The 57,671-nt window shown below is 61.7% G+C and carries 42 protein-coding genes and 1 tRNA gene (1 of these 43 running past the window's edge); 13 read left to right on the forward strand and 30 right to left on the reverse strand.

The features are described from left to right. Positions 1–184: 184 nt before the first annotated feature. Positions 185–1,369, reverse strand: a complete 1,185-nt coding sequence (gene pbpG / locus DLM46_RS24980; RefSeq protein WP_115105001.1) for a D-alanyl-D-alanine endopeptidase — start codon at positions 1,367–1,369, stop codon at positions 185–187. Between the two features lie 774 nt (positions 1,370–2,143). Between pbpG and DLM46_RS24985 the strand changes: the two genes are divergently transcribed. Continuing rightward, a complete protein-coding gene (locus DLM46_RS24985; RefSeq protein WP_115105003.1) occupies positions 2,144–2,716 on the forward strand; it encodes a phasin family protein in 573 nt (190 codons plus the stop codon). A 330-nt stretch (positions 2,717–3,046) separates the two neighbouring features. Here the strand turns inward: DLM46_RS24985 and lpdA are convergent, their stop codons facing one another. From lpdA to aceE, 3 genes are all read right to left on the reverse strand, one after another. After that, positions 3,047–4,819 carry a dihydrolipoyl dehydrogenase gene (gene lpdA, locus DLM46_RS24990; RefSeq protein WP_115105005.1) on the reverse strand — a complete coding sequence of 591 codons (1,773 nt, stop codon included), beginning with the start codon at positions 4,817–4,819 and terminating at the stop codon, positions 3,047–3,049. A gap of 300 nt (positions 4,820–5,119) precedes the next feature. After that, on the reverse strand, positions 5,120–6,775 hold the full coding sequence (gene aceF, locus DLM46_RS24995) for a dihydrolipoyllysine-residue acetyltransferase (protein ID WP_115105008.1): 1,656 nt from the start codon (positions 6,773–6,775) through the stop codon (positions 5,120–5,122). Positions 6,776–6,861: 86 nt separating this feature from the next. Continuing rightward, the gene (gene aceE / locus DLM46_RS25000; RefSeq protein WP_115105010.1) at positions 6,862–9,558 is read right to left on the reverse strand and encodes a pyruvate dehydrogenase (acetyl-transferring), homodimeric type; all 2,697 of its coding nucleotides are present in this window, start codon (positions 9,556–9,558) and stop codon (positions 6,862–6,864) included. A 275-nt stretch (positions 9,559–9,833) separates the two neighbouring features. Here aceE and fixL point away from each other — a divergent pair, with 275 nt between their 5' ends. The 3 genes from fixL (at position 9,834) to folD (ending at position 14,379) form a co-directional block, all read left to right on the forward strand. Beyond that, positions 9,834–12,350 (forward strand): oxygen sensor histidine kinase FixL, encoded by a 2,517-nt coding sequence (fixL, locus tag DLM46_RS25005; RefSeq protein WP_115105012.1) that lies wholly within the window; start codon positions 9,834–9,836, stop codon positions 12,348–12,350. After that, positions 12,347–12,991, forward strand: a complete 645-nt coding sequence (gene fixJ, locus DLM46_RS25010; protein WP_073427541.1) for an oxygen response regulator transcription factor FixJ — start codon at positions 12,347–12,349, stop codon at positions 12,989–12,991. Before fixL ends, fixJ begins: the two co-directional genes overlap by 4 nt. Before the next feature lie 530 nt (positions 12,992–13,521). Then, positions 13,522–14,379: a bifunctional methylenetetrahydrofolate dehydrogenase/methenyltetrahydrofolate cyclohydrolase FolD gene (gene folD, locus DLM46_RS25015; RefSeq protein ID WP_115105015.1), complete on the forward strand. Its 858-nt coding sequence runs from the start codon at positions 13,522–13,524 to the stop codon at positions 14,377–14,379. A gap of 137 nt (positions 14,380–14,516) precedes the next feature. Here folD and DLM46_RS25020 read toward each other — a convergent pair whose 3' ends face one another. Beyond that, positions 14,517–15,632, reverse strand: a complete 1,116-nt coding sequence (locus DLM46_RS25020; protein ID WP_115105017.1) for an acyltransferase family protein — start codon at positions 15,630–15,632, stop codon at positions 14,517–14,519. 441 nt (positions 15,633–16,073) lie between these two features. On the opposite strand from DLM46_RS25020, the gene DLM46_RS25025 reads away from it, so the two are divergent. Next, on the forward strand, positions 16,074–18,182 hold the full coding sequence (locus DLM46_RS25025) for a M3 family metallopeptidase (protein WP_115105020.1): 2,109 nt from the start codon (positions 16,074–16,076) through the stop codon (positions 18,180–18,182). 106 nt (positions 18,183–18,288) lie between these two features. On the opposite strand, the gene DLM46_RS25030 is transcribed toward DLM46_RS25025, so the two are convergent. Then, the gene (locus DLM46_RS25030; RefSeq protein ID WP_115105022.1) at positions 18,289–19,581 is read right to left on the reverse strand and encodes an amidohydrolase family protein; all 1,293 of its coding nucleotides are present in this window, start codon (positions 19,579–19,581) and stop codon (positions 18,289–18,291) included. A gap of 206 nt (positions 19,582–19,787) precedes the next feature. Here DLM46_RS25030 and DLM46_RS25035 point away from each other — a divergent pair, with 206 nt between their 5' ends. After that, positions 19,788–20,486, forward strand: coding sequence for an aspartate/glutamate racemase family protein (locus DLM46_RS25035; RefSeq protein ID WP_115105218.1), 699 nt, complete (start codon positions 19,788–19,790; stop codon positions 20,484–20,486). Between the two features lie 104 nt (positions 20,487–20,590). Here DLM46_RS25035 and DLM46_RS25040 read toward each other — a convergent pair. Together DLM46_RS25040 and DLM46_RS25045 are read right to left on the reverse strand one after the other, a co-directional pair. Continuing rightward, a tRNA-Met gene (locus DLM46_RS25040) sits at positions 20,591–20,667 on the reverse strand. 91 nt (positions 20,668–20,758) lie between these two features. Then, positions 20,759–21,046: a hypothetical protein gene (locus DLM46_RS25045; RefSeq protein ID WP_115105025.1), complete on the reverse strand. Its 288-nt coding sequence runs from the start codon at positions 21,044–21,046 to the stop codon at positions 20,759–20,761. 219 nt (positions 21,047–21,265) lie between these two features. Here DLM46_RS25045 and xth point away from each other — a divergent pair, with 219 nt between their 5' ends. After that, a complete protein-coding gene (gene xth / locus DLM46_RS25050) occupies positions 21,266–22,042 on the forward strand; it encodes an exodeoxyribonuclease III (RefSeq protein WP_115105028.1) in 777 nt (258 codons plus the stop codon). Between the two features lie 81 nt (positions 22,043–22,123). Here xth and DLM46_RS25055 read toward each other — a convergent pair whose 3' ends face one another. The 4 genes from DLM46_RS25055 to glnA form a co-directional block, all read right to left on the reverse strand. Next, on the reverse strand, positions 22,124–24,250 hold the full coding sequence (locus DLM46_RS25055; RefSeq protein WP_115105034.1) for a prolyl oligopeptidase family serine peptidase: 2,127 nt from the start codon (positions 24,248–24,250) through the stop codon (positions 22,124–22,126). Between the two features lie 120 nt (positions 24,251–24,370). Further along, positions 24,371–25,888, reverse strand: coding sequence for a nitrogen regulation protein NR(I) (gene ntrC / locus DLM46_RS25060; RefSeq protein ID WP_115105037.1), 1,518 nt, complete (start codon positions 25,886–25,888; stop codon positions 24,371–24,373). Between the two features lie 35 nt (positions 25,889–25,923). Further along, positions 25,924–27,066 (reverse strand): nitrogen regulation protein NR(II), encoded by a 1,143-nt coding sequence (gene glnL / locus DLM46_RS25065; protein ID WP_115105039.1) that lies wholly within the window; start codon positions 27,064–27,066, stop codon positions 25,924–25,926. Between the two features lie 235 nt (positions 27,067–27,301). After that, complete coding sequence (gene glnA, locus DLM46_RS25070) at positions 27,302–28,717, reverse strand: type I glutamate--ammonia ligase (protein WP_115105042.1); 1,416 nt, start codon at positions 28,715–28,717, stop codon at positions 27,302–27,304. A gap of 439 nt (positions 28,718–29,156) precedes the next feature. On the opposite strand from glnA, the gene DLM46_RS25075 reads away from it, so the two are divergent. Then, positions 29,157–29,621, forward strand: coding sequence for a rhodanese-like domain-containing protein (locus tag DLM46_RS25075; RefSeq protein WP_115105045.1), 465 nt, complete (start codon positions 29,157–29,159; stop codon positions 29,619–29,621). Positions 29,622–29,711: 90 nt separating this feature from the next. On the opposite strand, the gene DLM46_RS25080 is transcribed toward DLM46_RS25075, so the two are convergent. The 5 genes from DLM46_RS25080 to hrpA all read right to left on the reverse strand — a co-directional run bounded on the left by DLM46_RS25080 (position 29,712) and on the right by hrpA (position 38,335). Continuing rightward, positions 29,712–30,542, reverse strand: coding sequence for a competence/damage-inducible protein A (locus tag DLM46_RS25080; protein WP_115105047.1), 831 nt, complete (start codon positions 30,540–30,542; stop codon positions 29,712–29,714). 19 nt (positions 30,543–30,561) lie between these two features. Continuing rightward, positions 30,562–31,392 (reverse strand): EI24 domain-containing protein, encoded by an 831-nt coding sequence (locus DLM46_RS25085; RefSeq protein WP_115105049.1) that lies wholly within the window; start codon positions 31,390–31,392, stop codon positions 30,562–30,564. 244 nt (positions 31,393–31,636) lie between these two features. Next, the gene (locus DLM46_RS25090) at positions 31,637–32,635 is read right to left on the reverse strand and encodes a sterol desaturase family protein (protein ID WP_115105052.1); all 999 of its coding nucleotides are present in this window, start codon (positions 32,633–32,635) and stop codon (positions 31,637–31,639) included. 84 nt (positions 32,636–32,719) lie between these two features. Continuing rightward, positions 32,720–33,736: a YVTN family beta-propeller repeat protein gene (locus DLM46_RS25095; RefSeq protein ID WP_115105054.1), complete on the reverse strand. Its 1,017-nt coding sequence runs from the start codon at positions 33,734–33,736 to the stop codon at positions 32,720–32,722. Between the two features lie 186 nt (positions 33,737–33,922). Beyond that, positions 33,923–38,335 carry an ATP-dependent RNA helicase HrpA gene (gene hrpA, locus DLM46_RS25100; RefSeq protein WP_115105057.1) on the reverse strand — a complete coding sequence of 1,471 codons (4,413 nt, stop codon included), beginning with the start codon at positions 38,333–38,335 and terminating at the stop codon, positions 33,923–33,925. A 23-nt stretch (positions 38,336–38,358) separates the two neighbouring features. Between hrpA and argA the strand changes: the two genes are divergently transcribed. From argA to proP, 3 genes are all read left to right on the forward strand, one after another. Then, on the forward strand, positions 38,359–39,747 hold the full coding sequence (argA, locus tag DLM46_RS25105) for an amino-acid N-acetyltransferase (protein ID WP_115105060.1): 1,389 nt from the start codon (positions 38,359–38,361) through the stop codon (positions 39,745–39,747). A gap of 208 nt (positions 39,748–39,955) precedes the next feature. Then, positions 39,956–40,231, forward strand: coding sequence for an oxidative damage protection protein (locus DLM46_RS25110; RefSeq protein ID WP_115105062.1), 276 nt, complete (start codon positions 39,956–39,958; stop codon positions 40,229–40,231). A gap of 736 nt (positions 40,232–40,967) precedes the next feature. Then, entirely contained in the window at positions 40,968–42,470 is a 1,503-nt protein-coding gene (proP, locus tag DLM46_RS25115; RefSeq protein WP_244306365.1) for a glycine betaine/L-proline transporter ProP, read from the forward strand. Positions 42,471–42,706: 236 nt separating this feature from the next. On the opposite strand, the gene DLM46_RS25120 is transcribed toward proP, so the two are convergent. Further along, positions 42,707–43,594: an SDR family oxidoreductase gene (locus DLM46_RS25120; protein WP_115105065.1), complete on the reverse strand. Its 888-nt coding sequence runs from the start codon at positions 43,592–43,594 to the stop codon at positions 42,707–42,709. 98 nt (positions 43,595–43,692) lie between these two features. Here DLM46_RS25120 and DLM46_RS25125 point away from each other — a divergent pair, with 98 nt between their 5' ends. Further along, positions 43,693–44,520: a helix-turn-helix transcriptional regulator gene (locus tag DLM46_RS25125; protein WP_115105067.1), complete on the forward strand. Its 828-nt coding sequence runs from the start codon at positions 43,693–43,695 to the stop codon at positions 44,518–44,520. Positions 44,521–44,876: 356 nt separating this feature from the next. Next, positions 44,877–45,143, forward strand: a complete 267-nt coding sequence (locus tag DLM46_RS25130; RefSeq protein WP_244306362.1) for an RES family NAD+ phosphorylase — start codon at positions 44,877–44,879, stop codon at positions 45,141–45,143. A 338-nt stretch (positions 45,144–45,481) separates the two neighbouring features. Here DLM46_RS25130 and DLM46_RS25135 read toward each other — a convergent pair whose 3' ends face one another. The 12 genes from DLM46_RS25135 to DLM46_RS25190 all read right to left on the reverse strand — a co-directional run. After that, on the reverse strand, positions 45,482–45,871 hold the full coding sequence (locus DLM46_RS25135; protein WP_133300375.1) for a hypothetical protein: 390 nt from the start codon (positions 45,869–45,871) through the stop codon (positions 45,482–45,484). A gap of 102 nt (positions 45,872–45,973) precedes the next feature. Next, positions 45,974–47,083 carry an ABC transporter ATP-binding protein gene (locus tag DLM46_RS25140; protein WP_115105073.1) on the reverse strand — a complete coding sequence of 370 codons (1,110 nt, stop codon included), beginning with the start codon at positions 47,081–47,083 and terminating at the stop codon, positions 45,974–45,976. Positions 47,084–47,101: 18 nt separating this feature from the next. Next, entirely contained in the window at positions 47,102–47,818 is a 717-nt protein-coding gene (locus DLM46_RS25145; protein ID WP_115105075.1) for an HAD-IA family hydrolase, read from the reverse strand. Next, positions 47,815–48,681: a carbohydrate ABC transporter permease gene (locus DLM46_RS25150; RefSeq protein ID WP_115105078.1), complete on the reverse strand. Its 867-nt coding sequence runs from the start codon at positions 48,679–48,681 to the stop codon at positions 47,815–47,817. Before DLM46_RS25150 ends, DLM46_RS25145 begins: the two co-directional genes overlap by 4 nt. Beyond that, the gene (locus DLM46_RS25155) at positions 48,678–49,610 is read right to left on the reverse strand and encodes a carbohydrate ABC transporter permease (protein WP_115105081.1); all 933 of its coding nucleotides are present in this window, start codon (positions 49,608–49,610) and stop codon (positions 48,678–48,680) included. The genes DLM46_RS25150 and DLM46_RS25155 overlap by 4 nt, the downstream gene beginning before the upstream one ends. A 73-nt stretch (positions 49,611–49,683) precedes the next feature. Next, positions 49,684–51,018 (reverse strand): ABC transporter substrate-binding protein, encoded by a 1,335-nt coding sequence (locus tag DLM46_RS25160; RefSeq protein ID WP_115105083.1) that lies wholly within the window; start codon positions 51,016–51,018, stop codon positions 49,684–49,686. Positions 51,019–51,122: 104 nt separating this feature from the next. Next, positions 51,123–51,899 carry an L-iditol 2-dehydrogenase gene (locus DLM46_RS25165; protein WP_115105086.1) on the reverse strand — a complete coding sequence of 259 codons (777 nt, stop codon included), beginning with the start codon at positions 51,897–51,899 and terminating at the stop codon, positions 51,123–51,125. Positions 51,900–52,008: 109 nt separating this feature from the next. Continuing rightward, positions 52,009–53,469 (reverse strand): glucose-6-phosphate dehydrogenase, encoded by a 1,461-nt coding sequence (zwf, locus tag DLM46_RS25170; RefSeq protein WP_115105089.1) that lies wholly within the window; start codon positions 53,467–53,469, stop codon positions 52,009–52,011. 34 nt (positions 53,470–53,503) lie between these two features. After that, complete coding sequence (locus DLM46_RS25175; RefSeq protein ID WP_115105091.1) at positions 53,504–54,787, reverse strand: D-tagatose-bisphosphate aldolase, class II, non-catalytic subunit; 1,284 nt, start codon at positions 54,785–54,787, stop codon at positions 53,504–53,506. After that, positions 54,780–55,766 carry a tagatose kinase gene (locus DLM46_RS25180; RefSeq protein WP_115105094.1) on the reverse strand — a complete coding sequence of 329 codons (987 nt, stop codon included), beginning with the start codon at positions 55,764–55,766 and terminating at the stop codon, positions 54,780–54,782. Before DLM46_RS25180 ends, DLM46_RS25175 begins: the two co-directional genes overlap by 8 nt. Further along, positions 55,759–56,763: an ABC transporter permease gene (locus tag DLM46_RS25185; protein ID WP_115105097.1), complete on the reverse strand. Its 1,005-nt coding sequence runs from the start codon at positions 56,761–56,763 to the stop codon at positions 55,759–55,761. The genes DLM46_RS25180 and DLM46_RS25185 overlap by 8 nt, the downstream gene beginning before the upstream one ends. Beyond that, on the reverse strand, positions 56,760–57,671 hold the 3' portion of the coding sequence (locus tag DLM46_RS25190; RefSeq protein ID WP_244306363.1) for a sugar ABC transporter ATP-binding protein. It continues 570 nt past the right edge of the window; only the last 912 of its 1,482 coding nucleotides appear in the window; the start codon falls outside the window, past its right edge; its stop codon occupies positions 56,760–56,762. Before DLM46_RS25190 ends, DLM46_RS25185 begins: the two co-directional genes overlap by 4 nt.

A 57,671-nucleotide genomic window follows, 5' to 3' on the forward strand; every position in this document is an offset into this window, starting at 1 on the left:
CAGATCTACAACCAGGAACGACCGCATCATTCTTTAAAATACAGAACGCCCGATGAAGTTCATCGGGCGTTTCTAACCGCGAACAGCGGTGCGTAGGTGTCAACCTATGTCAGGACGGGTCAGCTGCTTGCTTCCCTGAGCACCAGTCCGAAAACCGGCTGCCGGAGAGATGCTTCGGATTGCTTCAGGTGCCCGCACCGCCGGCATCGGCGCTGGTGATGCGCGGCTGATCGCCGCCGTTATCGAGCCACGTCCGCAGACGCGTGGCGTCCGCGAAGCGCGAGTACTTACCCGACGAGTCGAGCAGCACCATGATCATCGGACGGCCATGAATGGTCGCCTGCATCACGAGGCACTCGCCTGCTTCGTTGATGAAACCGGTCTTTTGCAGACCGATGTCCCACGTCGGATTGCGCACCAGTGCGTTGGTGCTGTTGTACGCCAGCGTACGCTTGCCGGTGTACACCTCATAGCTGCGGTCGGTCGAGAACTTGCGGATCACCGGATACTGATACGCGGCGTTGACCATCTTCACGAGGTCGCGCGCGCTCGACACGTTCTGGCTCGTCAAGCCAGTGGGGTTTTCGAAGTGCGTGTCGGTCATGCCGAGCTGTTTGGCTTTCGCGTTCATCGCCGCGAGGAACGCCGGACGGCCGCCCGGAAAATAACGCGACAAAGCCGCAGCAGCGCGGTTTTCCGACGCCATCAATGCGATGTGCAGCATGTCTTCGCGCGAGAGCACGGAGCCTACCGACAGGCGCGAGCCGGTGTTCTTCTCGTAGTCGCGGTCTTCATCCGTGACCTCGATCTGGTCGGTCATCAGCTCCTTCGAGTCGAGCACCACCATCGCGGTCATCAGCTTGGTGATCGAGGCGATCGGCACCACGGCGCGCGAGTTCTTGTCGAAGAGCGATTCGCCGGTGTTCTGGTCGATCACGTACGCCACGCTCGAACGCAACATTAGCGCGTCAGGCGTGTCGTGCAGACCGAACGCCTGGCCGACGCTCGGCTGGCGCGGTTCGTACGCGACACGACGCATCACCGAGTGATGGCGTCCGTTCGTCGTGTACGTCACGCGCTTGCGCTTGACGCTTGCGCGCGGCGCGTCGTCATCAGCGGCGACGGGCTGTGCAGCTGCGCTGTTGCCGGCCTTCAACGACTTGCTCGACACCTTGGCGGTGGCGGCTGCCGGCTTCTTGCCTGCTTTCGCGTGTTTAGGGGATTGTGCAGTTGCGGCGGGCGTTGCGGCATAAGCAGTCACAGGTGTGGCGAACGCCGCCGCGATGACCATGGAGGCGGCCACCGACAGAGCGGTGCTGCGGGCCGCGCCGTGGATCACTTTTAGCGACGAAAACATGTCGGTTTTCATTGGTGTTCGTTAGGGAGCGGCGAGAGGTTTCCGCAAGTGTAGTAAAACAACGAAAAATTAGCAATTTTAAGCACTTATACGTGCTCCTTAAACCGGATTGTAAGCTCCGATCGCAAAAACACGAATAAGTGCTGCGCGTCGATCGAAAAAAACGATCGCCGCGCGTCTCGTCTCGCCGCCGCTATCCGTCGGAATCGACGCGATTCTTTCAGCATAACGGCAATTTCGAGACAACCTTGATCAGGGGAAATACGGTCTGAGCGCGAACCTGCGAAGCGTGGCCCGCGCAGCGGAACATTGCCGGGGACTCGCCACAGGTTGTTAAATACCTGCTGGAAACCAGCCAACGCGCATTCGACCGGCGTAGAACATTAACGTTCCGTGACGCTTTCCGGTTTACACCGAATGGGCAGCGGCGCGAATTTTTGTCCCCCGGAGAGGGCGCTGCGCCCGCCTCCACGCTCACGAGCGCCGACCAGAATCCGCCCCTTTTTCGGTAAAAAATACGGTTTCTTTGCGCACCAGCGCGGTGCGAAAGTTAAATTGACCTGCGTCATACGGATGTCATGCATGCCGCATAACGTACTGTTTTATAAGCATTTTTTTAATTTGGTGCAACGCACAAAAAACACTTGACATTCCCCGCCGTCATCCTAAAATGGGAACCATTGCTGCGATGCACAAACATCGCGGTGCGGAGGAGACGAATTGATGCGTCTCGCCATCAACCCAATACGGTCCGCACAGACAGACCGTAATCCAGGAGCGTAAACCATGACTCTGCTGACCCCTGAGCAATTCGCCGCAGCCCAGAAAGCCAACTTTGAAACGTTGTTCGGCCTGACGACCAAAGCATTTGAAGGCGTCGAAAAGCTGGTTGAACTGAACCTGCAAGTCGTGAAGTCAACGCTCGCGGAAAGCCAGGAAAACGCACAACGTGCATTGTCGGTGAAGGACGCGCAGGAACTGCTGGCGCTGCAAGCCAGCCTCGCGCAGCCGGTGGCCGAGAAGGCACTGTCGTACGGTCGTCACGTGTATGAAATCGTTTCGGCTACGCAAGGTGAATTCACCCGCGTTGCTGAAGCGCAATTCGAAGAGCAGAACCGCAAGGTTCAATCGCTCGTCGAAAACGTTGCCAAGAATGCACCGGCTGGCTCGGAAACCGCAGTCGCCGTGATGAAGTCGGCTATCACCGCTGCCAACACCACGTACGAAACGGTCCACAAGGCGACCAAGCAAGCTGTCGAAATCGCCGAAAGCAACTTCAATGCAGCCGCTACGGCCGCATCGAAGGCAGCATCGCAAGCTGCGGCGCAAGCATCGCGCTCGACCAAGAAGGCGGTCTAAGGTTCAACAACGAGCCGGCCTCGCGCCAAACAGGGCCGGCGGTATCGAAAGCAACAGCGCCGTGCGGTGCCGCGTAGCCTTACGCCGCGCCGCACGGCCGAACGCTCCGATACGTTGAACAGCGTATCGTTTGCCCGGCGAAGGCCGGGATTTTTTTTCCCGCGGCTTGCTGCGTTTTACGCGGGTTGCCGCGAGTTCCATGCCCCAACCGGTAAACGCTCTGCTCTGCTTGCTGCAATAAAAAAACGGCGCATCCCTTTACAGGATGCGCCGTTTTTCTTTGATACCGGCTTCTGGAAGACCGTTCAAATGCGAACGGCCCCTTCAGCGTTACTTCTTTTTCTGCGGCGGCAAGTCGGTGCAGACGCCTTCATACAACTCGGCGGCCATACCGATCGATTCGCCGAGCGTCGGATGCGGATGAATCGTCTTACCGATATCCGTTGCGTCCGCACCCATTTCGACCGCAAGGCAGATTTCGCTAATCAGATCGCCGGCATTCAGACCGACGATTCCGCCGCCGATCACGCGATGCGTTTCTTCGTCGAAGATCAGCTTGGTGAAGCCTTCATCGCGGCCGTTGGCGATTGCGCGGCCTGACGCGGCCCACGGGAACACGGCCTTGCCGTACTTGATGCCTTCGGCCTTCAACTCGTCTTCCGTCCTGCCGGCCCATGCCACTTCAGGATCGGTGTAGGCCACCGACGGAATCTGCAGCGCGTCGAAGTACGCCTTTTCGCCATGTGCGACTTCGGCGGCCACGTGAGCTTCATGCACAGCTTTGTGCGCGAGCATCGGCTGACCGACGATATCGCCGATTGCGAAGATGTGCGGCACGTTCGTGCGCATCTGCTTGTCGACGTCGATGAAGCCGCGATCCGTGACCGCGACACCGGCCTTGTCCGCGCCGATCTTCTTGCCGTTCGGCGAGCGGCCGACAGCGACCAGCACGAGGTCGTAGCGTTGCGCTTCGGCCGGGGCCTGTTCACCTTCGAACGACACGTAGATGCCGTCTTCCTTCGCCTCAGCCGCGGTGGTTTTGGTCTTCAGCATGACGTTGGCAAAACGCTTGCTGTTGTACTTCTGCCAGACCTTGACCAGATCGCGATCTGCACCGGTCATCAGACCGTCGAGCATTTCGACCACTTCGATCTGCGCGCCGAGCGTTGCATACACCGTTGCCATTTCGAGGCCGATGATGCCGCCGCCGATCACGAGCATGCGTTGCGGGATCTGGCGCAGTTCGAGCGCGCCGGTCGAATCGACCACGCGCGGATCTTCCGGCATGAACGGCAGCTTCACCGCTTCCGAGCCCGCCGCGATGATGGCCTGCTTGAACTTGACGACCTTCTTGCCGCCCTCGGTCTGCACTTCCATGTGATACGGATCGACGAACGCGCCGGTGCCCGTCACGACTTCGACCTTGCGCATCTTCGCCATGCCGGCGAGACCGCCGGTGAGCTTCTTGACGACGCTCGACTTGAAGTCGCGCAGCTTGTCGATGTCGATTTGCGGCTTGGCGAACGTGATGCCGTGCGCGCCGAGCGCTTCGGCTTCGTCGATCACGAGGGCCGTGTGCAGAAGCGCCTTCGATGGGATACAGCCGACGTTCAGACAGACGCCGCCAAGCGTCGCATAGCGTTCGACCAGCACCGTCTTCATGCCGAGGTCGGCCGAGCGGAATGCAGCGGAGTAACCGCCGGGACCCGACCCCAGCACGAGCATGTCGCACTCGATGTCGACGCTGCCGGAGAAACTACCGGCCTGCGGTGCGGGCGCGGCGGCCCTGGGTGCCGGCGCTGCCGCAGCTTGCGGTGCCGCTTGAGCGGGTGCCTTCTCCGGTGCTTTAGCCGGAGCTGCATCCGCTGACGTTTCGACGAGCGCGATGATCGTGCCTTCCGAGACTTTGTCGCCGGCTTTGACGCGGACTTCCTTGACGGTGCCGGCGATATCGCTCGGCACTTCGATGGAGGCCTTATCGGACTCGAGCGTCATCAGCGCCTGTTCGTTCTCGATGACGTCGCCCGGTTTGATATTGACTTCGACGACATCGACGTCTTTGAAGTCACCGATATCCGGCACTTTTACTTCGACGAGACTCATAGTGTCCCCTTCTCTTATTGATCGTTGATGAAGCGAAGAACCGGAGAACAATCAGCCTGAAAGCTGGCGGCGCGCCGAACAGAATCAGCCTTTGCCGTGCGCCGAAGGACACCCCGCGGGAACTACCCTTGGAGTGCGCGCCTTTCTTTGCCTACTTTTCTTCGGCAAGGCAAAGAAAAGTAGGTGTCGCCCCGCACCGGGGCAACGCCAACAGACCGATAAGAAAGCAGGTTCAACGAAGAGACGCGGATAAGCCATTAACAAAAAAAGCGATCCGCGCCGCAGGCAATCATCAAAAGATCAAAGAATCACACGCCGAAAATCGGCAAGAATCGACCCAAGGTACGCATTGAAGCGCGCCGCTTCCGCCCCATCGATCACGCGATGGTCATACGACAAAGACAGCGGCAACATCAAGCGCGGCACAAACTGCTTCCCGTCCCACACCGGCTTCATCGCGCCGCGCGACAAACCGAGAATGGCGACTTCAGGCGCATTGATAATCGGCGTGAAGTTCGTGCCGCCAATCCCACCCAGCGAAGAAATCGAGAAGCAACCGCCTTGCATCTGGTCCGGCTTCAGCTTGCCTTCGCGCGCCGCCTTCGACAGATCGGTCATTTCTCTCGCGATCTCGACCAGACCCTTCTTGTCCGCGTCGCGAATCACCGGAACCACCAGGCCGTTCGGCGTATCGGCAGCAAAGCCCACGTGGTAGTACTGCTTGAACACGAGGTTGTCGCCGTCGAGGCTGGCGTTAAACGTCGGGAATTTCTTCAGGGCGGACACGACAGCCTTGATGACGAACGCCAGCATCGTGATCTTCACGCCGGCCTTTTCGTTTTCCTTGTTCAACTGCACGCGCAGTGCTTCGAGTTCGGTGATGTCCGCTTCGTCGTTGTTCGTGACGTGCGGAATCATGACCCAGTTGCGATGCAGATTCGCGCCCGAAATCTTCTTGATGCGCGACAGCGGCTTCGGATCGATCGGGCCGAACTTGGTGAAGTCGACCTTCGGCCACGGCAGCAGGTTCAACTCGCCGCCAGCCGCGGCAGGTGCAGCCGCGGCTGCCGGAGCAGCACGCTGGCCGGTCATGACGCCCTTGATGAAGGCAGTCACGTCCGCTTGCGTGATACGGCCCTTCGGACCCGTGCCCTGCACTTGCGTCACATCGACGCCGAGTTCGCGCGCGAACTTGCGCACGGACGGCGAGGCATGGCTCGAATGCCGCGCGCCGCCTTCGCCGGCCGGAATCACCGGCGCTAGCGCAAGCGCCGACGGCGACGCCGGAGCGGGCGACGGTGCAGCCGGCGCATCCGACGGCTTCTCGACGGTTTCCTGCTTCGGCGCGGGAGCCAGCGCAGCCGCGCCACCTTCGGCCTCCACCACGACGATCACCGAGCCTTCCGACACGGTATCGCCCACCTTGACCTTCAATTCCTTGACGACGCCCGCGGCCGTGCTCGGCACGTCCATGGTCGCCTTGTCGGATTCGAGCGTCACGAGCGACTGCTCTTTCTCGACACGATCGCCGACCTTCACCGCGACTTCGATCACGGGAATATCTTTGTAGTCGCCGATATCCGGCACTTTGACTTCTTGCAGACCGCCGCCGCTTGCAGCCGACGCCGGGGCGGGCGCAGCAGCAGCAGCCGGCGCGGGAGCCGGTGCGGCAGCAGGCGCCGGGGCCGGTGCGGGCGAAGCAGCGGCACCGCCTGCAGCTCCATCCAGCACGACGATCAGCGAGCCTTCCGACACGTTGTCGCCAACCTTGACCCTCACTTCCTTGACGACGCCCGCAGCTGAGCTCGGCACGTCCATGGTCGCCTTGTCGGACTCCAGCGTCACGAGCGACTGCTCTTTCTCGACGGTATCACCCGCCTTCACCAGCACCTCGATCACAGGGATGTCCTTGTAATCGCCGATGTCCGGCACCTTGACTTCGATCGCTTGACTCATTGTTAGTGTCTCCTGGGCCGCGCACGCGGCCCGCCCCTGACAATCAGGGGCGGGCGCGCACGCCGTGGCACACGGGGAATGATGCCTTAGACGGTCATCGGGTTGGGTTTGGCGGGATCAAGGTTGTACTTCTTGAGCGCCTCGGCGACGACCTTGCGTTCGATCGTGCCTTCATCTGCCAGTGCATTCAACGCGGCAACCGTGACCCAGTAGCGGTCGACTTCGAAGAAGTGGCGCAGCTTTTCACGCGTGTCCGAACGGCCGTAGCCGTCCGTGCCCAGCACGACGAACTTGTGCGGCACGAACGCGCGGATCTGCTCGGTCAGCGCACGCACGTAGTCGGTCGAAGCGATCACCGGACCTTGTGCGTCCTTCAGCAGCTTCTCGACGTGCGAGAGCTTCTTTTCTTCCGTCGGGTGCAGCAGGTTCCAGCGCTGCACTTCGTGACCTTCGCGCGCGAGCTCGGTGAAGCTCGGCACGCTCCACAGATCGGCGGCGACGCCCCAGTCGTTTTTCAGCAGATCGGCAGCGGCGATCACTTCGTTGAAGATCGTGCCCGCGCCCATCAGTTGCACGCGCGGCGCCTTCCCGTCGGCTTCTGCCTTCTTGAACGAGTACATGCCCTTGATGATGTCGGACGCTACAGCATCGCCCTGCGGCATCGCCGGGTGCTCGTAGTTTTCGTTCATCACCGTGATGTAGTAGTACACGTCCTCCTGCTCGGCGACCATGCGGCGCAGACCGTCCTGCATGATGACCGCGAGTTCGTAACCGAAGGTCGGGTCATAGCTGATGCAGTTCGGCACCGAAGCGGCCCACAGCAGCGAGTGGCCGTCTTCGTGTTGCAGACCTTCGCCGTTCAGCGTCGTACGGCCGGCAGTGCCGCCCAGCAGGAAGCCGCGCGAGCGCATGTCGCCCGCCGCCCATGCCAGGTCGCCGATACGCTGGAAGCCGAACATCGAGTAGAAGATGTAGAACGGGATCATGATCTCGCCGTGCGTCGAGTATGACGTCGCGGCTGCGATCCAATCCGACATGCCGCCGGCTTCGTTGATGCCTTCCTGCAGGATCTGACCGGTTTCCGATTCACGGTAGAACATCAGCTGGTCGGAATCTTCCGGCACGTACTTCTGGCCGTCCTGATTCCAGATGCCGATCTGGCGGAACAGGCCTTCCATACCGAAGGTACGCGATTCGTCCGGCACGATCGGCACGACGCGCTTACCGAGCGCCTTGTCTTTCAGCAGGATGTTCAGGATCCGCACGAACGCCATCGTCGTGGAGATCTCGCGGCCTTCGCCCGTGCCCTTCAGGAGCGGCTCGAATGCCGACAGTTCCGGCACCGGCAGCGACTCCGCCTTCTGACGGCGCGCCGGCAGATAGCCACCCAGATCCTGGCGGCGGCTGCGCATGTACTCGAGTTCCTTCGAACCTTCTTCGAACTTGAGGTACGGCACGTTGACGATGTCTTCGTCGGAGATCGGCAGACGGAACTGGTCGCGGAATTTCTTCAGCTGATCCACCTGCATCTTCTTCTGCTGGTGGGTGATGTTCATTGCCTGACCGGCCTCGCCCATGCCGTAGCCCTTGATCGTCTTGGCGAGGATCACGGTCGGCTGGCCCTTCGTGTTGGTGGCTTCCGAAAACGCGGCGTAGATCTTGTGCGGATCGTGGCCGCCGCGGTTCAGGTTCCAGATGTCCTCGTCGGACCAGTCGGCAACCAGCGCCTTCAGTTCCGGCGAGTTGAAGAAGTGCTCGCGAACGTACGCGCCCGATTCCGATTTGTACGTCTGATATTCGCCGTCGACGACTTCCATCATCCGGCGCATCAGCGCGCCCGACTTGTCGCGCTGGAACAACGCATCCCAGCGGCTGCCCCAGATCACCTTGATGACGTTCCAGCCGGCGCCGCGGAATTCGCTTTCGAGTTCCTGGATGATCTTGCCGTTACCGCGCACCGGGCCATCCAGGCGCTGCAGGTTGCAGTTGATCACGAACACGAGGTTGTCGAGCCGTTCGCGGCCGGCCATGCCAATTGCGCCAAGCGATTCCGGTTCATCCGTTTCGCCGTCGCCGAGGAAGGCCCAGACCTTGCGGCCGTCGGTCTTCGCGATGCCGCGCGCCTGCATGTACTTCATGAAGCGCGCCTGATAGATCGCCATGATCGGGCCAAGGCCCATCGAGACGGTCGGGAATTGCCAGAAGTCCGGCATCAGCCACGGATGCGGATACGACGAGATGCCCTCGCCGCCCACTTCCTGACGGAAGTTGTCGAGCTGGTTTTCGCTCAGACGGCCGAGCAGAAATGCGCGCGAGTACACGCCCGGCGACGAGTGCCCCTGCACGAACACGAGGTCGCCGCCATGTTTATCCGACGGCGCATGCCAGAAATGGTTGTAGCCGACGTCGTACAGCGTGGCGGCCGACGCGAACGATGCGATGTGGCCGCCGACATTCGTGTCCTTGCCGGCGCGCAGCACCATTGCGATGGCGTTCCAGCGCGTGTACGAGCGAATGCGGTGTTCAAGATCCTGGTCGCCGGGAATCGGCGCCTGGCGCGTGACCGGGATCGTGTTGATGTACGGGGTGTTGGCGGAGAACGGCAGATGTTCGCCGTGCACGCGGGCAAATTCGATTTGCTTTTCGATGAGGTAGTGAGCGCGGTCAGGGCCCACAGCAGAAATCACGCCATCCAGCGCTTCCAGCCATTCGCCGGTTTCCTGGGGATCGTCGTCTTTTTCGGCGGCGACATATTTCATGACTTCGTCGGGTACAGCGGACATGCTCGTCTCCTGGATATAGAGGAACGCTCTTTGGACAGACGACGCGGACGAAGCACGGCCGCGGCAGCTTCGGCCGATTGTAATAAGGGTCCCGACGTCCGCGCAACAAGATTTTCGAATTACGAGATCACTTCTCATAATGCGGAAAATTGCTGCGGCGCACCCTGATCTGACTGCCGATCGACGGATACGTTGGCTAGTTTGCGCCGGTTATCGTGACTTTCAGCGCTTTTTTGCGCCATTTTCGAGTGACACGCTGCGCTACAATGCCACGCATGTTGACCGAACGGCTTTTCGCACGCTCGGCGCGCACCGCCGGTTCGCCTGCGGATTCGACGCCGTCCTCCCGCTGGCACCATGGACCATGGTGGTCGAACTCCTATTTGCTGACGCCGCTCCTGTCGATCCTGGTTTTCCTGGTCGTCATGAGCCTGATTCTGTGGAGCCTGAACCGGCGCGAACAGCAGCAGCAGGAAGACACCCTCTACCGTAACGTCGCGTGGGCACAGCAGCAGATCCGCCTGTCCATGACGGGCGCGCAGGAACAGATCCAGGCGCTCGCCCGCGACCTCGCCGCCGGCCATTCGGACCCGCATTCGTTCCAGGTGTCTACCACGGACATCATGCAGGGGCATCCCGAAATCCTCTACATGAACTGGTACACGAGCCAGCAGCAGCCGCGCTGGCCCAATACCGCACTGCCGGTGTTCGGCCAGCGGCTTGCCAAACCGAACGATTCGCAGATGGACGAGGCCGTCAAAGCCGCGTTCGCCGAGGCGCGCAGCACGCGCCGCCAGGTGTACTCGCCGCTCATTTACGACGACCTGCGCAACGGCTACATCACGCTGCAAACGCCGGTGTACCGCGACCGTGACTTCCTCGGCACGATTGCTGCTGTGTTCTCGGTGGAAGGGATCCTGAAGCACGACATTCCGCCCGAGCTGTCGGCCAAATACAAGATCTCGATCATCGACGTGAACAACCGCGAGTTGACCACCACGTCGACCCGCCCGCGCCTGCCGCGCGACATGTTCTACGACCTGCCGCTCGACCCGCCGGGCCAGGGCGTTTCGGTGCGCGTCTACGCGTTCCCGCAGCTGACCAACTTCACCAACAACACGCTGGTCTGGCTGGTGGCCGGGCTGTCGTGCTTCGTGTTGTGGAGTCTGTGGAGCCTGTGGAAACACACGCGGCAGCGCTTCGAAGCGCAGCAGGCGCTGTACGCCGAAGCCTTCTTTCGCCGCGCGATGGAAAACTCGGTGTTGATCGGCATGCGCGTGCTCGACATGCATGGCCGCATTACCCACGTCAATCCGGCGTTTTGCCGCATGACCGGCTGGGACGAAAGCGATCTGGTCGGCAAAAATGCGCCGTTCGCCTACTGGCCGCGCGACGCCTACCCCGAGATGCAGCGCCAGCTCGACATGACCTTGCGCGGCAAGGCGCCCTCCTCGGGTTTCGAGTTGCGCGTGCGCCGCAAGGACGGCTCGCTGTTTCACGCACGTCTCTATGTCTCGCCGCTGATCGACAGCTCGGGCCGCCAGACCGGCTGGATGTCGTCGATGACGGACATCACCGAGCCGAAACGCGCGCGCGAGGAACTCGCGGCCGCGCACGAGCGCTTCACCACCGTGCTCGAAAGCCTCGACGCCGCCGTCTCGGTGCTGGCCGCCGACGAGGCCGAACTGCTGTTCGCCAACCGCTACTATCGCCACCTCTTCGGCATCCGCCCGGACGGTCATCTGGAATTGGCGGGCGGCGGGTTCGATAGCGCGCAGGCGTCGTCCGATTCGATCGATATGGTGGATGCCTATGCGGGCCTGCCTGCCGCCGCGTTGACCGAAAGCACCGCCGACGCACAGGAAATCTATGTGCAAAGCATCCAGAAATGGTTCGAAGTGCGCCGTCAGTACATTCAATGGGTGGACGGCCACCTCGCGCAGATGCAGATCGCGACCGACATCACCACGCGCAAGCAGGCTCAGGAACTCTCGCGTCAGCAGGACGAGAAGCTGCAGTTCACCAGCCGCCTGATGACGATGGGCGAAATGGCGTCGTCGCTGGCTCACGAACTGAATCAACCGCTCGCCGCCATCAATAACTATTGCTCCGGAACCGTGGCACTGGTTAAATCCGGTCGAACGACGCCTGACAATCTGTTGCCCGTGCTCGAGAAGACCGCGCAACAGGCGGTGCGGGCCGGCATGATCATCAAGCGCATCCGCGAGTTCGTCAAACGCAGCGAGCCGAAACGGCAAGCCACGCGCGTGGCCGATATCGTCGCGGACGCGGTGGGTCTGGCCGAAATCGAAACGCGCAAGCGACGCATTCGCATCGTCACCGATCTGCGCTCGCGCCTGCCGGTGATCTATGTCGACCCGGTACTGATCGAGCAGGTGCTGGTCAACCTGCTAAAGAACGGTGCCGAAGCGATGGCCGAAGCACGGCCGAACGCGGTCGATCCGGTGATTCGCGTGGTCGTGCGGCTGGAGAGCGGGTTTGTCTGCATCAGCGTCGTCGACCAGGGACCGGGCGTCGACGAAGCAACAGCCGAGCGGCTGTTCGAACCGTTTTACAGCACCAAGTCCGACGGTATGGGCATGGGGCTGAACATTTGCCGTTCGATTATCGAATCGCACCGCGGCCGCTTGTGGGTGGTGAACAACGTCGAATCTGACGGCCACATCACAGGCGCCACGTTCCATTGCAGTCTGCCTATTGGAGAGCCTGACGGCCCGAGCAACGGCGGGTCAGAGGCGCCGACACCACAAACCGTTACGGGAGAGCTATGAACAGCCCAGTCACCACACAGGAAACTGTCTTTGTCGTCGACGACGACGAGGCCGTGCGAGATTCGCTGCGCTGGCTGCTGGAGGCGAACGGCTACCGCGTGCAATGCTTCTCCAGCGCCGAGCAGTTCATCGACGCCTGGCAACCGCATCAGCACCCTGGCCAGATCGCGTGTCTGATTCTCGATGTGCGGATGTCCGGCATGAGCGGGCTCGAGTTGCAGGAACGCCTGATCGCCGACAACGCGTCGCTGCCGATCATCTTCGTGACGGGTCACGGCGACGTGCCGATGGCGGTGTCGACGATGAAAAAAGGCGCAATGGACTTTATCGAAAAACCGTTCGACGAAGCCGAGTTGCGCAAGCTGGTCGAGCGCATGCTCGACAAGGCGCGCAGCGAAAGCACCAGCGTGCAGCAACAACGTGCCGCCGCCGAGCGTCTGGGCAAGCTGACCGCGCGTGAACATCAGGTGCTCGAGCGCATCATCGCGGGCCGCCTGAACAAGCAGATCGCCGACGATCTCGGCATCAGCATCAAGACGGTTGAAGCACACCGCGCGAACATCATGGAAAAGCTCAACGTCAACACGGTCGCCGATCTGCTGCGACTCGCGTTGTCGAACAAGCCGCAGCAGGCGCAATGAGTACGACAAGCGCTGCACGCTTCACCTGAACGCCTCTGAGGTGTGACGCGGCCGGACTGTCAACAGTCCGGCCCGCCCCTGCTGTTCCGCTTCTCCGCTTCTCCGCTTCTCCGCTTCTCCGCTTCTCCGCTTCTCCGCTTCTCCGCTTCTCCGGTCGCGCTTTCTACCGCATGCAGCGACGGCGAGCCGCATGGTTCGACACATCGCCATCAAACCGTTCGATCCGGATGACTCCTGGCAGCCGGTGCAGCAGTAAGCGCACAACCGGCGGGTCGATAGCTGGCCATAGCGTCGAGTGGCCTTGAGCAGCCTTGAGTGCCCTTGAGTGGCATTACGAGCGCGCGCGGCGCCGCGCGGCACGCGAGGGCCGCGCCGGTATAATGTTGGACTTCGCAGCGGCGCGCGTCTTTCCGATTCGCGCCGCGCGCTTTTCCAGAACCGACAGGCTCGCGGAAAAAGCGCCGCCAGGCGAGCTGTGAGCCAGCACGCCAGCGTTGTCCCGCTTTCCAAACCGCCCATCTCGACCGACCATGACTGCCAAACTGATCGACGGCCTAGCCCTTTCCAAGACCCTGCGCGCCGACGTCGCCGCGCGCGCCGCCGCCCTCACCGCCCGCGGCCATCAGCCGGGCCTCGCCGTGGTGCTGGTCGGCGACAATCCCGCCAGCGAAGTGTACGTGCGCAACAAGGTCAAGGCATGCCACGACAACGGCCTCGGTTCGTCGTTCGACCGCTATCCGGCCGACTTGCCGGAAGCCGATCTGCTCGCGCGCATCGACGAATTGAACCGCGATCCGCGCATCCACGGCATTCTGGTGCAGCTGCCGCTGCCGCCGCATATCGACAGCCACAAGGTGATCGAGGCAATCGCCCGGGAAAAGGACGTCGACGGTTTTCACGTCGCCAATGCCGGTGCGCTGATGACCGGTCAACCGCTGTTCCGTCCGTGCACGCCATACGGCGTGATGAAAATGCTGGCCGCGTACGAGATTGCGCTGAAAGGCGCGAACGCGGTGGTGATCGGCCGCTCGAACATCGTCGGCAAGCCGATGGCGCTGCTGCTGCTCGAAGCCGGCGCGACCGTCACGATCTGCCATAGCAAGACGCGCGATCTGGCCGCCCATACGCGCAACGCCGACGTGGTGGTCGCCGCCACCGGCTTGCACAACATTCTCACCGCGGACATGGTGAAGCCGGGCGCAGCCGTGATCGACGTCGGCATGAATCGCGACGAGACCGGCAAGCTGTGCGGCGACGTCGATTTCGCGGGCGTTAAGGAAGTGGCCGGCTACATTACGCCGGTACCCGGCGGCGTCGGTCCGATGACCATCACGATGCTGCTCGTCAATACGATCGAAGCTGCAGAACGCGAAGCCGCGAAAGCTTAAACGCAACAAAACGGCGCAACGCCGGCGAAACGCTTTCGCCGGCTTTTAAGGCAGTTTTCGAGGCCGCTTTTAAGGCGGTTTTCATGGCCTGATCCATCGGCATCGAATCGCGCCGCTCAACAACGCCCCCGACACCCTCAACGAGCGACGCGATCGCGTGCAGAGATGCCGGAGCCTAGCGGCGTATCCGAGCGCGCAAGACGCCGCCGACACCATTTCAGCACCGGCCGCTCCACGAAGTGCCACGACAGCGCCGCGCACAAAAGGATAAACGGCGCGGCAAGCAGCACGGCCGTCACATGGCTCAGTTGCGGCGCGAGGCTCGCGACACACTGCTGCATCATGAAGCCATACAGATAGATCCCGTACGAGTAATCGTGGCGCGGCACGAAACGATGCAGGAGCGGTGTCGTGCCCACCCACAGCGCGCCGTACACGAAGGCCAGATAGAACAGCAGCTGAGCGCCGGCGGTATCGCGGAACACGAGAAAAACCATCGCCAGCGTGAGGGCCATCAGCCCGTTGATGTCGATCCGTTCACGCCAGCCGTACAGCAGCATCCCGACCATGAAAAACGGCTCAGGCCAGAACGAATAGCCGCCGGGCGTTTCGCTGAAATCACGCAGACCGATCTGCAGATGCGGCACATGCACGCGAAACACGAACGCGGCGCAACCGAGCGCCACGGCCAGCACGATGCCGCGCGGGTTCGACAGCAGTCCCAGCATACCGGTCACGAGCACGATCAGATAGCAGCGCACTTCGAGCGGCAACGTCCACAGCGGCGCGCAAACGTCGAAGACAAAACGGTTGTGCTCGAACACGCCGGGCAGCACCCAGCCGGTTTTCAGCACGATGGTCGAGAAGTTGTCCAGATTGGCCCACGTCACGCTGGAGGCAAAATAGTCGCGCAGCGGCAGCGTCGTGAAGAGCGGCCCGATCAGCAGCACCGTCACCAGCGAGCCGCCCGCCACGGCCGGCCACAAGCGCGCGATGCGCAACGCCACGAAACGAGGCACCGAGCGTTGCCGGTCGAAGCTGGCGGTCACCAGCATGCCGCTCAGCAAAAAGAACGCGTAGACGCCAAGCGCCCCGAAACCGTCGAAGCCGAGCGCGTTCTGGACCCAATCGGTCGTGCCGTCGGGCGCTTGCAGCAGATACGAATGGCCGTACACCACGGCGATGGCGGCAAGAAGCCGCACGAGGTCGAAATTGTTGCCGTTGCGCGATAGAGCGTGCGAAAGCGGATTCATCGATACCTCTGGCAGAAGCGCTGCTGGCGGACGGCGACACGCCACAATGCGGCGTGGCAGCAATTTTCACCGTTCGCTTTCGCACAAAGCGACGCGGCCAATTCCTTACGCCTATCCGCCACCTCGGCGCCACCTCGGCGCCACCTGGGCACCACATAAGCGCGCCACATAAGCGCTGCATAGGCGCTGCACAAGCGCCACCTAGACGCGACATAAGCGCTGCATGAGCGCTGCATGAGCGCCGCGTCAGCCTGCGCGCGGCACACCGCGCCCGCGCGCAGCGCCGCGACATCTGATAATTTGTCTGCCGACGGATTGGAATCGGCGCGCCCTGCCCCAATAATGGCTATATCGGGCGCGCCTGGGTTGTCAGCGCGCCCGTCGATTCACTGCGTCGCTTCACCGAGATTACCCGTTCACCCGCGTCAGACAGGAAGCCTTATGTCCACTACCCCCTCGACACACGACAATCCGCTCCTCGATTTCTCCGACCTGCCGCGCTTTGGCGAGATCCGCCCCGAACACGTCACGCCCGCTCTGGACGTACTGCTCGCCAATGCGAGCGCGGCCGTCGAACGCGCCGCCCAGCCCATCACGCCAGCCTCATGGGCCGACGTGGTCGAACCGGTCGAGCGCGCCACCGAGCCGCTCTCGCGCGCCTGGAGCGTGGTCGGTCATTTGAACGCCGTGGCCGACACGCCGGAGCTGCGTGCCGTGTACGGCGAGAATCTGCCGCGCGTGACCGAATTCTGGTCGAGCGTCGGACAAAATCTCGCCTTGTATGAGAAGTACAAGGCGCTCAACGCGAGCGGCGATTTCGCATCGCTCACCGGCGAGCGCAAGAAGATCCTCGGCAATGCGCTGCGCGACTTCCGTTTGTCCGGCGCGGAATTGCCGGAAGACCGGAAGCCGCATTTCGCCGAATTGCAGGAACGTCAGGCGGCGTTGTCGAAGGCGTTTTCGGATCACGTGCTCGACGCGACCAACGCCTACGCGTATCTCGTCGAAGCCGGCAATGAGGCCGAACTGGCCGGCCTGCCCGAAGACGTAATCGAAGCCGCGAAGGAAGGCGCCGAACGCGACGGTAAGACCGGCTATAAATTCACGCTGCACTTCCCGTCGTATTTCCCGGTGATGCAGTACTCGGAAAATCGTCCGATGCGCGAAGCGATGTACCGCGCCTACGTGACGCGCGCGTCCGAACTCGGCCCGCAATACGGCAACGGCAAGTCCGACTGGGACAACACCGAGGTGCTCGCCGAACAGCTGAAGCTGCGCGCCGAAGAAGCGCAGATGCTCGGCTACAACAACTTCGCCGAAGTATCGCTCGCGCCGAAGATGGCCGAATCGCCCGCGCAAGTGATGAGCTTCCTTGAAGATCTCGCCACGCGTGCGCGTCCGCATGCGGAACAGGACTGGAAGGAACTGCGCGAATTCGCCGCGAACGAACTCGGCATGGCCGAATTGCAGCCGTGGGACATGACGTTCGCCGCTGAACGTCTGCGTCAGAAGCGCTACTCGTTCTCCGAAAACGAAGTCAAACAGTACTTCCCGGAAGACGCGGTATTCAAGGGGCTCTTCAAGGTGACCGAGACGTTGTTCGGCGTGCGCATCCGTCGCGACGAAGCAGCCGTGTGGCATCCGGACGTGCGCTTTTTCCGCGTCGAGAATCAGGACGGCGGCCTCGTCGCGCAGTTCTACCTCGACCTCTATGCGCGCGAAGGCAAACGCGGCGGCGCCTGGATGGACGATGCGCGCGGCCGCCACAAACACACGCACGGCGGCGTGCAAACGCCGGTCGCGTATCTGACCTGCAACTTCTCCGCGCCGGTCGGCGGCAAGCCCGCCTGCTTCACGCACGACGAAGTGATCACGCTGTTCCACGAGTTCGGCCACGGTCTGCATCACATGCTCACGCGCGTCGACGAACTGGGCGTGTCGGGCATCAACGGCGTCGAATGGGACGCGGTGGAGTTGCCGTCGCAGTTCATGGAGAACTTCTGCTGGGAGTGGGACGTGCTGCGCGACATGACTTCGCACGTCGAAACGGCGAGGCCGCTGCCGCGCGATCTGTTCAACAAGATGCTGGCCGCGAAGAACTTCCAGAGCGGTCTGGGCACACTGCGGCAGATCGTGTTCTCGATGTTCGACATGCAATTGCATACCGGCTTCGATGCGTCCGGCACGAAGAACGCCACCGAACTCGCACGTGAGATCAACGAGCGCTTCCATGTGGTGCCGCAGGCCGAATTCTCGCGTTGGCCGAATACGTTCAGCCATATTTTCGCGGGTGGTTATGCGGCGGGCTACTACAGCTACAAGTGGGCCGAGGTCCTGTCCGCCGACGCTTACGCCGCGTTCGAAGAAGCCGCGCAAGCTGCGAGCGGCAGCGTGCTCGATGCGGCAACCGGCATGCGTTATCGCAAGGAGATTCTGGAAGTGGGCGGCAGCCGTCCGGCGATGGAATCGTTCAAGGCGTTCCGCGGCCGCGAGCCGAATATCGACGCGCTGTTGCGCCACAACGGCATGACGCCGGAGGCGGCGCATTGATGAGTTGAAACAGCGGCGCGTTTGCTAACGCCGATCGAAAGAAAAGCCGGTGACTTGCGCGAGCAGGCACCGGCTTTTTATTCAAGCTTCAGGCACGCTTCGCAGCTTAAGCGCGGTGCAGTTTGAAGTCGACCTGCGCAGGACGCCCGTCGAGCGAGAGCGCCGCGCGCGCAGCGGGCGCGCGGCTCACCACCTTGCCACGGCTCACCACCGCGAGCCGTGCGGCGCGCAGACGGATCGCTTCGACCGGATCGCGCGCGTCGAGCATCACGAGGTTCGCCGCACAGCCCGGCACGACGCCGTAGCCTTCAAGGCCGAGAATGCGCGCGGCGTTCACCGTGACCGCGTCGAAGCACGCGTGCATGCCGTCCACGCCCGTCATCTGCGCGACGTGCAGGCCCATGTGTGCGACTTCGAGCATGTCGCCGGAGCCGAGGCTATACCACGGGTCCATCACGCAATCGTGGCCGAACGCGACGGTGATGCCGGCCGCCATCATTTCCGGCACGCGCGTCATGCCGCGCCGTTTCGGATAGGTGTCGCTGCGGCCTTGAAGCGTAATGTTGATCAGCGGATTGGCGATTGCGGCGACACCCGACTCGCGCATCAGCGGCAACAGCTTGCTCACGTAGTAGTTGTCCATTGAATGCATCGAGGTCAGATGCGAACCGGTGACGCGCCCCTGCATGCCGAGCCGATGCGTTTCGGCCGCAAGCGTTTCGATGTGGCGCGACATCGGGTCATCCGATTCGTCGCAATGCATGTCGACGCGCAAGCCCTGCTCCGCCGCGAATTCACACAACAAGCGCACGGATTGAGCGCCGTCGGCCATGGTGCGCTCGAAATGCGGAATGCCGCCGACCACGTCGACGCCCAGCGCAATCGCGCGCTTGAGATTCTCGAATGCGCCGGCGCTGCGCAATACGCCGTCCTGCGGAAACGCGACCAGTTGCAAGTCGAGATACGGCGCGACGCGGCGTTTCACCTCGACCAGCGCCTCGACCGCGAGCAAGCGCGGGTCGCACACATCCACGTGACTGCGGATCGCCAGCAAGCCGCGCGCGACCGCCCAGTCGCAGTACTGCAATGCGCGCTCGATCAACGCCTCCTGCGTCAGATCCGGTTTGAGCTCACCCCACAGCGCGATGCCTTCCAGCAGAGTGCCCGACGCGTTCACGCGCGGCAAACCGTACGACAGCGTCGCGTCCATATGGAAATGCGGGTCGACGAACGGCGGCGTCACGAGCGAGCCGGCCGCGTCGATTTCCTCGCGCGCGCCAGCCGCCAGATTCGGCTCGACCGCGACGATGCGGCCCGCTTCGATACCGATGTCGACCGGATGCTTTTGCTGCGGCGCGGCGCTGGGCGGCAGCATCGCGCGACGGATGATCAGATCCATGTATCGCTCCCTTTGACCGTCTTCGACCCTCTTTGACCGATACCGATTCTATCGGCGTCAGAATGTGCGTGCCGGCGTTTTTCGAAGCGCCGTACCGGCCCGCAGCCGCGAATCCGTACCGGCTGCGCCCGCACTGCCCCGTCTATACTCGACGCTCGGCTTCGGCGCACGACGGCGCACGTTATCCACCAAACGGAAGCAGGCATATGAAAACCATCGGCGTGATCGGCGGGATGAGTTGGGAATCGTCCACCGAGTATTACCGGCTCCTGAATCGCCACGCCAAGGCGCGCCTCGGCGGCCACCACAACGCACGCAGCCTGATGCTGACGGTCGACTTCGCGCCGATCGAAGCGAACCAGCGCGCCGGCGACTGGGCCGCGCTCGGCGAACAGATGGCCGATGCCGCGCGGCACCTCGAACGCGGCGGCGCCGATCTGGTCATGCTCGCGACCAACACGATGCACCGCGTGTATGAATCGATTGAACGGGCGATCAAGGTACCGTTCCTGCATATCGCCGATCCGACCGGCACTGCGCTGCGTGCCGCCGGCATCGAGCGAGTGGGCTTGCTCGGCACTCGCTATACGATGGAGCAGGCGTTCTACGCGGGGCGCCTGCGCGAGCGCTACGGCCTCGACACGCTGGTTCCCGATGAAGCCGGACGCGCGGACGTGCATCGCATCATTTACGACGAGCTGTGTCACGGCACGGTGGACGACAATTCGCGCTCGGTGTATCAGCGAGTGATCGAAGCGCTTGCCGCGCGTGGCGCGCAAGCGGTGATTCTCGGCTGTACGGAAATCACCTTGCTGATCAAGCCGGAAGATTCAGCGCTGCCCGTCTTCGATACGACCGCGCTGCATGCGCAGGCCGCGGTGGAATGGGCAATCGATTCGGAGTGAGTGACGCTGACGACGTGAGCATCGCCAGAAGTTGAAACGCTGAAGTTGAAAAGCTGAAATTAAAAAGCCCGCGTGGCACGCGCCAGCGGGCTTTCAACAATGCTTGGTTGCGGGGGTAGGATTTGAACCTACGACCTTCGGGTTATGAGCCCGACGAGCTGCCAGACTGCTCCACCCCGCGTCAGAGAAACCGGATTGTATAGAGATGTTCGCCGGGCGTCAAACAATCGGCCGAAATTATTTCGAACGATGCCTACCGTGCGCCTGCGCGCTCAAAGATCGGAGACTGTCGCGCCTTCCACTTTGCCGTCGATGATGTCGGCGCCGTACTGGCTCGCGCTGCGTTTGGCGACGCCGAAATCGGAGAACGTGGCCGGCAACACAAGCCGAAACACACGGCTTGCCTTCGAGCCGCTGATGGCGCCCGGACGGCAGACGCGCACCGCGACGTCGTAACCTTCGGCGTGACGCTTGTGACCGTCGAACTTGTCGAACTCCCGCGAAAACACCAGCGGATGCACTTCGAAGTCCTTATAAAGGGCAGGATAGAATTCGGCCATGATGCGTCCCCGATACGTGTGAATGTTGTTCCACTATACGCTGCGTAACGCAGCGGACAGGTAAATATTTGGCGGCCGTCGAGACGGCCGGATTGGCGGCTTTGCTGCGCCGCGCTGGACCTGAATTTGCAAACCGGTGCATGATAGCGGCGGTTGCAGCGCTGAAACCGGCTAACCGGCACAATCTCGCCGCCTGGCGAACCTCATTTACCGAACGACATGCGAATCGCCACCTGGAACGTCAATTCCCTCAAAGTCCGCCTGCAGCACGTGATCGACTGGCTCGAAACCAGTCACACCGACGTGCTCTGCTTACAGGAACTGAAGCTGCCCGACGAAAAATTCCCGCGCGCCGAGCTCGAAGCGAAAGGCTACCGGAGCTGGTTCGCGGGCCAGAAGACGTATAACGGCGTCGGCATTCTGGTGCGCGAAGGCCTGAACGTGGAAGAAGCCACCGTCGTGCGCAATATTGCTGGCTTCGAAGACCCGCAGCAGCGCGTGATCGCCGCGACCATCGACGGCATGCGCATCGTCTCCGCGTACTTCCCGAACGGCCAGGCGCCGGGCACCGACAAATTCACGTACAAGCTGCATTGGCTGGCCGCACTGCACGACTGGATCGCGCAGGAAATGGCGCTGTATCCGAAACTTGCGCTGCTCGGCGACTACAACATCGCGCCGGAAGATCGCGACGTGCACGATCCGAAAGCGTGGGAAGGCCAGAATCTGGTGTCGCCCGAAGAGCGCGCCGAGTTCGTGCGGCTGATCGAACTCGGTCTCGTCGATGCGTTCCGCCTGTTCGACCAGCCGGAGAAAATCTACTCATGGTGGGACTACCGGATGATGGCGTTCCGCCGCAATGCCGGGGTACGGATCGATCACATTCTGCTGTCGAAAGCGCTTGCGCAGGCATGCTCGTTTTGCGAAGTGGACAAGACCCCGCGTAAGTGGGATCAGCCGTCGGACCACGCGCCGGTCGTGGCGCAGATCGACTGATCTCCGGCCGGGTCCGGCACGACCCGGCACAACGCGGCACAACCCGGCATGGCGCCAGGACCCTGGCCGCTTCAAGCCTGATTACGCGTCGTTCGCAGCCGCTGCCGGGCTCCTCAAACAGCGCCACAAGAACTCGAACACCATCGCGTCATGCTCGGCCTGCTCCAGCTCATCGGAGCCGCCGTGCCCGCCCTCCGTGTTCTCGCGATACCAGACCTTGTCTGCCCCGAGCGCCTGCATCCGCGCGGTCATCTTGCGCGCGTGTGCGGGATGCACGCGGTCGTCGGCGGTCGAGGTGGTGAATAACACCGGCGGGTACTCAATGCCTGCCGACACACGGTGGTACGGCGAATAGGCAGACAGCACGCGCGCTTCTTCGGGCTCGTCCGGATCGCCGTATTCGTCGATCCATGACGCGCCTGCGTGCAGCAGGTGATAGCGGCTCATATCCAGCAGCGGCACTTCGCACACCACCGCGCCGAACAGCTCGGGCCGCTGCACCATGCATGCCGCCACCAGCAAGCCGCCATTGCTGCCGCCCTGAATGCCGAGTTGCGCGGCGCTCGTCACGCCGCTGTCGATCAGCGCCTCGGCGACCGCGATGAAGTCGTCGAAGGCACGCTGACGATGCTCGCCTTGCGCCGCCGTGTGCCACTCCGTACCGAACTCGCCGCCGCCGCGAATATGCGCGACCACATACACGCCGCCCCGCTCCAGCCAGCCGATGCCCTGCCCGGTCAGATAGCTCGGCAGCAACGGGATCGCGAAGCCGCCGTAGCCGTTGAGCAGACATGGCCGCGCTTGCGGTTCAGCAGCTTGTTGCGCGGTGCGCGGCCCGATCACGCGCGGTCCAATCACGGTATACGGCACGCGTGTGCCGTCGGCGGACACCGCATGGCCGCGCGTCACGGCGAACGGCGCAGCATCGAACTGGGTCGGCCAGCGGTCGAGCAATTCCCATTCGCCCAGATCGTCGCGAGCCAGATCGGCGAGCCAGTACGCGGGCGGTTGCAGGTAATCGTCGGTGTCGACGAATACTTCGTCGTTCAGCGTCGGCTCGACCGCCGAGACGTCGGCTTGCTCGTCGCCGCGCGCTGGGAAGAGACGCCGGGTCCATTGCCACGTGTCATCGGCGGCTTGCGACGGGGTCCACAACACGGTCCTGCTTTGCACGTCGTCCAGGTACGACACGATCAGATGATTGCGCGTATGCGTCCAATCGCAGGCCGAGGTTTGCGGCGTCGGCGTGAAGAGCGGCACCATCTCGCGCTCGCCGCGTAAAAACGCGGCTTCGCGGATCGCGAGCAACGCACCGCCGGAAAAGCGTACGCCGTTGCAATCCCAATCGAGGCGCGGCTCGAGCAGCAGCCAGCCCTGCCAGCCGCCTACCGCGACGTGCGACGGCACGTCGTACTGACGCCAGGCGCCGGACGACACATCGAGGCAGTACGTTTCCGAATCGAAGAAATCGACGCTGCTCACCATAGTGTGGCGCTGCTCGACCGGATCGTAATGCGCTTCGACACCGATATCGCCAAACGCGCCCTTGTAGACCACCGGCGCGTCGGCCAGCGCCGTACCGCGCGTCCAGCGCCGCACCTCGCGTGGATAACCGGAACGCGTCAGCGTCTTGCGGCCATTGTCCCAGCCGACGTACAGCGTATCGCGATCGATCCACGAAGCCGTGTGCTTGCCGGCCTTCGCGATGACAAAACCGTCGCCGACGAAACGCTGCGCGTCGATGTCGAACTCGCGGACCACCAGCGCATCCGAGCCGCCTGGCGACAACGTGATCAGCGCTCGATCACCGTCCGGATAGAGAATGTCCAGTTCGACGCAGACCCACGGCGTGCCTTCCGCAGCGCCGAGCGCGTCGAAGTCGAGCAGGTTCTGCCAGACCGATGCGCCGCTGCGCCAGGCGGCCCACGGGGTGCGCCGCCAGAGGCCTTTCGGATTGCGCTCGTCCTGCCACAGATCGTAGGCCCAATCCCTCCACCGATCAGGGATGACCGGGCGCTCGCGCGGCAAGTAAGCATCGGCGAGTTTTTGCTTGAGCGTGTCGAATTCCGCGCTGCTGCACCATGCCGCGCGCGTGCGGGCATTCTGCGCCTCGACCCACGCGAGCGCGTCAGGGTCGTCGAGCGCTTCGAGCGACAGAAAGGGATCGGGGGAAAGCGGCCAGGGAAAGGGAAGCGGAGAAGCAGGCATCGTGAGCTGTCGAATGAAAACAGCGTCGATTATGCCTTGCGAGCGCTCCAGGGCTTTTGAAGAGCTTGTCAACGAGCAGCCGGGACGGTTTGCACGCCACCCCGGCTGCTCGCACGAACCTCAAGGCTCGAGGTTGAGTTCCTGAATCTTGCGCGTAATCGTATTCCGGCCGATGCCGAGCCGCTCCGCCGCCTCGACCTTGCGTCCGCGCGTGAAATCCAGCGCTTCGCGAATGACCGCGGCTTCGAAACGGCGCGCGAGTTCGTCCATGACGTCGGCCGCATTCTCGCGCAACATCCGCGCGACTTCGGTCCGCAAGCCGCCCTCCCAGGCGCTGACGGGCGTCGCGACCGGCATGCCGCCTGGCGTGGCAGGAAGCGCCGACGCGCTGGTCCCGCTGACCGGAGCGCCGCCGGCAAGGCCGGCTTCGCCGGTGCCGAGCGCGCCGCCGCCCCCGCCCGCGAACTCGGTCCCGCCCGCTTGCGCCGGCCCGAGGTCCGGCGGCAAATCCTTGATCTCGATGGTCTGCGCCGGCGCCATCACCGTCAGCCAGTTGGCGAGATTTTCCAGTTGCCGCACGTTGCCTGGAAACGGCAGCGACGCAAGGTACGCGAGCGCCTCTTCGGACACGCGCTTCGGTTCCACGCCCAGATCGCGTGCACTCTTTTGCAGGAAGTGGCGCGTCAGCAGCGGAATGTCTTCGCTGCGCTCGCGCAACGCCGGCAAGCGCAAGCGGATCACATTGAGCCGGTGGTACAAGTCCTCGCGGAACAAACCCTGCCGCACGCGCGATTCGAGATTCTGGTGCGTCGCCGCAATCACGCGCACATTGGCACGCAACGGATTGTGCCCGCCGACGCGATAGAACTGCCCATCCGAGAGCACGCGCAACAGGCGTGTCTGCAAATCGAACGGCATATCGCCGATTTCGTCGAGAAACAGCGTGCCGTTCTCGGCCTGCTCGAAGCGCCCCTGGCGCATCGCCTGCGCACCGGTGAACGCGCCGCGCTCATGACCGAACAGTTCGGATTCCAACAGATCCTTCGGAATCGCCGCCGTGTTCAACGCGATGAAGGGACCGTTCGCGCGTGGGCTATGTCGGTGCAACGCACGCGCGACCAGTTCCTTCCCGGTGCCTGATTCGCCGGTAATGAGCACGGTGGCCGCGGAATGGGACAAGCGGCCGATCGCGCGAAACATATCCTGCATCGCCGGCGCCTGGCCGAGCATTTCCGGTGCATCGGCGACGCGCTCGTCCCACGTCTGTTCGCCGCGCATGCTTTCGTCGACCGCGCGGCGGATCAGTTCGACCGCCTTGTCGACGTCGAACGGTTTGGCGAGGTACTCGAACGCGCCGCCCTGAAATGCGGCGACCGCGCTATCCAGGTCGGAGAACGCCGTCATGATGATGACCGGCAAGCCGGGCACCTTGTCACGCACGGTTTGCAGCAATTCAAGGCCGGAGCCTCCAGGCATCCTGATATCGGATACCAGCACCTGCGGGCTGTCGTGATCGAGCGCCGCCGATGCCTCGCGTACGTTCGCGAAGCTACGTGTCGCGAAGTTCTCGCGGGCGAGCGCTTTTTCGAGCACCCAGCGAATCGATTGATCGTCGTCTACTATCCAGATCGGCTTCATATAGTTCGGTCAGAAGTCTTGAGGTGCGTTTGGTGTTAGCAGTCGAGCGGCAGCAGAATCTGAAACTCGGTATGGCCCGGCCGGCTTTCCACTTCGATCAGGCCATCGTGTTGCTGCACGAAGGTCTGCGCGAGCGTCAGACCGAGACCGCTGCCGTCCTCGCGCCCCGACACGAGCGGATAGAAAATGCGGTCACGGATTTCCTCGGGAATGCCGGGGCCGTTGTCGATGATATGCAAGTCCAGTGCCAGCTTACATAAGCGTTTCGACACCGTGATCTTGCGAGCGATGCGGGTGCGTATTTCGATGCGCGCGTCGCCTTGAGAGATGCGTTCGCGCAAGGCTTCGGCCGCATTGCGCACGATGTTCAGGAGCGCCTGGATCAGTTGCTCCTTGTCGCCGCGCAGATCCGGCACGCTCACGTCGTAATCGCGCTCGATCGTCAGGCCGCGCGGAAACTCCGCGAGAATCACCTGGCGCACGCGCTCGCACACTTCGTGAATATTCACATCGCCGACGATATGCGGATGACGGTGCGGCTCGAGCAGGCGATCGACCAGCGTTTGCAGCCGATCCGATTCCTTGATGATGACCTGCGTGTACTCGCGCAACTCGTCGCGCTGACGCTCGCCGAGTTCGAACTCGAGCAATTGCGCCGCGCCGCGAATGCCGCCGAGCGGATTCTTGATCTCGTGCGCGAGGTTGCGGATCAATTGTTTGTTGACCGCGGTGAGGTCGTTCAGACGCTCCTCGCGGTCGGTGCGCAAATGCCGCTCGTTCTCGAACAGTTCGAGCAGCACGTAGTCTTGCGCGCTTTCCAGAAAGCCGACGATCGCATGCGCGTGCAGCGGCTCGTGGCCCGGACGTTCGAGCACGGCGTCCAGATGGGTCGCGTGAAAACGGTTGGCGGCGATCGCGGAGATGGTCGCGACCAGTTCGTCGGCGTTCGAGAAGATGTCCGGCCACGCCATCTGCGTCAGTTGCCGGCGCGAGAGCTCCAGCATCGATTCCGCCGACGGGTTCGCAAACGCGACACGCAACGTGCGCTTTTCGAGCACCAGCACGACCGTCGGCAACGCCTCGAAACCGGGCAGCAAACCGGAGCTGACGAGTTGAGCGTCGTCCGAGAGCGTCTGCTCGTGCCCTTTCCTTGCCTTGATCAGATTCTTGAGAACCATCTTGCAGTCTGGCCGATAGGAGATGGTGATAAATCAGGGGTACCGCCTGGTGTCCTGCTTCCTGTACTGCTGCTTACCCTGCTGCTTGTCCTGCTTCTTGCACCGCACGCAGCGAACGTAGCGAGCCGACTCATGCGTGGCCAACAAAAAAGGGACGGCGCCGCCGTCCCTTCGTGACCGATCGCGAGCGTCGGGCAAGCGCTTCGCCGTTTGAAGGGCGAAGCGTCATTGCCGCTTACAGCGAGTAGTACATTTCGAATTCGATCGGGTGCACCGACTGACGATAGCGTTGCAGCTCGCCCGTCTTCAGTTCGATGTACGCGTCGAGCATCGCATCCGTGAACACGCCGCCGCGCGTCAGGAACTCGCGGTCCGCGTCCAGCGCGTCCAGAGCCTGGTCGAGGCCGGCGCACACGGTCGGGATCTTTGCATCCTCTTCCGGCGGCAGGTCGTACAGGTTCTTGTCGGCAGCTTCGCCAGGGTGAATCTTGTTCTGCACGCCGTCCAGACCCGCCATCATCAGCGCGGAGAAGCACAGGTACGGATTTGCCATCGGATCCGGGAAGCGCGTTTCGATACGACGGCCCTTCGGGTTCGACACGTGCGGAATGCGGATCGATGCCGAACGGTTGCGTGCCGAGTAAGCCAGCTTCACCGGTGCTTCGAAGTGCGGCACGAGGCGCTTGTACGAGTTCGTCGACGGGTTCGTGATCGCGTTCAGCGCGCGAGCATGCTTGATGATGCCGCCGATGTAGAACAGCGCGAATTCCGACAGACCCGCGTAACCGTTGCCTGCGAACAGGTTCGTGCCGTCCTTCCAGATCGACTGGTGAACGTGCATGCCCGAACCGTTATCGCCGACCACCGGCTTCGGCATGAACGTTGCCGTCTTGCCGTACGTATGCGCGACGTTGTGGACGATGTACTTCAATTGCTGCAGCCAGTCGGCGCGTTGCACCAGCGTCGAGAACTTCGTGCCGATTTCGTTCTGGCCCTGGCCCGCGACTTCGTGGTGATGCACTTCGACCGGAATGCCGATCTGTTCGAGCAGCAGACACATTTCCGAACGGATGTCCTGGAACGTGTCGACCGGAGCGACCGGGAAGTAGCCGCCCTTCGTGCCCGGACGGTGGCCGGTGTTGCCGCCTTCGAATTCCTTCGCCGACGACCACGGTGCTTCTTCCGAACCAATCTTGATGAAGCAGCCCGACTGATCCGTGTTCCACTGGACCGAGTCGAAAATGAAGAATTCCGGTTCCGGACCGAAGTAGGCCGTGTCGCCCAGGCCGGTGCTCTTCAGGTACGCTTCGGCGCGCTTTGCCAGCGAGCGCGGGTCGCGCTCATAGCCCTTGCCGTCAGCCGGTTCGACGACGTCGCAGGTCAGCACGAGGGTCGACTCTTCGTAGAACGGGTCGATGAAGGCGGTGTTCGCGTCCGGGACCAGCAACATATCCGATGCTTCGATGCCCTTCCAGCCGGCAATCGACGAGCCGTCAAACGCATGGCCGCTTTCGAACTTGTCTTCATCGAATGCCGACACCGGCACCGAAACGTGTTGCTCCTTGCCGCGTGTGTCGGTGAAACGGAAGTCGACAAACTTGACGTCCTCGTCTTTGACGAGTTGAACGACGTCGGCCACGGATTTACTCATAACCTATCTCCTGATTAACGAATTCGGCGGGTTCAGCCGCCGCCCAATCTAGCTGACCCGTCCCGGCGCGTCCACCCCGGATCGTTGAAGGGGCGCATAAACATTGGCTGGGACAAATCGATCTGAACCAATAAAGCAGCTTCCGTGCCATGTGTGCGCCAACCAGGCGCAGAACCCTATTGTGCGCGCGTTTGCGGGGAATGCACGCACCGAATGGCATGCAGCCCCGATATCTTTGAACGGAGCGATGCACCAAATAAGTGCCAAAGAAAAAGCGGACGCCGAATTAATCTTTGTTTTGGTGCATATTCGTCGAACTGCACCAGTTTTGAGCATTTCATAGGCAGCCGTGTGCGCATCCCTGGCTCTGCCTGTGGCGGCATCCGTGCTGCACGCCGCGCGCTAGAATGATCATTTGGACGGAAGGAGATTGGCGCTCATGAGCACGCTCGAACAGTTGTACGCCCAGGCGGAAAAACGCCGCACCGAGAACCAGTTGCCCTATGCCGGCGCGGTGTCGCCCGCGGAGGCGTTCGAACTGCTGCAACTCGACCCGCGCACGCGTCTGGTCGACGTGCGCAGCCGCGCGGAACTCGATTGGGTTGGCCGGCCGGTGGTTGGCGATGGTCAATACGTGCATGTCGAATGGACCCGTTATCCGGGCGCCGTGCCGAACCAGGAATTCCTCCAGCAACTGAGCGACGCCGCCTCGCCGGATACGCCGGTGCTGTTTCTGTGCCGCAGCGCCGCGCGCTCCAAGCTCGCCGCGATCGCCGCCACCCAGGCCGGCTTCACCAAGGCGTACGACCTGCTGGAAGGTTTCGAAGGCGACAAGGACAGCCAAGGACATAGGAAGACCGTGTCGGGCTGGTGCTTTCGCGGCCTGCCGTGGATCGGCGCCTAAGACCGGCGTCCGCGGCAAGCCTCTGTGACGGTGCGAGGTTCGCGCGGTATGCGCGTAGTGTGAAGCCGCAGGTGCCGTCCGCGGCCGGGATCAATCGCGCGCTTTACCCGCAGCCGCCTCCGGCTCGACGATATCTCCGCCCAGCAGGTGCACGCCCTCGCGCAGCTTGACGAACGCCGCCGCCACCGCTTCAGGCTCTCCCTTCACGCCCAGATCGATGTGATGGCGTGCATACACGCCGCCGCGCTCCGCATCGCCGACGCTCGGCAGACTGAACACCCGCACGCCCGGAAAGTCGCGTTCGATCTTTTCCATCAAGGGCGTGAGGCGCGACTCCGGCAACTCGAACACCAGCAGCGATTTTTCCGCATGCGGCATCGCGTGATGCAGATGCGCGTACTGGGTGTCGAGCACCCACTCGATCATCGGCCACGCCATCACCGGGAAGCCCGGCACGAAGTAGTGCTCTTTGATCGAGAATCCCGGAATCTTGTTGTAGCCGTTCGGAATGATCGACGCGCCCTGCGGATACGTGCCCATATTCAGCCGATGGCGGTTTTCCGCCGAATCGAGATCGAGCGGCGTGGCCGAGTTCGCCGGATGCATGTCGCGGATGCGCTCCTGAATCAGCTTCGCGGCATCGGGATGCAGTTCGAGCGGCACGCCTAACGCGGCCGCCGCGCATTGGCGGGTGTGGTCGTCCGGCGTGGCGCCGATGCCGCCTGTCGAAAACACGATGTCGCCCGACGCGAACGTGCGCCGCAGCGTCGCCGTGATGCGCGCCGGATCGTCGCCGATGTACTCCGCCCAGCCGAGCGACAGCCCACGCGCGCCAAGCAATTCGATGACCTTCGGCAGATGCTTGTCGATACGCCTGCCCGACAGGATTTCATCGCCGATGATGATGACGCCAAATGCCATTGTCGCCTCTTTCATTTGATCAATAAGGGAGCGGCGCCGCGTGCCGCGCGCCGTGCTCTTCCGCGCGCATGCGTTGAAGCGCACGCAGACAGTAGTGGCTGAACCACAAGGCCGAGAACACGAGGATGAACGCGTAGATCCAGATCGTCACCGCGGTGACCACCGGGAACAGCACGATCAGCCATACCGACGACGCCCACAGCAGCGTCGGCAGCGAACCCAGCAGACCGCTGGCGATGCCGATCAGCAGCAGCGGCAGCCGGAAGCGCCGCACCAGCGCGCGCCGTTCGTCGCGCGTCGCGTGCAGCGCGAGCGCGTCGTAGCTCATCACGCGATAGGTCAGCCAGCCCCACAGCAGCGGCGGGATCAGCGCGAAGAACGGCGGCACCAGCCAGAGCGGCAGCGTGACGATCAGCAGCACCAGACACACCAGTGTGGTCCACAATGCCTGGCCGAGGCTACCGTACCACGTTCCGCCACGGCGCATTTCAAGGCTCGCGAATTGCCGTGCCGACAGAAAGCGGATCACCGCCGGCATCGACAGCGTCGCGATCAGCAGCAGCACGCTGACGACGATCAGCGGAATCGCCACCGCAATCACAATGAAAGGCGCGATGGCCGTGTGCAGCGCCGAAAAGCCGAGCCAGTCGAACAGACGATAAAGCGTAGCGGTAAACGACCAGCTTTCGAGCCACGTGCGGGTCGCGCCGATCAGCGACTGCCAGGAAAACCACAGGATCACGCCCCACCCGACCGTTGCCGCGAGAAACGGCATGAAGGTCAGCCAGAGCATGCGCGGGTGGAGCGCGCTGGTGAGCGCGCGTCCGAACGAGCGCAACAAATCATTCATGCGAGCCAGTGCCGGTGAACGCAACGATGGAACAAGGGGAACGGCGAAACGAACCGGGAGACGGACCTGACCGAGGACTCGAAGACGGACCCCAAAACGGCCTCAGATGCGGCCTCAGAGGCGGCCTCTGAAACGGCCCACGAGGAGGACCCACAAACGAACCCGGAACGCACGCAGAAACGTGCACAGGATAAACCACGCGGCGCGCCGCCGGGGGAAACCGGCGGCGTAAGAGGAAGAATGTTCAGACCGAAGCGGCGTCGCCGCCTTCGGTGCGGCGCTTCGGCGAAAGCCGCTCGGCAATGCGCACAAAAGCGAGCCAGTGCTGCGCCCAGAAACCGTCGCCATAGCGGCGGCCTTCGAGTTGATCGCGGATGCCCGTGGGCTCCATTTCGCGGTTCCACGACACGCTGCGGAACAGCATGTCCCACCACGGGAACAGCACGCCGAAGTTGCAACCGTACTTCAGTCCTTCGTGGCCGTAGCCGACCGCATGATGCCGGCGATGGAAGGTCGGGCTGACCAGCAGGCGCTCGCCGAGCCAGCCGAAGTACAGACGGATGTTCGCGTGCTGCACGCTCTGCGCGAGATTGGTGATCGCCACCAGCACGACGAATTGCGACGGCGGAACGCCGATCACCAGCGCGATCGCCGCGAAAAACGATGCCTGCAGCACATCGTCGAGCAGATGGTTGCGGTCGTCCGACCACAGCGACATCTGCTGCTGGCTGTGATGCACCGCATGCAGCTCCCACCACACGCCGATCCGATGCTCCCAGCGGTGATACCAGTAGCCGGCAAAATCGAGCACCAGCAGATACATCACGAACGTGACAAGCGGCTGCGTGGTGACGCCCGGCCACAGGTTGTCGAAATCGATATTCGAAATGTTGTACAGCCGCAGCCAGGCCTGCAGGTTGTCGAAGAACGGCTGCAGCGCGAAAAAGAAGAACAGGTTGAAGACGCCGAGCTTGGCGATCCAGGTATAGATCACGTCGACCCGCACCGCCTTGCGGTTCTCCCACTGCTCGACCGGGCGCAGCGCCTCGAGCGGACGCAGGATCGCGTACATGGCCAGCATCTCGAGGACGCCCACAATCACCCAATACAGCCTGTCGTAAGTGTCTTCGTCGTAATCCATCAGATCGAAGCGGTACAGCAGCGGCTGCACCACGTCGACGTACAGCAGCGTCTGCACCGCTGAGACGAAACTGCCGAGAGACGAAAAAATCAGATGGAACATGGTGTTGGCCTGGTTACTTCATTCGTGACGACTCGCTCATGGGCTGCCCGCGTGCTGCCTGCCTGGTGTTGCCTCGATGCCCGATTACGCGCCGTTCGGCGCCGTCACCGGCGCGCGATCGAAGAAATAGATACCGTGTGGCGAACGGCCGACGGAAATCGTCTGGATCAGCTTACGCGTAGTCAGGTCGATGACGCCGATGTGCTTTGCAAAGCGGAACGTCACCCACAGATAGCGTTTGTCGGCGGAAAGTTCCATGTCGTCCGGCCCCGGCAGCAGACCGGTGATGTCGCCGACGTTGGTGAGCGTGTCCTCGTCGATGATGCTGATCGTGCTCGCGACGCGGTTCGATACCGCCACGTGCTTGCCGTCGGCCAGCGAGCGGAAGTTGTGAGCGCCCTTGCCTGTCTGGATCGTCTTGACGATTTTCTGATTGCGCCAGTCGATCACCGCGACGTAATCCGCGCCGGTCATGCCGACCAGCAGGTATTTTTCGCCCGGCGTCATCCACAGACCGGCCGGCACCTTGCCGACTTTCATCTTCCACTTGACGGTTTGTGTGGCCAGGTCGATCGCGGCCAGCTCGCCCGACACCTGCAGCGTGACGAACACCGTCTTGCTGTCGTTGGTGAACGCCATGTGGCTGGGCATCACCGCGAGCGGCAGACGCGAGGCCAGCGTCATGTTGTTCTGCGCGTCATAGTGATAGATGTCCAGCCGATCGAGGCGCAAGCCGGTGGTGACGAGCCACTTGCGGTCAGGCGAAAAACCGACCTGATACGGATCCTCGATATTCTCGACCCAACGCTGCACCTTTCCCGACTTCGGATCGACGAACATCAGGTTGTTCGATACCGAGTTCGCGACGATCAGCGACGAATTGTCCGGCGTGACCATCAGGTGATGCGGTTCCTTGCCCGTTGGCACGGTGGCGACCACCTGGCGGGTAGCCTCGTCGATCAGACTCAGCGTGGCTTCGCCGGAATTGAGCACGATCACGTTGTTGGCGTGGGCCGCCGGAGAAAAAAAGCCTGCGGCGGCGACCAGCGCCGCACCCGCGGCGAACGTGGCAGTCAAGCCGGGAAGAAATAGTTTGCGCATGAAAACTCACTTCGGAGAACAACTGTGATTGTAGAACGTTTGCCGGCGTCAGCGGTTGACGTGGATGCGGGTGTGATGCGAGTAAAAATCAGGGCGAGAAGCACCCACGTTTGTTAGCAAGCCGTTAGACAAATGTCAGCGTCAAGCCGACCTGCTGGACGCCGCCCCGCCCACCTCACCCGCCGCTCAGCGCTGCATCGATTCCCACACCTTGTAGAGACGCTTCACCGATACCGGCATCGGCGTACGCAGCTCCTGCGCGAACAGCGAAATCCGCAACTCTTCCAGCAGCCAGCGGAATTCTGACAAGCGCGGATCCAGCACGCCGCCGCGTTGCGCCAGCGCGCGCTGGTAGTTCTGCAAGAGCGGCTGGAATTCGGCGAACTGCCGGGCGTCGCGCGCGGGGTCCGCTTTCAGTTTGTCGACGCGCAGCGCGATGCCTTTCAGATAGCGTGGAAAATGCGCCAGCTGCGGGTACGGCGTGTCGACGACGAAGCGCTTGCCGATCAGTCCATCGAGCTGGTTCTGCATGTCCGCATGCGCAGCAGCGAACGCCTTCGCCTGCACCAGCTTCTTCGTCACGGTGGCGTATTCGCTCAGAATCTGCCCGACCAGCCGCGAGATTTCCTGGGCCAATAACGTCAGACGGCTGCGGCCTTCGTCGCGGCGCGTGTGGAAACCGACGTCGTCGTCGGGCAGCGGATCTTGCAGACACGCGCGATCGAGCGCGGTGTCGATCAGTTGATCGCGCAATTCTTCCTGCGTGGCGCGCGGCATGAACTGCATCGCCATTTCGCGCAGACCCGGAAGATTCTTCTCCAGATACTTGATCGGCTCCTTCAACTGCAACGCAAAGAGACGCCGAAGCCCCGCGCGATGAATGCGCGCGGCTTCGTCCGGCGAATCGAACACTTCGACGTCGCAGTGGGTGCCGCGATCCACCAATGCCGGATAGCCGAACAGCGTCTGCCCGCCGCGGCGAATTTCGAGCAGCTCGGGAAGCTTGCCGAAATTCCACGTCGTGAGCTTTTCGTACAGCGCAGTGGCGGGCGCACCACCTTGTGGCGCAGTCTGCGGACCGGCGGGCCCGCCCTTGCCGCGCTGCCCGGCGTTCGTCGACGCCACCGGTGCGGCGACGCTGCCGCCGCCCGCATCCGCCAACGCCGCGCCGGCCGCGCCCGCCGCGATCTTCTGGAAATGCTGCTGCGCCTGGCCGCCCAGTTCGGCCCGCAGTTGCGCCAGGTTGCGGCCCATCGCCAGCTGCCGCCCATGCTCGTCGACGACCTTGAAGTTCATGAACAGATGCGGCGTCAACGTCTCGAGCTTGAAGTCCGATTGCTTCATCGCGATTTGAGTCTGCTCGCGAATGTCGGCGATCAGCGATTCGAGCAGACCGCCCGCGCCGAAGCGCGGACCGCCATGCCGCTCGACAAAACCCGCCGCGTAGTCCGGCAGCGGCACGCAATGACGCCGCAGCTTCTGCGGCAGCGACTTCAGAAGCAGTTGCGTCTTCTCTTTCAGCATGCCGGGCACGAGCCATTCACAGCGCCGCGCGTCGACCTGATTCAGCGCGTAGAGCGGCACCGCGAGCGTCACGCCGTCGCGCGGCGAACCGGGTTCGAAGTGATAGGTGAGCGCCATTTCGACGCCTGCCATCGTCATCCGCTTCGGGAACAGATCGGTTGTCACGCCGGCGGCTTCGTGCCGCATCAGATCGTCGCGCGACAGATACAGCAGGCGCAGCTTGTCTTCCGGCTGGCCGCTCTTGTTCAGCTCGTCGCGATACCAGCGCTCGAACGACGCGCCCGTGTAGATGCCTGGCGCAATCGCCTGGTCGTAGAAGCCGAAGATCAGTTCGTCGTCGACCAGCACGTCCTGACGGCGCGATTTGTGTTCCAGCTGTTCGATATCGGCAAGCAGCTTGCGGTTGTGCGCGAAGAACGCGAGCTTCGTATCGAACTCGCCTTCCACCAGCGCGCCGCGAATGAACAATTCACGCGCGCGCGCCGGGTCCTGCTTGCCGAAACTCACGCGCCGCCGGTGATAGATCGGCAGGCCGTAAAGCATCGCGCGTTCGAACGCCGACACCTGCGCCGCGCGCTTTTCCCAATGCGGCTCCGAGAGCGACTTCTTCAGCAAATGCGCGCCGATCCGCTCGATCCACTCCGGCTCGATCTTCGCGATGCAACGTGCGTAGAGGCGGCTCGTCTCGACCAGTTCGGCGGCCATCGCCCACTTGCCCGCCTTCTTCACCAGCGCGGAACCCGGCCACAGATAGAACTTGATGCCGCGCGCGCCGAGGTAATGCGGTTCGTCGTCGGCTTTCAGGCCGATGTTGCCGAGCAGCCCGGTCAACAGCGCGAGGTGGATCTGCTCGAAGGTGGCTTCGGCCTCGTTCAGACGCCAGCCGTGTTCGCGCACCACCGTCAGCAGTTGCGAATGCACGTCGCGCCATTCGCGCAGGCGCAGTTGCGACAGGAAATTCTTGCGGCATTCGTCCTGCAACTGCCGGTTCGACTTCTTGTGCGCGATCGCTTCTTCGAACCACGTCCAGATTTTCAGCCATTGGAGGAATTCGGAGCGCTCGTCGGCAAAGCGGCGATGCGCCTGATCGGCCTGCTCCTGCGCTTCGATCGGCCGGTCGCGCGGGTCCTGCACCGACAACGCGCTAGCGATGATCAGCACTTCCTTCAGCGCCTGCTGATCGCGCGCGGCGAGAATCATCCGGCCGACGCGCGGATCGAGCGGCAAGCGCGCGAGTTCGCGGCCGAGCGGCGTGAGCTGGTTGTCGTCGTCGACCGCGCCGAGTTCGTTGAGCAGTTGATAGCCGTCGGCGATCGCGCGGCCCGGCGGCGGTTCGATGAACGGGAAGGTTTCGATCGCGCTCAGGTGCAGCGACTTCATCCGCAGAATCACCGACGCGAGCGACGAGCGCAGAATTTCCGGATCGGTGAAGCGCACGCGGCCCTGGTAGTCGCTTTCTTCATACAGACGAATGCAGACGCCATCGGCGACCCGGCCGCAACGCCCCGCCCGCTGATTCGCGGCGGCTTGCGATATCGACTCGACCTGCAACTGCTCGACCTTGTTGCGATACGAGTAGCGCTTCACGCGCGCAAGGCCCGTATCGACCACATAGCGAATCCCCGGGACCGTCAGCGAGGTTTCGGCGACGTTGGTCGCCAGCACGATGCGGCGCGCGTTCGAGGTGCGGAAAACACGCTCCTGCTCGGCGGCCGAGAGGCGCGCGAACAGCGGCAGAATTTCCGTATGCGGCGGATGATGCTTGCGCAGCGCCTCGGCGGCGTCGCGAATTTCGCGCTCGCCGGGCAGAAAGACCAGCACGTCGCCGGGACCTTCGCGGCACAACTCGTCGACCGCGTCGACGATCGCTTCCATCAGATCGCGATCCCGATCTTTGCCAGATTCGCGCTGGGTTTTCGGCCTGTCGCGCGATCCACGCGGCGACGACGACGCCGAAGTCCCTTGCGCCGCCTTCACCGCCGGACTGTCTTCCACCACCGGGCGGTAACGCACTTCGACCGGATAGAGACGGCCGCTCACTTCGATCACCGGCGCGGGCTTTTCCTCGCTGCCGAAATGGCGCGCGAAACGGTGCGCGTCGATCGTTGCCGAGGTTACGATCAGCTTCAGATCGGGGCGCTTGACGAGAATTTCCTTCAGATAGCCAAGCAGAAAATCGATGTTCAGGCTGCGCTCGTGCGCTTCGTCGATGATCAGCGTGTCATACGCTTTCAGCAGCGGATCGGTCTGCGTTTCGGCGAGCAGAATACCGTCGGTCATCAGCTTGACCGAGGCGCCGGGCGACAGATTGTCGGTGAAGCGCACCTTGTAGCCGACCACTTCGCCGAACGGCGTGCCGAGTTCTTCGGCGATGCGGCGCCCCGTCGCCGACGCGGCGATCCGGCGCGGCTGCGTGTGGCCGATCAGGCCGGTGCCGCCGGCGCCGAGGCCACGCCCCAAGGCGAGGCAGATTTTCGGCAACTGGGTCGTTTTGCCCGAGCCCGTCTCACCGCAGACGATCACCACCTGATGCTGCCCGATCGCGCGCGCGATCTCTTCGCGGCGGCCGGACACCGGCAGCGCTTCGGGGAACGCGATCGGCGGAATCGGATTCGGCTCGACCACGCGCTGCGGGCGCGGCTGACGCGGTTCGCGCGGTTCACCGCGCGGCTTGCGCTCGGCATCGCTCGCTTGCGGCGTTGCTTGCGGCGTTGCTTGCGGGGTTGTTTGCGGGTTTTTTTGCGCGGGCGCGCCGGATTCGCGGCGAAGCTGGCCGCTCCGCGCCATTGCGCCGCCTGGCCGCCTAGCACGCGCGTCGCCGCGCTTCGGCTGATTGGGAGCACTCGCGCTGGCGGGCTGCGCGCCTGATTCGTGGCGAGCGCCCTGCGGCGGATTTTTTTTCTGCGCCGACGCTTGCGCGGCATCAGCGGCACGGCTCGGCTCGCGCGCCGCCGACGGCGTGTTGCGCGGCGCGTCCTGCGCATGACGGCGCGCAGCGTCGCCGGACTTCACCTGATCGGTGGCCGGCGCCGGATTCTCGTTCGCCGTAGCGGGACTTTTGGGTACATTCGACATGGGGGCGCATTATAATCCCCGGCATGAATTCCCAAACCGACCTCGTCCCCGCGCCCGCGAGCGTTCCGGCCCCCTCCGGAGCGACGGAAAACCTCGCACAGCACGCGCAATTCGTCGACTGGATGCGCTCAGTCGCCCCGTACATCCATGCGTTCCGTAACAAGACGTTCGTCGTCGGGTTCGGCGGCGAGGTGGTGCATCAGGGGCTCCTGAATGCGCTCGTCTCGGATATCGCATTGTTGCAGGCCATGGGCATCCAGATCGTCCTGGTGCACGGCTCGCGACCGCAGGTCGAAGAGCAAATGAGCCTGCACGGCGTGGAGTCGGAGTTTTCGCACGGCATGCGCATCACGGATGCGCGCGCGCTGGAGTCGGCAAAAGAAGCGGCCGGCGAAGTGCGTCTGGATATCGAGGCCGCGATCAGCCAGGGCCTGCCGAACACGCCGATGGCGCATGCCCACATCAGCGTGGTGTCCGGCAACTTCGTGACGGCGCGCCCGGTCGGCATTCTGGACGGCGTCGATTTCCAGCACACCGGCGTGGTGCGCAAGATCGACGCAGATTCGATCCGCCATTCGCTCGCGAGCCGCAAGCTGGTGCTGCTCTCGCCGCTCGGCTTCTCGCCCACCGGCGAGGCGTTCAATCTGTCGATGGAAGACGTCGCGTCGGCGGCGGCGATTGCGCTGCGCGCCGACAAGATCGTGTTCCTGACCGAAACGCCGGGCCTGATGGAAGCCGGCGAAGACGGTCCCGAACTGATCCGCGAACTGTCGCTCGACGACGCCTACAAGCTGCATGAAAGCGGCGAAGTCACCGGCGACGCCGGTTTCTACCTGAAGCACTCGATCCGCGCGTGCCGCGGTGGCGTGGCGCGGGCGCACATCATCCCCTACGCGCTCGACGGCAGCCTGCTGCTCGAACTGTTCCTGCACGACGGCGTCGGCACGATGATCTCGTACGAGAACCTGGAAAGCCTGCGCGAAGCCACGCCGGACGACGTCGGCGGCATTCTCTCGCTGATCGAGCCGCTCGAAACGGACGGCACACTGGTACGGCGCGGCCGTCACCAGATCGAACGCGACATCGACCATTTCTCCGTGATCGAGCACGATGGCGTGCTGTTCGGCTGCGCGGCGCTGTATCCGTACACGCAGGAGCGCATCGGCGAAATGGCGTGTCTGACAGTCGCGCCTGAAGCGCAAGGCACCGGCGACGGCGAACGGCTGTTGAAGCGCATCGAGCAGCGCGCGCGGGCACGCGGTCTCACGCGAATTTTCGTGCTCACCACGCGCACCGAACACTGGTTCCTCAAGCGCGGTTTCGTCAAGGTAACGGTCGACGACCTGCCGGAGGACCGCCGCCGGCTCTATAACTGGCAGCGCAAATCGCTCGTGCTGATGAAACAGCTCTGAGCGTCCCCATATGAAGCGACTGCCCGCCCCAACATTGATACAGTAACCATTTTTCATGGGACCGGAGTAAGTGCTGAAGCACTAACTACAGTAACCATTTTTCATGGGACCGGAGTAAGTGCTGAAGCACTAACTACAGTAACCATTTTTCATGGGACCGGAGTAAGTGCTGAAGCACTAACTCCGGTCGACACAGGAGAAGCACAGCATGACTCGTTTGGTTCAATGCGCGAAGCTCGGCAAGGAAGCCGAGGGCCTCGATTTCCCGCCGCTGCCGGGCGAGCTCGGCAAGCGGATCTACGAAAGCATTTCGAAGGAAGCCTGGCAGGCCTGGTTGAAGCAGCAAACCATGCTGATCAACGAAAACCGCCTGAACATGGCCGATCCGCGCGCACGCCAATACCTGATGAAGCAAACCGAAAAGTTCTTCTTCGGTGAAGGCGCCGATACGGCACAGGGTTATGTGCCGCCAACGGCTGAGTAAGCGCTTCCGGCTGCACGCTGTCAGTTTCAGTCCCGCGGACAGCGTCAAGCGCCGGTACTGAGCCGGATAAAAATCCGCGCCGCGTGCGCGGATTTTTATCGTCCGCTTTTTAGCACAATTGCCGTTCTTCAGGGCGCCGCCGGTTTCTCCAAACTGTACATTTCGGGCTGTTTTCAGGCCGCTCATCCCCGCCGCTGCGATCCGCCCAATCCCCCGCCCCGCAAGGGATTGAACCTCTCCCCAAGCCCTCGCCGGATGCCCAGTTTGCACGATCCTCTGTCATCGTGCTACTATGTGCGCCGTTCCAACAGCAATTCACCTTCATTCGCGTTCGGTTCATTGTGGCGCACACACAGTGCGTGCAGCCCTTCTGGATTGGACAGTTTTTTATACAAGAAGGCTTGTCGGTCATTTCACCGTTTCATCTCGCTACATAGGTGGTGGTGAGCGGCGATCCAGCACCGGCCTTTTTCGTTTCGAGCCTTTCAGCGGCGCGCGGGCCAGCTTTCAGCCACCTCTGCGTCCTCATGCATCTGCCCCCCTTCCACGGCCACGCAGATGCAACAGTCAGCACAATCTTGACGAGTGTTTTTTCGCGAATCGTTCGCGAGGCACGGGCGTTTTGTTTTCCTTTTTGCGTCCTCAACTCTTGCGCCGTCTGCGGCGAGGGAGATACCAGCGCCCCGATCGCGAAACTGCACTTCCCAGCAACCGTGGCGGAACATTCATGCGCATCATGAGTTTCGTCGCAGTCATTGGAGTTTTCACCTTGACCGCTTCCAGCAACGGCTTCTGGCGACATCACAAAGAAGAACAACGCCTCTCTCCCGACGACATCACGATCGTCGATCAATCTCTCCTCAAGCGTGCCGTCGGCGCGATGGCGCTCGGCAACGCAATGGAATGGTTCGATTTCGGCGTGTACAGCTACATCGCTGTCACGCTCGGCAAAGTGTTCTTCCCGTCGTCGAGCCCGTCCGCGCAGCTGATCGCCACCTTCGGCACGTTTGCCGCAGCGTTCCTCGTACGGCCGGTGGGCGGCATGGTGTTCGGGCCGCTGGGCGACCGCATCGGCCGTCAGCGCGTGCTGGCGATGACCATGATCATGATGGCGCTCGGCACCTTCGCGATCGGGCTGATTCCCAGCTACGCGTCGATCGGCATTCTCGCGCCGGCCTTGCTGCTGGTTGCGCGTCTGGTGCAGGGCTTTTCGACCGGCGGTGAATACGGCGGCGCCGCCACCTTCATCGCCGAGTTCTCGACCGACAAGCGCCGCGGCTTCATGGGCAGCTTCCTCGAATTCGGCACGCTGATCGGCTACGTGCTCGGCGCCGGCACGGTTGCGCTGCTGAGCGCGACGCTGTCGAACGAAGCGCTGCTCACGTGGGGCTGGCGTGTGCCGTTCCTGATCGCAGGGCCGCTGGGCCTGGTGGGTCTCTACATCCGGATGAAGCTCGAAGAAACGCCGGCGTTCAGGAAGCAGGCCGAGCAGCGCGAAGCCGAAGACAACGCGCTGCCCAAGCAATCGTTTCGCCAGTTGCTCGTGCAGCAGTGGAAACCGCTTTTGCTGTGCGTCGGACTCGTGCTGATCTTCAACGTTACCGATTACATGGCGCTGTCCTATCTGCCGAGCTATCTGTCGGCCACGCTGCACTTCAACGAAACGCACGGTCTGTTCCTCGTGCTGGTGGTGATGGTGCTGATGATGCCGATGACGCTCGCAGCCGGCCGTCTGTCCGACACGATCGGCCGCAAGCCGGTGATGCTGTTCGGTTGCGTGGGTCTGTTCGTGCTGTCGATTCCGGCCTTGCTGCTGATCCGCATGGGCGAGATGCTGCCGGTGTTCGGCGGTCTGATGATTCTCGGCACGCTGCTGTCGTGCTTTACCGGCGTGATGCCGTCGGCGCTGCCGGCGTTGTTCCCGACGAAGATTCGCTACGGCGCGCTCGCCATCGGCTTCAACATTTCGGTGTCGCTGTTCGGCGGTACGACGCCGCTCGTCACGGCATGGCTGGTTGACCGCACCGGCAATCTGATGATGCCCGCGTACTACCTGATGGGTGCGTCGCTGATCGGCATCGCGTCGGTGTTCGCGCTGCGCGAGACGGCGCGCAAGCCGCTGCTCGGCTCGGGTCCGTGTGTCGCGACGCGCGCGGAAGCGCACGCCGTGCTGCGCGGCGAACTCGAAGCGGCGGAGATGGACGAAAACTATGCGGCGGCGGCAACGGCGCGCGCATGATCCTGCGGCTCGATGCTACGGGTTGATGCTGCGGGTTGATGCTGCCCGGCACTGCGTTAGCCACTGAGTCGTCAAGCTGGAAAACGGGCAGGCAAATAGGAACTGCCCCCGCAGAGTTGGACAGTTTGCGTTCAGATTTGAGCGGGCTGAGTTCTGTACATCGCAGGACTCAGCCCGTTCAACTTCAGCTCGATGAGTTTGTGTTTGTTGTTGCCTGCGCAGCAAATATCGCGCGACTAGACGTAACGGGCTTCGTCGAGATCGGCGATCAGCGTGGGACCGGTCGGCTTCCAGCCCAGCCGTGCCTGCGTCAGCACGCTGGAAGCAGGCATATCCAGACCGACGAACATCGCCATCCATCCGAAATGCGCCGCCGCTTCTTCCGCGGCGATCGACACGACCGGCAAGTTCAGGCCGCGTCCAAGCGACTCGGCGATTTCGCGGCTGCTGATGCCCTCTTCCCCCACCGCATGATAACGAGCACCCGGCTCACGCTTTTCTATCGCGAGCCGATACAGACGCACGACATCGGAAAGATGACCCGCGGGCCAGCGATTACGTCCCTCACCCACATAGGCCACCACACCCTTCTCCCGAGCGATGGCGACCAGCGGCGTGATAAGGCCCTGCTTGAAAGGATTGTGAACTTGCGGCAGCCGCATCACCGACACATTGATACCGGCTTCAAGCAACGCATGACCCGCCAGTTCCGACCCGATACGCGGATTGGGGTGGCGGGTGTTGAAGACATCTTCGCTCGCCGGTTCGCCGTGCTCGCCGCTGCCCACTCCCGTCCCGGACGTGATGAGCAGCGGGCGATCGGAGCCGGTGAGCGCGGAACCGAGTGCGGCGATGGCGCGCTTGTCCTTTTCGCAGTTCTCGACGAAGTTCGAGAAGTCGTGATCGAAAGCCGCGTGGATGACAGCGCCCGCTTTCGCCGCGCCATCGCGCAAGCTCGCGGTGTCCTCCAGAGTTGCGCGATGCACTTCGGCGCCCGCATCGGCAAGCGCTTGCGCGCCTGCGTCCGAACGCGTCATGCCGATCACCTGATGGCCGGCTGCGATAAGCTCGGGAACGAGGGCCGAACCGATAAAACCTGTCGCACCCATAAGAAAGATACGCATAGTGAACTCTCCTTGTTTGTCACCCGTTCACTATCCGATCATTTCTTATCCCGTTAAAGTAGTGATCTCATCATAGTAAAACGACTAACAGGGTTCCCATGTCAGTCAATTCGGCTCGATCGCTCGGCGATTTTCTGCGCAGCCGCCGCTCGCGTCTCGATCCCGCGAGCTTTGGATTTTCCGGACGCAGACGAACGCCAGGGCTGCGCAGGGAAGAAGTCGCGCAGCGCGCCCATATCAGTCCGACCTGGTACACATGGCTCGAACAGGGACGGGGCGGCGCGCCGTCGTCGGAGGTGCTGGAGCGCATCTCCAGCGCCCTGATGCTGACGGATACGGAGCGCGAACATCTCTTCATGCTTGGGCTGGGACGGCCGCCGGAAGTCCGCTACAAGTCGGTCGAGGCCGTCAATCCCCGCTTGCAGCGTCTGCTTGATTCGCTCCAGACGAGCCCGGCAATCATCAAGACCGCCACCTGGGATGTCGTTGCGTGGAATCGTGCCGCGGCTGTCGTGTTGACGGACTATGCTGCGCTTCCCGCCGGCCAGCGCAATATCCTGCATTTCCTGTTTCGCAATCCCGCCGTCCGCGCCAAGCAGCACGACTGGGAAAGCGTCGCCCGTTTCGTCGTGGGCGCCTTCAGGGCGGATGTGGCGCGCGCCGGTCTTGTGTCCGAGGTTGGCGCACTCGTCGACGAGTTGAGTCGTGTCAGCCCGGAGTTCGAGGCCTTATGGCGCGATAACGAAGTGCTCGGTCACGGCGACGCGGGTGGCGTGAAGCGCCTGATGCATCCAATACTGGGATCGATCGAGCTGGAATATTCGGCATTCTCCGTCGATGGCCGTCCGGACCTCGGCATGATCGTCTATACCCCGCTCGACGGTGCGGTGGCCGAGCGCATCAAGCTGCTTGCCTCGCAGGGGTGATGCTTAGGTTCAACGAAGCGGCGCGTATGCCGAGACGTTGTCGCTGATTGAGAGCATGGAGTTGATTGTCGCGGCGAGCGCGCAAGATAACACTCACATTCGAATCTCACTGAAGCGGTCAATGGTCCTTCGTTCTTACGTACGGCCAACTGCACCGAAACAGAAACAGGGCTGAGTAAGCTCAGATACAGTCTCCGTTGTGCCGCTCTCGCTAGATCTGACCTCTGAACGTCTTATCTGGCGGGCATTCCGGGTAGATTTTCAATCTGTTGGAAACCCTTGTCCAGATCGACGAAGGTTACTTCGCCTGATGATCCTTTGGAGAGTAAGCAATTACGCGGATCTGAGAGGTATAGGTGGGCGATGACGTTCCAGTTGCTGAGATCGCTGACGCTGATGTTCCGGACGACTGGCGGCAAAATCTCGACTGGTCACGCGGCGCGGGCACGGAGTGGCTGCAGATAGAAACGAGCGCGGTGTTGAAGGTACCGAGCGCGGTCGTTCCCTTCGCCCACAACTTTCTGTTCAATCCAGCCCATCCCGCCGCTGACGCCGTGAGGATTGCCGACGCACTCCATGTAAAGCACGACGACCGGATCCTCAAGCTTCTGACTCGGGGCTGAATATCCGTTCTGTCCACTTGGCCCTCAACCAATATCCGCAGTTGCCTTAATGGCGCGATCAGAACGCACGTTGGTAACCGCGATCCCGCGTCCTATGGGCTTATCGCCGGGTTTATGAACGGCTGCTGTCGGGCAGGCGCGATCGCCTCTTGTCGACCCTATTCAGTCAGTCCACTGCGCCGGACTTCGGGCCGTTTTCCTTGCTTAAGCGGACGTCAGACTGCGTCCGAATGAGAACAGTCTGCACGAAGCATCGAGGTCACAATCAGGTGTGCGCTGGGCTATAGGGAGCATCTCCAGCCCTGTGAATTCCTATGAAACAGGGGAAACCCCCAATGCTATCTGGATTTCGAGACCGTCGCGGTTGCCCATTGACTCAGTTCGCTCACCCGCTCAAGCACGCGTATAACATCTCCGGCGTTGGCGCTACCAAGCTGAAAGTCATGTTCGGTGATCATCGTACAAAGGGCATCGAAACCGTCGGCCGAGAGTTTCCAGGTCTTGAACCGAAGTCCTTCCTGAGTCGCCTTTGCGATTGCCTGCTCCGCCTTGCGTGTTTGCTGATGATCCAGTCGACCATGTCCGCAATCAACAAGCAGGCCCGCCGCAAGCACCATCTCCAGCAAGGCCTGAGCTGCCGCAGCATTGCCTTTCCCGACTTTCATCGACTCGAGTGCGACGTGATAACGCAACGAAAACTGGTCGCCGATGTAAGCGGGAATTGGCATTACAAGCGGATCATCTGCGTAATGACCGTCCCTATGCGTCGCGAACATTGAAAGCATCATCTAAGCGGGGATTCGCGTCATTGACATATAGGCAGAGCCGACTCAGGCAGCCAAAGCATGAGTGCCGGCCCTTTTGAATGCCATGCCGCCGGCGTCGAAGACGTGGCAGTGCTCAGGCGCTACCGACAAATACAGTTCGTCGCCGTGTGCATGGCGTTGGAGCGGAGGAATGCGGGCGATCAAGCCCTCCGCAGCCACAACGTTTTCGATATAGAGATACGCGGCATCTCCCAGTGATTCCAGCGCCATCACCTTCGCCTTCAGGCCTTCGGGAGACGAGCTCACATGCAAGTGTTCCGGCCGCACACCCACTGTGACCTTGTCACCGGGTCGAGCGTTACCCGCTTCGACGGCTGCGTGCTGCATTTCCCCGGTAACGAACTTGACCACAATGCCCTCCCGACCGACTGAGTGCACGGTTCCGTCAAGGAAGTTCATTTTTGGCGAGCCAATGAAGCTGGCGACGAAGCGATTAGCCGGCGCGTGGTACAGCTCATTGGGCGTACCAACCTGCTCAATGTTTCCGGCCGATAGCACGACGATCTTGTCCGCAAGCGTCATCGCCTCGACCTGATCGTGCGTCACATAGATCATCGTCGTCTTGAGTTCGTCGTGCAGGCGTGCGAACTCGAGTCGCATCTTCACCCGCAGCGCCGCATCGAGATTTGACAGCGGCTCGTCAAACAGGAACACCTTCGGCTTGCGCGTGATCGCGCGGCCGATCGCGACGCGCTGACGCTGGCCGCCTGACAGCTGTTTCGGCTTGCGCTCGAGCAGATGATCGATGTGCAGGATCTTCGCCGCATTGCGTACGGCTGCGTCGATCTCGGGTTTCTTCGCACCCGCGAGTTTCAGGCCGAACGCCATGTTGTCGAACAGCGTCATGTGCGGATAGAGCGCGTACGACTGGAACACCATCGCAATGCCACGTTTGGCTGGCACAACGTCGTTCACCCGAATACCATCGATTTTCAGATCGCCGCTGCTGATTTCCTCCAGCCCGGCGATCATTCGCATGAGTGTCGACTTGCCGCACCCGCTCGGGCCGACAAATACAACAAATTCACCGTCCTGTATGTCCAGGTTGATGTCTCGCATCACTTCATGTTCGTCGTAGCGCTTGCTCACGTTACGCAAGTTAAGGCCTGCCATAGTACGTCTCCTTGTCCTTCATTCGGCCGTCGACGCCGACGGTGTGAATGTCATCTCCCTGATCCACTCTTCAGTGAGACCCGGGAGTTGCTTCATGTGACTAAAAGTCTCTTTCACCCCAGCGCCACGGAGTTTGCTAGCCTGCTCCTCCGGGTTGTGCGTGCCTCCCGTGTAGCCCAGTACGGTCATGCCTGCCACAACTGCGGCTGTCGCGCCGGCAACACTGTCTTCGACAACGAGGCAACGCCGAGGCTCGACCGCCATCCGCTGTGCAGCGAGCAGATACACGTCTGGCGCGGGTTTGGGATTGGCCACCATGTTGGCGGCGAACAACCGTTCCGCGAAAAATCTGTTCAGACCGGTGCGTTCAAGAATCTGCGACACATAGTCGGAAAAACTGTTGCTGGCACACGCTTTCATTAGCGGTATGTTTGCGAGTGCCGCGTCAATCCCATCCACCATAGGTGCCTTGATCGCCGCTGCCTGGACGGTGCGGTGGATTGTTTCCATTTCCCCCGTCGACAGCGTCCTGCCAAGCGTCGACGCCGTTGATTGAAGTACATGCTCGGTGCGGAAGCCGAGCAACGGCATCACAACGGCCGCCACATCTGTACCGGGCCAACGCTGCTCTAACTCGCGCACGATCGTCGCGCCCGCAATGGTCTCACTGTCGATGAGTACGCCGTCGCAATCGCAGATCAGCGCAAGGTTGGCTGCCAACTTGCCTGCCGTCATTTGACCGCCCCGAACGTAAGGCCGCGCACCAGTTGCTTCTGCGACAACCAGCCGACGATCAGGATCGGCGCGACCGCCAACAGCGAAGCCGCCGACAGCTTGGCCCAGAACAGCCCCTCAGGACTCGAATACGACGCGATGAACACGGTTAGCGGCGCCGCGCTCGAACTCGACAGGTTGATGCTCCAGAACGCTTCGTTCCACGACAGGATCACGAGCAGCAGCGCGGTGGACGCGAGTCCGGGCAGCGACATCGGCATCAGCAGATAGACGATTTCTTGCCACGTCGCGGCGCCGTCGATTCGCCCGGCTTCGAGAATGTCGCGCGGAATTTCAGCGAAGTACGTGAACGACATCCACACTGCGATCGGCAGATTGATCAGCGTGTAGACGATCACGAGACCCGACACCGTATCGAGCAGCCCGCTGTTCTTCCACAGCAGATAGATCGGCACCAGCACGCCGACCGACGGCATCATCTTCGTCGAGAGCATCCACAGCAGCACTTTCTGCGTGCGGCGCGTCGGGAAGAACGCCATCGCGTACGCGGCCGGCACGGCGAGAAGCAGGCACAGCACCGTGACGCCCGCCGAGATCAGGATCGAATTCCACGCGAACGAAAAGTAGTTGCTGCGTGCAAACACTTCGCGAAAACTGTCGAGCGTCGGGATGAAAAACAGCGACGATGAATACGCCTGCTGCTCCGTCTTGAACGCGGTGATCGTCATCCAGAAGATCGGGAAGAACAGCAGCAGCGCAATCAGCCACGCGAGGATGCCCGGAATGCTACGCCTGACGGCGGCGAACGGTGAAGCGGTGGACGAGTGGGTGGTTGTAGCGGGTGTAGCAGCAAGCTGGCTCATTTTTCGTACTCCCCTTTCAGGTTCTTCGCGAGCATGCGCACCAGGAAGAACGACACGATGTTCGCGAGCACCACGGCGAGAATCCCGCCAGCGGAAGCAAGGCCCACGTCAAACTGCTGGAGACCCAGCGAGTAGATCAGGTACGACAGATTGGTAGTCGCATCACCCGGACCTCCCCCCGTGGTCGTGTAGATTTCAGCGAAGATCGACAGCAGGAAGATGGTTTCCATCATCACGACCACCGCAATCGCGCGCTTCAGGTGCGGCAGCGTGATGAAAAAGAACATCGCAAGCGGACCGGCGCCGTCGATCTTCGCCGCTTCCTTCTGTTCCTGGTCGAGCGACTGGATCGCGGTGAACAGGATCAGAAACGCGAACGGCAGCCACTGCCACGCGACGATCATGACGACGGCCGTCAGGGGATATTCGGCGAACCAGTCGATCGGCGCGAGACCGATCGCGCGCATGCCCTGTGCGATCAGGCCATAAACCGGATGCAGGATCATGTTCTTCCAGATCAGCGCGCTGACCGTCGGCATCACGAAGAACGGCGCAATCGCAAGCAGACGCGCGATGCCCTGGCCGTAGAATTTCCGGTCAAACAGCACCGCCATCAGGACACCACCCACCACGGTAATCACCAACACCGCAATGATCAGTTGCAGCGTGTGGACGATCGACGGACCAAACGACGGATCGGTTGCCAGAAACCTGTAGTTGTCGATACCGGCGAAGCCTTTGACGTCAGGACTCAACAGGTTGTAACGCGAAAACGAAAACCAGATCGTCATCGCAAGGGGAATCACCATCCACAGCACGAGCACGCCTACTGATGGCATGACCAGCCAGCGTGCGGATGACGAACCTTTCTGGTCCAGCCCGCCGGCTTGCGCGACTGGCGGTTGAGCGGAAGAAGCAACTTGCTGCATGATCGTCTCACCTGGGAGTTCGCGGAGGCACTGGCAGTTGCCAGCGCCTCCGCATTTTCAAAACAGTCCGGCCTTACTTCTGGTAGCCAGCCTGACGCACCGCGCGGTCAGCGGCAGCATTTCCCGCCTTCAGCGCCGATGCCACGTCCGTCTGTCCAGCAACAACACCGGCAATGGCCTGACCCACAACGGTCCCGAATGACTGGAACTCGGGGATACCGACAAACTGAACGCCTGAGTATGGAACCTTCTTGATTGTCGAATCATTCGGGCTAGCCGTTTCAATCGCCTTCAGAACGAAGTCGCCGAACGGCGCGGCCTGCTTGTATTCCGCGCGTGCGTAGGTCGACTTGCGCGTCCCCGGCGGAACCGAAGCCCAGCCTTCGTCTTTCGCCACCAGTTCGATGTACTGCTTCGAAGTCGCCCACTCAGCGAACTTCTTCGCAGCGTCCTGGGACTTGGAAGTCTTGGGTACCGCAAACGACCAGGACCACAGCCAATGCGATCCTTTGGGTGTCACGGCAACCGGCGCCGCGGCGAAGCCGACTTTGTCTGCAACCTGTGATTGAGCCTTGTTGTAGAGCATGCCAGCCGCGACCGTCGCGTCAATCCACATGGCGCACTTGCCCGACGACATTAGTGTCAGGTTTTCGTTGAAGCCGTTCGAACTGGCTCCCGGGGGGCCGTCTTTCTTCAGCAGGTCCGAGTAAAACGTAATCGCCCTGTTCCATTCGGGCGTATCAAGTTGGGCCTTCCAGTTCTCGTCAAACCATCGCCCGCCGTAGGTGTTGACTACCGTCGAGACGTACGCCATGTTCTCGCCCCAACCCGCCTTGCCGCGAAGACAGATGCCATACACGCCGTTGGCCTTGTCGGTCAGCTTGTCGGCGAACTCCTTGATCTGATCGTAGGAAGGCTGATCCGGCATCTTGAGACCCTTAGCCGCAAACAGGTCTTTGCGGTAGAAGGTCATCGAACTCTCGACGTAGAAAGGCAGTGCCCACAACTGGCCATTCGAAGACAGGCCGTCACGCCCGGTCTTGACGACATCGTCAAGGTCGTAATCGGCCGGCAGGTTGTTCATCGGTGCCAGCCATCCGCGCTTGCCCCACTGCGGCGCCTCATACGTCCCGATGGCGACCACGTCGAACTGACCACTGTTTGTCGTAATGTCGGTCGTCGCCCGCTGACGCAACACGTTCTCTTCGAGAATCACCCAGTTGAGTTTGATATCCGGATTTGCTTTCTCGAAATTGGCCGAGAGCTTCTTGAGCTCGAGCATGTCCGGATTGTTGAGCGTTGCAATCGTCACGGTCGCTGCACTTGCAAGCTGCGCTGCGCAGAGGGTAACGCCGGCGAGTACCGCCTTGCGGATCACCGCTCGGCTCGTTGAGGCTTTCATCTTCATGTCTGTCTCCGTTGTTTTGTTACTTTCGGTTTGGGGGTGCTACTGTGTATCGCCGCTCCCTCCGGTTTCCCATTCGTCGTGGAACGGCTTCCTGCCAACCCGGATCAACTCATCCAGTTACCGCCGTCCACGTTGAGCGTCTGCGCGGTGATGTAGTCAGCGTCTGACGACGCAAGGAAAACCGCCGCACCGGTCAGCTCATCCGGTCGACCCATCCGACCCAGCGGGACCGACTCGCCTACCAGACGCTTCTTTTCGCCGATCGGGCGGTTCTCATAACGTGCAAAGAGCGCATCAACGTCATTCCACATTGGCGTGTCGATGACACCTGGTGCGATGCCGTTGACATTGATGCGATGAGGCGCAAGCGCGAGCGCAGCTGACTGCGTGTAACTGATGACGGCAGCCTTGCTGGCGCAATAGTGCGACACCAGCGCTTCGCCTCGACGTCCAGCCTGAGACGCCATGTTGATGATCTTGCCGCCGCCACCCTGGTCGGCCATCTGCTGGGCGACCCTCTGCATCAGGAAGAACATCCCCTTTACGTTCACCGCGAAAATCCGGTCAAAAATCTCCCACGACTCGTCGAGCAACGGACGCATGTCGAATACGGCAGCGTTATTGAAGAGAATGTCGACGCGCCCGAACTGGTCGATTGTCGAACGCACGATGTCTTCAATGCTGTCGCGATTGGTGACGTCCGCCTGGAGCAGCAGCAGATGGCTTTTGTCCGCATCCGCGTAAGTCGCTTCGAGTTCCGACTTCGGCCTGACATCAACGACAACGACCTTGGCTCCTTCATTCAGATACCGGCGAGCAACCGACTCGCCGATGCCCGTTGCGCCACCCGTCACGATGGCAATCTTGTCTTTCAGCTGCATCCTGCATCTCCTCAGATGGAAAACATCTCTCTCGATGGCCCTTGCGGTGACAGATTAGGACTACTACGTTGATTGAATAGATGATCTCGTATCTTTACCCGACCCGTCGCTAGTTCTCCTCCTCCAACCAGCAGGTACCATGTTGCGCCAGCAACGCACTCGCCGAAGCAGGCCCCCACGTTCCGGCCGCGTAGGGCTTCGGAGTTCCCTCGCCACGACCCCACGCCTTCAGAAGTGGGTCAACCCACTTCCATGCCGTTTCCTGCTCATCCCGCCGCACGAAAAGCGACAACCGGCCATGGATCACGTCGAGAAGTAGACGCTGATAGGCTTCCATCTGCGCCTGCCGGAAGAACTGGTCGAACGCCAGATCCAGATAAACGTTCGCCAGATTCATCCGTTCGCCTGGCTTCTTGGCCTGGGCATAGAGGCGGATTGATTCGTTGGGCTGCAACCGGATGACCAGTCGATTCGGCGCGGGCGCGCTGCTACCAGTCGCATCGATGGCCGAATGCGGAACGGGCCGGAAATTCACGACGATTTCAGCCATCCTGCCGGCGAGCCGCTTGCCTGTCCGAAGGAAGAACGGAACCCCAGCCCAACGCCAGTTTTCGATTTCAACCTTCAGCGCAACAAAGGTTTCCGTGATACTTGCGGGGGTAACACCCTTTTCATCCACATAGGCGGGAACGGACTGACCGCGTATCACACCGTCACGATACTGACCGCGGACTGCCATTGATGGAACATCTGCTGGTTTGATAGGCTTCAATGCTCGCAGCACGCGCAGCTTTTCGTCCCGAACACTATCGGAATCCATTGAATGCGGCGGCTCCATTGCTACAATGGCCAGCAGCTGAAGCAGGTGGTTTTGCACCATGTCGCGCAGCGCACCAGTCGAATCGTAGAACTCGCCGCGGTCTTCGGCCCCCAGTTCCTCGGCAATGGTGATCTGGATGTTGGAAACCCATTCGCGGCGCCAGAGCGGTTCAAACAGGACATTCCCGAACCTTAAGGCCAGCAGGTTCTGGACCGATTCCTTACCCAGATAGTGATCGATCCGGTAGATTTGCTGTTCTTCAAACAGTTCACCTACCGCGTCATTGATCGCATCGGACGAATGTAGATCATGGCCGAGCGGCTTTTCCAGTACAACCCGTGCGTTGACGTTGAGCCCCACCGCGGCCAGCGCCTGACAGGTCGGCACGAACAGGGACGGACCAGTAGCCAAGTAAAAGACTCGCACGCCATCGATATCATCAAGCACCGCTTTCAGCGCAAGGAAATCAGATTTGGCTGACAGGTCAAGCGGCAGATACGAGATCCGCGCCAGGAATTCGATCCAGGCAGGATCGCCGGCCACGCCCGAGGGAAGGTGCTCGGGCACGTGCGTCGATATCCAGTTGCGGTAGCCATCGGCATCCAGTTGGCCACGGGCGACCCCGACGATTCTCCCGTCCGCAGGCAACAAGCCCGCACGATGCGCTTCAAAGAGAGCGGGCAGGATCTTGCGCTTGGCGAGATCCCCTGTTGCGCCGAACAGGACGAAGGCAAAGGATTCAGGTTTCATTGCGGGTTTCGGTCTGGTCTGAGCGAGGTGCACTTCATGCTGTGCACGCAGCGGCGTACACACCAATGACTTCGCGAATCTTGCTCTGGATGAGGCTCATCGGAGACGCATCGATCAGCCCACGCCTGAATTGCCAGTATTGTTCTGGCAGGTAGCGGCTGAGCAGGTTTTCGGAAATGGTGACGTCCGTCAGGTTGCTGATCAGCTTCTGAGCCGCCGTGTCGATCTCCGGCTCCGCCCAGTAATATCTGACGCGATCGCTATAGCTGTACGTTCTCAGCAGCCGCTTTTCCCGCTCGTCACCGTGGTAATACCTCTCCCAGTTACCGGGTTTGGAAAGCATGATCCTCTCCACTACCTCACGCAGATTCGACCTTGCCCCTGGGGCAACGAGTTCGGCCTCGATGTCGGCAAGCGCATAGAGTGCTTCGCGCAGGGCAAAGGTGACCCCCGGGCCAACCTTGAGAATGGCGAACCCATCCTGCACCAGTGCACGGAGGGACTCCGGCTTCTGGTAGTCAGTGGAGTGAGCCTCGAAGACCATCCCCGGCAACTGTTCAAGAACGTCGGAAAGCTTCGTGGCAAGCTCAGGCTTGTAATCCACGACCTTCGTATGATCGAACTCAACGCCGGGTTGCACGACGAGCGCAATCACGCGTTGCCAGGCATCGTCAAGGCCTCGATCGCACCACGCGTTGCGATGGACGGCGACAGTGTCCAGGGCGGCATCCGGATGCGTTACCTCTACCGTATCCAGTGCTTCGGCGGCCCCACCAGGGACCGGAACCTCCGTACCGATGATGTACACCGGTTTTTCGCTTTTTCCTTCGCGCCCCGCGGAAGCCTCGGCGATTGAACACAGGCGTGAGGCTCTCTCTGCGACGACATCGTCCGAGAGACGCGCCGGATCGCCAGCACAACTCATGCTGGTGTCCAGGTGAATTTTGGTGAACCCTGCCGCCACGTAGGCATCGATGAGAGCCTCGGCGCGTTGCATGGCTTCCTCCGCAGGCAGGCTGCGCCATGCGTTGGGTCCGAGATGGTCGCCACCGAGGATCAGCCTCTCGCGAGGCAGCCCAACGCGATCGGCGATGAGATGGACGAAGCGGACGAAATCTGCCGGCTTCATGCCTGTGTAACCACCGAACTGGTCGACCTGATTCGATGTCGATTCGACCAGCAGTGGCGTATCGTCGTCAAGCGCCTGTTTCATTGCAGCGCCCAGCACCCATGGATGTGCCGAGCAGATCGAATAGATGCCCTTGAGCTTCTTCGCTGCGCGCTCATCTCCCGACAGGCGCGATACAACATTAACCATGATCTTGCTCCGAAGTTTTCGCAATGAATTCGTCGAGTTGGGCCAGTGTCGCCGTGCCCTCCATCGGGCCACGGAACGTCACGGCTCGCGCGCCGGCCGCGCATGCGTAAGTCAGTGCCCTCTCGACACCGAACCCTTGCGCTCGACAAGCGATGTACGTCCCGCCGAAGCAGTCTCCGGCACCAGTGGGATCGACCTCTTCGACAGGCAGTGCTGGCAGGTTCAGTTCGGTCGTCCCGTCGTAGTAGCTGCATCCGTCCTTTCCACGCTTGACCACGACTTCACGCACGCCACGCTTCAAAAGCTCTTCGATGGCGCCCTGTTCGCTGCTTGCACTGGCGAGCAGCATCACCTCATGGCCGCTCGGCAGGAAGACATCGGTGTAGTCCAGAATGAAGTCGAGTGCCTCGCGCATCTCGGGAATGCGGAGCATCTCCTTGCGGATGTTCGGGTCAAAACTCACCGTGCCACCATGTACCTTGACGGCTTCGATGACCTTCTTCATTGCTTCGATGATGCGGAAAGAAAACAGCGACGAACCCATCACGTGAAAGTGACGGCATTCCTTGAGCAGATCGTCCCGGATGTTGCCGACGGAAAGGTGCCCGGAGGCGCTATTCGAGATGTTGTAGATAAAGTCCCGATCGCCGTCCTCACGGTAGGTGACAAATGCACTGCCCGTTGTTGCAGTCTTGATCACCGAGATACCCGAAGTATCAACGCCGTCAGCACGTAGGCGCTCGACATTGAGTGCACCGAAGTCGTCATCGCCGACGCAACCAATCATGGAGCAGCGGCTGCCTGCTTTGGCGACCTGATCAATGAAGATGGCAGGCGCGCCGCTCGCGTATGGGCCGATCAGCGTGCCCGGCCTGCGGAATGACTGTCCACGCTCGGTGGCCATGATTTCGACGAGGATTTCGCCCATCGTCAGGATGTAGCCAGCTTTGCCGGCCTTATGCAGTTCAGTGTTAGCCATGGCGCTTCTTGGTTTGAACATCGATGCAAACGGCGACAAGAATGACGACGCCCTTTACGATCAGTTGATAAAAGTAGGGAACACTCAGCAGATTCATGCCGTTATTGATGACGCCAATGATGAGTGCGCCGATCAACGTGCCGGCTATCGTGCCGTAACCGCCGCTCAGGCTCGTACCACCGAGCACGGCCGCCGCAATCGCGTCCAGTTCATAGCCGAGACCAGCATTGGGCTGGGCCGAATACAGGCGCGATGTCATCAGCACGCCCCCGATGCTCGCCATCAGCCCCGAGATCATGAAAATGACAATCCGCAACCGTTTTACATTGATGCCCGAATACAGCGCTGCTTCGCGATTCCCGCCGGCGAGATAAGCCTTGCGACCAAACACGGTTTTCGACAGGAGAAAATGGTTGACGGCCAGCAGGATGCCCAGAATCCAGATGGGTATGGCGATGCCGAGAAAAGTGGCATTACCGAGCGCAGCGAAACGATCATCGTCGATCGAGATCGGCACGCCTGCCGACGTGATGTAGGCCAATCCCCGGAAAACACCCATTGTCGCGACCGTGACAATGAACGACGGGATGGTCAGCATCGAAGTGAGCGTGCCGTTGATCAGCCCGAGAACCAGTCCCGCTGCCATCGCGACGATGACGGCCAGTGCTGGATGCAGTCCATGCTGCATCGCGAAGGCCGCGATCGTCCCGACGAGAGCCATCACGGCGCCAACTGAGAGGTCAATGTCACCCAGCAGCAGGACGTACGTCATTCCGAAGCCGAGGATGGCGATAATCGACACCTGCATGACGATGTTCAGCAGGTTGCCGAGCGTCAGGAAGTTTGACGACAAGACCGCAAACAGTACGCAGAGCAGAACGAGCCCGCACACGATTCCGCCATAATGACGAATCCATTTGGACAGTGCAGTCACGGTGCTTGTGCGTTCGCCCGTTTCGTCCCGACTGGCACTTGCGGTGAGGTCAGATGGTTTCATGCTTGTGCTGCTCCTGTTGCATACGACATGACGGTCTCCTGAGTCAGTCCAGTCGTCTCGAATTCCTTGACAAGGCGCTTCTCACGCATCACCACGAGACGGTCGCTCATGGCCAGCGCCTCTGGTAGTTCCGAAGAGACCAGAATGATCGCAGTGCCCGCTTCAGCGAGTTCCCGCATCATGCGATAGATCTCGAATTTCGCGCCGACATCAACGCCACGGGTTGGCTCGTCAAGGATGAGCACTTTAGGTTTGAGCGAAAGCCATTTCGAGAAGACAACTTTCTGCTGATTGCCCCCACTCAGGTCCCCAACTGCCTGGTGCGGGCCCGCCGTCCTGATCTTCATGCGAGCAATAGCATCGCGCGTCTCGCGTTGCTCAAACCTGCTGCTGAGAATGCCGAATCGAGAACCCATTCTTTGGAAACTGGCCATCGTGACGTTCCGCGCAATCGAATGCATAAGTACGAGGTCTTCGTGCTTTCTGTCCTCTGTGACGAACGCAATACCGGCTGAGATCGCGCTTTCCGGCGAGCGCAGGCGCAGCGTCCTGCCACCCATCACAATCTGTCCCGTCGGACATTCGATGCCGAACAGCGCGTTCATCACGTCGGAGCGTCCTGCCCCGATGAGACCGAAGAATCCGAAGATTTCACCTGGTCTGACACCGAAACTGATGTCGTGAAACTTGCCATCAATCGTCAGATTCCTGACCTCCAGCAACGGCGCACGACTGGCATCCAGAGGCGTGGTACGCGAAGGATAGACATCGCTCATTTCGCGCCCGACCATCAGATTGATCAGCGCACCAATCGTCGTCTCGTTCTTATCGTGCGTAGAGATGTACTGCCCGTCGCGCATCACCGAGATGTCATCCGAGATTCGCATGATCTCGTCCATCCGATGCGA

Source organism: Paraburkholderia lacunae (assembly GCF_003353175.1).
In the GTDB taxonomy this organism is placed as follows: domain Bacteria; phylum Pseudomonadota; class Gammaproteobacteria; order Burkholderiales; family Burkholderiaceae; genus Paraburkholderia; species Paraburkholderia lacunae.

Excerpts from the sequence above, each read along its gene's own strand:
- pbpG (WP_115105001.1), bottom strand. The coding sequence starts at position 1,369 with ATGAAAACCGACATGTTTTCGTCGCTAAAAGTGATCCACGGCGCGGCC.
- DLM46_RS24985 (WP_115105003.1), top strand. The coding sequence starts at position 2,144 with ATGACTCTGCTGACCCCTGAGCAATTCGCCGCAGCCCAGAAAGCCAAC.
- lpdA (WP_115105005.1), bottom strand. The coding sequence starts at position 4,819 with ATGAGTCTCGTCGAAGTAAAAGTGCCGGATATCGGTGACTTCAAAGAC.
- aceF (WP_115105008.1), bottom strand. The coding sequence starts at position 6,775 with ATGAGTCAAGCGATCGAAGTCAAGGTGCCGGACATCGGCGATTACAAG.
- aceE (WP_115105010.1), bottom strand. The coding sequence starts at position 9,558 with ATGTCCGCTGTACCCGACGAAGTCATGAAATATGTCGCCGCCGAAAAA.
- fixL (WP_115105012.1), top strand. The coding sequence starts at position 9,834 with ATGTTGACCGAACGGCTTTTCGCACGCTCGGCGCGCACCGCCGGTTCG.
- fixJ (WP_073427541.1), top strand. The coding sequence starts at position 12,347 with ATGAACAGCCCAGTCACCACACAGGAAACTGTCTTTGTCGTCGACGAC.
- folD (WP_115105015.1), top strand. The coding sequence starts at position 13,522 with ATGACTGCCAAACTGATCGACGGCCTAGCCCTTTCCAAGACCCTGCGC.
- DLM46_RS25020 (WP_115105017.1), bottom strand. The coding sequence starts at position 15,632 with ATGAATCCGCTTTCGCACGCTCTATCGCGCAACGGCAACAATTTCGAC.
- DLM46_RS25025 (WP_115105020.1), top strand. The coding sequence starts at position 16,074 with ATGTCCACTACCCCCTCGACACACGACAATCCGCTCCTCGATTTCTCC.
- DLM46_RS25030 (WP_115105022.1), bottom strand. The coding sequence starts at position 19,581 with ATGGATCTGATCATCCGTCGCGCGATGCTGCCGCCCAGCGCCGCGCCG.
- DLM46_RS25035 (WP_115105218.1), top strand. The coding sequence starts at position 19,788 with ATGAAAACCATCGGCGTGATCGGCGGGATGAGTTGGGAATCGTCCACC.
- DLM46_RS25045 (WP_115105025.1), bottom strand. The coding sequence starts at position 21,046 with ATGGCCGAATTCTATCCTGCCCTTTATAAGGACTTCGAAGTGCATCCG.
- xth (WP_115105028.1), top strand. The coding sequence starts at position 21,266 with ATGCGAATCGCCACCTGGAACGTCAATTCCCTCAAAGTCCGCCTGCAG.
- DLM46_RS25055 (WP_115105034.1), bottom strand. The coding sequence starts at position 24,250 with ATGCCTGCTTCTCCGCTTCCCTTTCCCTGGCCGCTTTCCCCCGATCCC.
- ntrC (WP_115105037.1), bottom strand. The coding sequence starts at position 25,888 with ATGAAGCCGATCTGGATAGTAGACGACGATCAATCGATTCGCTGGGTG.
- glnL (WP_115105039.1), bottom strand. The coding sequence starts at position 27,066 with ATGGTTCTCAAGAATCTGATCAAGGCAAGGAAAGGGCACGAGCAGACG.
- glnA (WP_115105042.1), bottom strand. The coding sequence starts at position 28,717 with ATGAGTAAATCCGTGGCCGACGTCGTTCAACTCGTCAAAGACGAGGAC.
- DLM46_RS25075 (WP_115105045.1), top strand. The coding sequence starts at position 29,157 with ATGAGCACGCTCGAACAGTTGTACGCCCAGGCGGAAAAACGCCGCACC.
- DLM46_RS25080 (WP_115105047.1), bottom strand. The coding sequence starts at position 30,542 with ATGGCATTTGGCGTCATCATCATCGGCGATGAAATCCTGTCGGGCAGG.
- DLM46_RS25085 (WP_115105049.1), bottom strand. The coding sequence starts at position 31,392 with ATGAATGATTTGTTGCGCTCGTTCGGACGCGCGCTCACCAGCGCGCTC.
- DLM46_RS25090 (WP_115105052.1), bottom strand. The coding sequence starts at position 32,635 with ATGTTCCATCTGATTTTTTCGTCTCTCGGCAGTTTCGTCTCAGCGGTG.
- DLM46_RS25095 (WP_115105054.1), bottom strand. The coding sequence starts at position 33,736 with ATGCGCAAACTATTTCTTCCCGGCTTGACTGCCACGTTCGCCGCGGGT.
- hrpA (WP_115105057.1), bottom strand. The coding sequence starts at position 38,335 with ATGTCGAATGTACCCAAAAGTCCCGCTACGGCGAACGAGAATCCGGCG.
- argA (WP_115105060.1), top strand. The coding sequence starts at position 38,359 with ATGAATTCCCAAACCGACCTCGTCCCCGCGCCCGCGAGCGTTCCGGCC.
- DLM46_RS25110 (WP_115105062.1), top strand. The coding sequence starts at position 39,956 with ATGACTCGTTTGGTTCAATGCGCGAAGCTCGGCAAGGAAGCCGAGGGC.
- proP (WP_244306365.1), top strand. The coding sequence starts at position 40,968 with ATGAGTTTCGTCGCAGTCATTGGAGTTTTCACCTTGACCGCTTCCAGC.
- DLM46_RS25120 (WP_115105065.1), bottom strand. The coding sequence starts at position 43,594 with ATGCGTATCTTTCTTATGGGTGCGACAGGTTTTATCGGTTCGGCCCTC.
- DLM46_RS25125 (WP_115105067.1), top strand. The coding sequence starts at position 43,693 with ATGTCAGTCAATTCGGCTCGATCGCTCGGCGATTTTCTGCGCAGCCGC.
- DLM46_RS25135 (WP_133300375.1), bottom strand. The coding sequence starts at position 45,871 with ATGCCAATTCCCGCTTACATCGGCGACCAGTTTTCGTTGCGTTATCAC.
- DLM46_RS25140 (WP_115105073.1), bottom strand. The coding sequence starts at position 47,083 with ATGGCAGGCCTTAACTTGCGTAACGTGAGCAAGCGCTACGACGAACAT.
- DLM46_RS25145 (WP_115105075.1), bottom strand. The coding sequence starts at position 47,818 with ATGACGGCAGGCAAGTTGGCAGCCAACCTTGCGCTGATCTGCGATTGC.
- DLM46_RS25150 (WP_115105078.1), bottom strand. The coding sequence starts at position 48,681 with ATGAGCCAGCTTGCTGCTACACCCGCTACAACCACCCACTCGTCCACC.
- DLM46_RS25155 (WP_115105081.1), bottom strand. The coding sequence starts at position 49,610 with ATGCAGCAAGTTGCTTCTTCCGCTCAACCGCCAGTCGCGCAAGCCGGC.
- DLM46_RS25160 (WP_115105083.1), bottom strand. The coding sequence starts at position 51,018 with ATGAAGATGAAAGCCTCAACGAGCCGAGCGGTGATCCGCAAGGCGGTA.
- DLM46_RS25165 (WP_115105086.1), bottom strand. The coding sequence starts at position 51,899 with ATGCAGCTGAAAGACAAGATTGCCATCGTGACGGGTGGCGCAACGGGC.
- zwf (WP_115105089.1), bottom strand. The coding sequence starts at position 53,469 with ATGAAACCTGAATCCTTTGCCTTCGTCCTGTTCGGCGCAACAGGGGAT.
- DLM46_RS25175 (WP_115105091.1), bottom strand. The coding sequence starts at position 54,787 with ATGGTTAATGTTGTATCGCGCCTGTCGGGAGATGAGCGCGCAGCGAAG.
- DLM46_RS25180 (WP_115105094.1), bottom strand. The coding sequence starts at position 55,766 with ATGGCTAACACTGAACTGCATAAGGCCGGCAAAGCTGGCTACATCCTG.
- DLM46_RS25185 (WP_115105097.1), bottom strand. The coding sequence starts at position 56,763 with ATGAAACCATCTGACCTCACCGCAAGTGCCAGTCGGGACGAAACGGGC.